This is a genomic window from Corynebacterium amycolatum (assembly GCF_016889425.1).
Classification (GTDB): Bacteria; Actinomycetota; Actinomycetes; order Mycobacteriales; family Mycobacteriaceae; genus Corynebacterium; species Corynebacterium amycolatum.
On sequence record NZ_CP069513.1, the window covers coordinates 344,854 to 402,524 of the forward strand.

Below are 57,671 nucleotides of genomic sequence, written 5' to 3' on the forward strand. Positions count from 1 at the left end.
CAGGTTTTCCCCGCGGTCAACCCGCCACTCCCACTCGCGCTTAATGGCCGATGCAAAGCCGCGTTCGAGGATCTGGTTGAAGTCCCCATCGGCCGTCTCCAGCAGCTGACCAAGGAGGCGATCGAGGTCATCGTCGGAAAGCTGAGCCGGCAGTTGACCAACCAGGTAGATGTCGCCTGCGGCGTCAATGGTGTAACCGATGCCGAACAGACGACGATTGCGCTGCAGCAACCACTTGTAGACGGCCTCGTGGTTTTCTTCGACAGCGCGACAAACGAAGGCTTCGACACGCAGGGAGTCAGGCGCCGGGATGAGACCAACGACGGTCTTTAGCTTCTTCTTACCAGGCAGAACCACCACGGCGGCATTGTCGGCAATGCCATGCTCAACACCGAGACGTTCTAGCTGCTCACCGAGGAATTTCAGCAGTCCTTGGATGTCCGTGCTCATCGTGAATCATCTCCCTGTTTATGTGGCTACGGCCCTGGCGATTCTGAAGCTAACGAAACCTACCGAGAGCCACCCGCATCCCGGATAGAGCCGGGACAATTTTCCTTTTGGAGTTCGGTTCGATGATAGACATCGGCCAACCGATCCACGGTCTTTTGCCAGGAAAACTCCAAGGAGTGCTCGCGCGCCTGGGTGGCCAACTTAATGCGCAGCTCGTCGTCCTCCACCAGGCGACCGAGGGCATCGGCCCAGGCTGCGGGCTCGTGACCGTCGACAAGCAAACCGCTGACCCCATCGTCGACAGCGATGGAGAGCCCGCCAACATTCGCCGCGACAACGGGAGTGCCGGTGGCCTGAGCCTCCATCGCCACCAACCCGAAAGTTTCGTTGTAGCTGGGCACGGCGACGATGTCTGCGGCCTGGTAGAGCTTCGCCAGGTCCTGCGGCGGGCGTGGGGGCATGAAACGGACTAGGTGATCGATCCCCTCTTCCGCGGCGAGATTGGTGAACTCGTCGGGCGCGTGCACCCCAGAACCGGACAGGCCACCGCAGATAATCACTCGGACATTAGTGGCGGGATAGCGACGCATGAGCTCGCCAACACCGCGCAGCAATACCTGCGGCCCCTTCAGCCGCTGCAGCCTACCAACGAACAAAATGACCTTAGTGTGCAACGGGATGCCCAGCTCACGACGGGACCGCTCGGTGGCACGATCGCTGCCCGGCGAAAAGAGCTCCACGTCCACCCCGGGCGGCACGACATTGATGCGCCACGGGTCGGCATCGTGGAGATCCGCGAGCTGCTTAGCTTCGGCATCTGTATTGACGATGAGCCGGCATGCATTGTCCACAATCTGCTGCTCACAAATACGACGCGATTCAGGCTCTGGCGTATCCCCCTCTGCTAGATGGAGGTTCTTCACCGCCGCCAGCGTGTGCGCCGTGTGCACAAACGGAATATCAAGCAAATCCGACAGCAACCACCCCACCTGGCCAGAGAGCCAGTAGTGCGAATGAATCAGGTCGTATTCAATCCCCTGTTTGCGGGCGAACTCAATAACCCCGCCAGCAAAAGCCGGCATCTGCGTAGCCAGGTCTGACTTCTCCAGCCCCTCATATGGGCCAGCCACTATGTTGATGACACGGAAATTCTCACTGACCTGAATCACCGGTCCATCGCTGGAACGCGTGGCGCGAGTGAAAACATCCACCTTCACACCGCGTCGCGCCAACTCCTCGCAGGTGCGCAGCACGTAGACATTCATGCCGCCAGCGTCACCGATGCCCGGTTGCTCCAGCGGAGAGGTATGCATGGAGATCATCGCGATGCGGTTCGGCCACGCCGGGGTATTAGAGGTGGTGCTTGGGGTGGCGGCATCTGCGCCCGCCGTTGCCGACGGAAATGTTTCGGTCATACTGCCCAGAGTGCCTATTCCAAGGGCAACCCCGCAAATGAGTACCTCAAATACGTGTATAGAAATCCTGACAATGCAGTGCGACGTACGGCACAATAGGGGTCGATACCTACTACGTCGTAAGTTATTATCACCTCACGACGTGGTCAGGTCACACACAAAAACTAGGAGGACCCCATGGCCGATACATCCAGCTCGCGCGCTGAAAATGACTCTGCCCCAGCTCACGGTTCCACACCCAACGCTGCGGTTTCCAAAGCCTGGCTGAACCTGTATCCGGAGTGGACCCCACCCCACATCGCCTACAACTTCGACACCCTCCTAGATGTCTACCGCCACACTCTGAGCAACCACCCGCGCCGCAAGGCACTGACCTTCTTCGGTCGCTCCACCTCCTATGCCGAGCTGGATGCCAAGGTTCGCAGCGTTGCCGCCGGCCTGCGCGCACTCGGTGTACGCAAAGGCGATCGCGTGGCACTGCTCATGCCGAACTGCCCGCAGCACGTCATCGCCTACTGGGCAGTTCTGCACCTCGGCGCTGTTGCCGTAGAGCACAACCCCCTCTACACCGCCCACGAGCTGCGCCATCCGTTCAACGACCACGGTGCCCGCTTTGCCATCTGCTGGGACAAGATCGTCCCCGTACTTGAAGACCTTCGCAGCAACACCCCGCTCGAGACCATCATTGCGGTCAACATGCTGCAGGACCTGCCGTTTGTCATGCGCACCGCCCTGTCGATCCCGCTGCCGAAACTCCGCGCCGCCCGCGCTAAGCTGCACTCTTCCGCACCGCAGGTCATGGGTTTTGATGCTTTGCTTCACGACGCCGTCGGCGGAGACGGCCACGACCTCCAGGCCGATGAGTCCATCACTGCCGATGACACTGCAGTGATGATGTACACCTCTGGCACCACGGGCTCGCCGAAGGGCGCGCAGCTGAGCCACCGCGGGCTGGTCGCCAACATTCTGCAGGGTAAGGCCTGGGTACCGGGCCTTGGCAAGGAGCGGGAAATCTCCCTTGGCATCCTGCCGATGTTCCACGCCTACGGCCTGACCATTGTCACTAACTTGTCCATGCTGATTGGCGCTGAACTGGTGCTGGTGCCGTCACCGGAGATTCCGCTGATCATGAAGGTGATGAAGAACAATCGCCCAACATGGGTTCCTGGTGTGCCGACCCTCTACGAGAAAATTGTCGAAGCGGCCGAGCTGGATAATGTCGACCTCTCCGGCGTGAAGTTCGCCTTCTGTGGCGCCGCTACCCTGCCGGTTTCCCTCGTGCAGAAGTGGGAGAAGCTCACTGGTGGTCGCCTTGTCGAAGGCTACGGCCTCACCGAAACCTCTCCGATTATCGTCGGCAACCCGATGGACGGTAACCGCCGCCCGGGATACGTTGGCCTGCCGTTCCCTGACACCGAGGTCGCCATCGTTGACCCCGATGATCCCACCAGACTCCGCGCTGACGGCGAGGAGGGCGAGGTCATCGTCCGAGGCCCACAGGTTTTCGCCGGTTATCTCAACCTCCCCGAGGCAACGGAGAAGTCCTTTACCGATGGGCCTGCTGAGCTACCCGCTGGCGACCGTTGGTACCGCACCGGCGATGTCGGAGTCATGGAGTCGGACGGCTTCATCAAGTTGGTTGCCCGCATCAAAGAAGTCATCATCACCGGTGGCTTCAATGTCTACCCGGCCGAGGTCGAGGAAGTACTGCTCTCCCACCCGGATATCACCGATGCCACGGTCGTCGGCCTGCCAAAGAGCGACGGTTCCGAGATGGTCGTGGCCGCGATCACCCTTGCTGACTACGCCCGACTGGATTCCGACGCCTACCGCGACCACTGCTACGAAAACCTGACCCGGTACAAGGTGCCGCGCGCATTCTTCCACCTGGAGGAACTACCTCACGACCAGATGGGCAAGGTCCGCCGCCGCGATGTCCGCGACGTGCTGCTCACGCAGCTGGAGCAGAAGGGCCAGAGCGTGGATTCGCTTTCCCACCGCAAGCACCATTAGTTCACGGTGGGTTTATAGCCGGGATAGGAGCCTGGGTAGAGCTGGCTCCTCCCTTCCCCTTAAGGCGGATTCCCGGCTCCCTCCCCCCCAGACTTAGTGACTAGGTTTATGGCAAAAAACTGCGGGTAAATGCAATTCACGCGTCATAAACCTAGTCACTTTCTCTATCCCCGCCCATTGAGAGAAGGCCCGGGAGCGCAAGCTGAGGACTACTCAGTGGTTCTGTCAGCCCCAGCGGCCTCATCAGTCACGCCAGCCTCTCCAGCCCCCTGGCCATCAGCCACCCGCCGCGGGCCTAATCAATGCTCACGCCGACCCACACCGGCTCGGGCACCAGGGTCACGCCGAATGCCTTTTCCACACCAGCGCGCACATCGCGCGCCAAAGCCACCAAGTCGGCGGCGGTCGTGGGCGTACCATCCCCGGACATCCCGCGGTTGGTCAGGGCAAGAGTGTGCTTAGTCGACAGTCGTGCGGGCGCACCGTCCCCGGGGTAGCCCTTGGGGAACCCGGCGCGCTCGATAAGCCACGCCGCCGAGAGCTTCACGGCCCCCTCGTGGCCGGGGCCAGCGGGGAAAGCGGGCATATTCGCGGCCTCATCGGTCCCACGCAGCGCGGCAACCTTTGCACGCACGGTCTCCACCGAGTTCTCCGGAATGATCGGGTTGGTAAAGAAAGAACCCGCCGACCAGGTATCGCGGTCAGCATATTCGAGAACCATGCCCTTGCCCCGGCGCAGCTCAAGCACCTTTTCGCGCACCAGCTCAGCCGGCCTGCGAATCTCGCCAGCCGCAGCCTCGGCCTCGTCGACGCCCAGGCGCCGCGCCAGTTCGCCATAGCGAAGTGGCGCGGACATCCCATCCACGCTGAGCTCGAACCGCACGGCCAGCACCACTGCCCGTGCGGTGAACTTCAGGTTCGAGTAGCGGTAGGAAAGGTCGAGGGACTCCGGTTCCACCCACTCGACCGAGCCGGTTGCGCGATCGTAAAGCTGCACCGCGTCCAGAACCTGCGATACCTCAGCACCGTAGGCACCAACATTTTGCACCGGCGTGGCTCCGGCCGATCCCGGAATACCCGACAGGCATTCCAGGCCGCCAAAACCGGCGTCGACACTCATCTCCACGACCTCGTCCCAGACTGCACCGGCCTCGGCCTCCACGATTGCCGACACGGACTCCAACCCGTGTCCGCGAGTGCTCATGGTCACGTTGTCAGCCTCAATCACCACAGCCACCAGCGGCTCGAGTTCATCGGCTACCACCAGGTTGGATCCGCCTCCCACGATGAGGAGGGGCACGTTAGCGTCGTCAAGCGTGCGTACAACATCGACCACAGCGTCCGTCGTGCTACACCGGACGACGGCACGCGGCACCCCGCCGAGGCGGAGCGTCGTCAGATCCGAGAAAGCGGTACGCGTGCTGAGCTCCACCCCCTCTAGCCCCGCAAGCCCATCGATGGCTTCTTCCATGTCGGAGGTCAGGTGAATTGGGTTCGGCGATTGGTCGAGATTTTCCACGCCCCTAGCGTAGTGCAAATTACGTATCATCAAGCGCATGACTACGACTAACACGCACACCGTCAACTTCGACCAGCCGATTGAGAAGGTTTACGAGGCCCTCACCGACGCCGGTTTCTGGGAGAAGGTCGCGAACCGTTTCTCGGCAGCTGACGGCAAGGTGGAAAAGTTCGAGACCACCGACGCTGGCACCACCGTCGTGATTCGCCAGACCGTCGCTGCCGACAAGATTCCGGCGCAGGCGCAGAAGTTCGTCAAGTCCGGGGTCGGCATGACGCGCACGTTCGTCATCAGCCCGCTTAACGACGACGGCGCGACCTCCACCGTGACCACAGAAGCCTCGGGCGTACCGGCGTCCTTCAGTGCGTCCCAGAAGCTCACCGCCCAGGGCGAAGGTGCAGTGCTGACCACCAACTCCGAGTTCGCCATCAACGTGCCGCTGCTCGGTGGCAAGCTCGAGGAGAAGGCAGCTCCGTACCTGGAGCGCGTCCTCAACGCTGAGACCGCGGTACTGGCGGACTACGTCGCTAAGTAGGTTGCGCACCGGGGGGGGGCACCGGGTGGCACCGGGAAAGGGTTTGCCAGGCTTGCCGGGCTCCCCGGCGGATACCTGGCGAAGAAAGGTGGTAGCGACGGAGCCGTCGTTAAGCAAGACTGGGAACCATGAGTTCTGCTAAACGCTCTTCGAGCGTCAAAGTCCTGCCCACCGTCCTCGGTGTCATCATCGTGGTGGCGCTTATTGCGATTGCCAGCGAAATCGGCGTCCGGATGTTCGTGAGCAAGGAGATTTCCGACGGTTACCGCACCTCCGCCGAGGAGCGTGGTGCGACGGTCACTGAGGACCCCAAGGTTTCTTTCGGCACCCGCCCGATGCTGCTCGCCTTGGCCACGAAGTCGGTGCCCTCGATGGATCTGTCCACTCCGAACACACTGGAGGTCAAGAACCCGGAGGCGCTGGGTGGCGCACCGGAGATCAACGGTGACCCGGCAGCGGAAGTGCACCTGGAAAACGTGGATCTGAGCAATCGCGCGGATCCGACGGCAGAGTCGCTGCGAGTAGATGTCACGATCCCACCTCAGCTGCTGCAGGCGCTGATTAACCGGGAAAGCGATGTACGCGCTTCCACAATCACGCCGCTGCCGGACGAAGGCCTGTTCAATATTGAATTCGCCTCCGGATTTGCGACCTCCAAGTTCCGCCCGATTGCCAACGGCGGTCATATCGAAATCAACCTGGAGGGCGGCTCAATCCTCGGCTTAAACCTCGATGGCCTGGCCGGCTGGCTGGGAGAAGCGAGCGGTACGCTGTTGAGCTACGACATCGGCCACGGCATGCAGGTGGAGGAAGCGCACGTCACCGGGAAGGGCCTGGCGTTGACCCTGACGGGCGCAAATCTTCCTTTGTCGACCGTGAGCGAACTTACCTTTAGCTAGCAGGTAAGATACCGAGAATGACTCGCTCTCTCATCACCGCAAAAAGCGGTACTCCCACCGAGCGCCAGTACATCTTCTCGCTCGGCTGTCCAGACCGTACCGGTATCGTTTCCACCCTGTCGACCTTCCTGTCCGACATTGGTGCGTGGATTACCGAGGCGGACTTTTTCTCCGACCCGGAGACCGGATGGTTTTTCACTCGCCAGGCGGTCCGCGCCGACGCGCTCGACCTGACTGTAGAAGAGCTGCGCGAGAAGTTCGCTGAGCTCATCGGCGATTGGGGCCCTGAGGTCCGCTGGAAGGTCACCGACAACGCTGTCCCGAAGCGCGCTGTCATCCTGGTGACCAAGGAAGGCCACTGCCTGCAGGATCTGCTCGGCCGCGTCGCACAGTCGGACTACCCGATGGAAATCGCTGCAGTAGTTGGCAACCACCGCGATCTGGAGCCACTGGTCGCAGCGTATGACATTCCTTTCCACCACGTGCCCTTCCCCAAGGATGCCGTCGGCAAGCGTAAGGCATTCGATGAGGTCGCCGAGATTGTCGACGCCGAAAACCCGGATGCCATCGTGCTCGCACGTTTCATGCAGATTCTGCCGCCGGATCTGTGCGAGAAGTGGGAAGGCCGCGCGATCAATATCCACCACAGCTTCCTGCCGTCGTTCATGGGCGCGCGCCCGTACCTGCAGGCTTATCGACGTGGTGTGAAGCTCATCGGTGCCACCTGCCACTACGCCACTGAGGACCTCGACGATGGTCCGATTATTGAGCAGGACGTCATGCGTGTCTCCCACAAGTACACCGCTGCGGACATGCAGCGTGAGGGGCGCGATGCGGAGAAGCAGGTCCTCGCCCGCGGTTTGCGCTGGCACCTGGAGGACCGTGTGCAGGTTTACGGCAACCGCACCGTGGTGTTCCAGTAGGTTTTCAGGGAACCAGCCCCAAAAAAAGAAAGTGTCTGGGGTTATGACAAAATAACCGGGTTTTTCACCCAGAAACTGTCATAAACCCAGACACTTTCTCAGTAGTGCAGCCTAGCACCCGCCCGGGACTAATAACCGCCCTGAGCGTTCGACAAAATGTCCTTGATCTGTGGGCGGACATCCAACCAGTAAATACCCGTGATGACTAGCCCGGCAATCAGCGGGATGCCCAGCATTGCCCAGCCCAGCCACGGCAGGAGCAGGAAGATAGCCGAACCGACCAGCATGCCGGCCCAGACGTTGCGGCTCTTGCGGTCTGCAGCGTCAAAGGCATCCGCGCGGGTGGTGATGACAAGCACCGCACCGATTAGCGCCAAGATGCCGATGACAAACGGAATGGCGAACTGAAACAGGACGTCCACATAGACGGAAATCGCCATTAGCGGCGAGTCCGCAAGACTGGGCAAAGATGGTAACAGGCGCACCGGGGGAACAACTCCTTTAACAGGGATGCATTGCTTTTTACATGCTAACGCACACCGTCTGATGTGCTGGGTTGTGCTGCTAAATAGCCCCAAACACCAAGGTCGACAGGGTGTAAATGGCCAAACCGGCCAGCGATCCGACAACTGTGCCGTTAACGCGAATGAACTGCAGATCGCGACCGACCATCAGTTCAATCTTGTCGGAAGCTTCATCGGCATCCCAACGCTCGACGGTCTCGGAAATGATCGAGGTAATCTCGCCCGCGTAATTCTCAGCGATGAAGACGACAGCCGCTTCCAAACGGCGGTCCATTCGTTTGCGCAACTCAGGATCAGACTGGATCCGGTCGCCGTAGCGGGCGGCCGTTTCCGAGACCTTCCGACGGAGCAGGGAGTCCGGGTCGCGGGCAGCGTCGACAAGCTTTGCGGATGTTGATGCCCAAATCTTCGCCGGCGCCTGTGTGACGGCGGCGGACGAAAGAATGTCAGTCTTAATTTCTTCGACCTTGGCGATGGTCTTCTCGTCGTTCTGCAAGTCTATGGCGAGCTGCGTGAGGAAGCGGTGGAGTGCCAGGCGCGCGTCGTGCTTAGAGTCATGCTGCACCTGCCAGGTCCAATCAACCAACTCGCGATAGACCTTGTCGCCGATGAGATCGTTGACAAAGCTCGGCGCCCAGGATGGGGCGCGCTCTCCGACGAGGCGGTCGATAAGATTCTGCGAGCCCAGCGACTTCCGGTGCAGCCACTCAGCCATCTGCTGGACGATGGGCTCGGTGCGCCCCTCTTCAATCAGCTGCTCGAGAACCTTACCCGCTGGTGGCCCCCACTCCGGAGCTGCAACTTCGTCGATGACTGCTGACTTCAGCACTGCGGCGGCATCGTCGGGATTAATCGCCTCCAGCACATTTCCGGTGAACTTACCGACCTCTGCTGACACTTTGTCGGCGTTTCCCGGCGCTACCAGCCATTCGCCGATACGCTCAGGGAGCTCGGCCTTACGCACCTTGTCCACAATCAAAGCGGGGTTCAGGAAGTTGTCTCCGACGAACTGCGCCAGGGACTCACCGACCTGGTCCTTCTTACGGCGGACGATAGCGGTGTGTGGGATAGGAATGCCGAGCGGGTGGCGGAACAGAGCTACGACCGCGAACCAGTCGGCGAGGGCACCGACCATGCCGGCCTCAGAAGCAGCGCGAACGTAGCCCACCCACGCGGGCACAACTTCGCCTGCGGATAAGTGTGAAGACTCAATACCGCGGCATGTGAAATACACAGCGGTTGCGATGACCAGCAGCATTGTAGCGAAAGCCTTGGCCTTACGCAGTTGCGCACGTTTTTCCGCTTCAACCTCAGGTGATGGCCCGGGAACTTCAAGACGGTCCGAGACCGTATCTACAGCTGCCGGGAGCTTAGCGGGGTTGTTATCCATGTGTATAGATTAGGCGCCGAAAACGCGAAAATGCCACCGCGCCGCAGTCCGCTGTTGGTGAGAGAGGTACTTCTCAGTACTTCCTCACCCCAGCACACTGTGCACAGTGGCATCAACTGTGGAGGTGCTAGTTCAAAAGGCTAGCGTTGCATCCGCCTAGAGGCGAGCCCCTTTAAACTGGGGCAAGCCTTTAGTGGTGAGTGCCGAATTCCTTTCGGTAAGCCTTGTAGTCACGACGACCGATGGAGATGCAGGCCACACCCGCAATAACCATAACCAGTGCGACTACCAGGCCAGCCCACATGAACACGCTGCCGTCGAAGTTCCAACCACCGGTGTAGTCGGTGTAGTTGGCGGCATCCTTAGCCAGGAAACCATTGCTGTGAGAGGCAGCAGTCTGGTCGGCAAAAACGGTCGTTGCGAGACCGAAAATGAAGGTACCCCAAGCCGCCAGAGAGGCGAGAATGAGACCCATGCCAATCCAGGTAATGCTCTTGTGAAGCGAGGAGTATTCGGCATTCATGCTCTGAGGCACGTAACCGTCGACGAAGTGCTCTTCGCCCTGGTAACGCTTGACTGCATTCGCCATAATCTATGTCCCTTCTGGAAAACTCTAATCGAGAAAGAGTCTAGTCGTCCTTACCGCGGAAGAACGAACGAGCTCGTTCCTTGGTGACGGCGGCAACCGCAGTCAGCGGGATACCTGCCGGGCAGACGTCAGCACATTCACCATAGAGGGAGCACGGACCGAAGGTGCCTTCGACCTCGTCAACCATCTTGCGGGCACGCTTGCCACGCTCTTCCTTACCCAGCGGGACCAGGGAAAGGTGAACCAGCTTTGCGCCGGTGAACAGGTGTGCAGCACCGTTCGGGCAAGCTGCGACACAAGCACCACAGCCGATGCAGGCTGCGTGGTCAAGTGCGAACTCAGCGGTCTCGTGGTTCAGGTGCAGAGTATCTGCATCCGGAGCGGTACCAGCGTTGATGGAGACGTAGCCACCCTGCTCGAGGACACGGTCCAGAGCGGAGCGGTCAACGACCATGTCCTTGATGACCGGGTATGCGGCGGAGCGCATCGGCTCGATCTTCAGGGTGTCACCATCGCTGAACTGGTGCAGGCGCTGCTGACAGGTCGGGGTGTTCTGGCCCGGGCCGTGCGGACGACCGTTGACGTTCAGACCACAGGTACCACAGATACCCTCACGGCAGTCAGATGCGAACGCGAACGGCTCCTTGCCGGACTCGACGTACTTGGAGTTGACGTGGTCAAGCAGCTCCAGGATCGACATCTCTGCGACGGCGTCGTCAACGTCAACGGATTCAAAGTGTCCCTCGACGTTCGGACCTGCTTGGCGCCAGATTTCAAGGTGCAGTTTCATTACTTGTAGTTCCTTGTCATGAGCGGGACGGCTTCGAAGGTGAGCGGCTCGGCGTGGCGAATGAATTCGTGACCGGACTGATCCCATGCAGGACCATTGTTGCCTCGCTCCCATGCGGAAACGAAGCACCAGTTAGCGTCATCGCGCTCTGCCTCGCCATCTTCGGAGATGTGGTCATCGCGGTAGTGAGCACCGCAGGACTCATCGCGGTCGAGGGCGTCGACACACATGAGCTCACCGAGGTCGATGTAGTCAGCAACACGGTTAGCGTACTCGAGCTGCTGGTTCATCTCATTCGGCTCACCCGGGATGAACAGGTCAGACCAGAATGCCTTACGCAGTTCGCGGATCTCCTCGATACCACGAGCCAGGTCTTCCTTGTTACGGGCCACACCACAGTCGCGGTAGAGAATCTCACCGAGCTGGCGGTGGAAGTACTCAGCGCCGTGCTTACCCTGGATGCTCATCAGCTTGTCCAGGCGAGCCTGAGCGCGGTCCAGTGCTTCCTTGGCCTCCGGGGCATCCTCAGCCAGGCGGTCGGTACCGAGCAGCGGGCCAAGGTAGTTCGGAATGGTGAACGGCAGGGTGAACCAACCGTCGACCGAACCGGACAGCAGGGAGTTTGCACCCAGGCGGTTTGCACCGTGGTAGGTCCAGGATGCCTCGCCACCGGTGAACAGACCCGGGATGGAGGTCATCTGGTTGAAGTCAGACCACAGACCACCCATGGTGAAGTGGCAGGTCGGAGCAATGCGCATCGGAACCTTGTACGGGTCCTCACCGATTGCCTCTTCGTACATCTGAATCAGGTTCGAGTAGCGTTCCTTGATGACCGGCTGGCCCAGGCGCTCAATTGCGTCACGCAGATCCAGGTAGACGGAGTTCTTCAGCGGACCAACACCGTAGCCGGCGTTAATCTGCTGAGAGTTGGCACGGGAAGCGACGTCACGCGGGACGAGGTTACCGAATGCCGGGTAGCGACGCTCCAGGAAGTAGTCGCGCTCGTCCTCCGGGATGTCGTTGGCCGGGCGCTCGTCGCCCTTCTTCTTCGGGGTCCAAATACGTGCGTCGTTACGCAGGGATTCGGACATCAGAATGGTCTTCGACTGCCAGTGCGCGTTGACCGGAAGACCGGTCGGGTGGAACTGGATGAAGGACGGGGATGCGAAGTAAGCACCCTGGTCGTATGCACGCATGATGGCCGAAGCGTTGGAGTTCTTGGCCAGCGTGGACATGTGGTAGACGTTGCCGTAACCGCCGGTAGCCAGAATAACTGCGTGAGCAGTGTGAACGGTCAGCTCACCATTGATGAGGTTACGCATGATGGCACCCTGGCAACGGCCGTCGGCGACGATGATGTCAACCAGCTCGTTGTGGGTGAAGATCTCGACGTTGCCGAGACCAATCTGGCGCTGCAGAGCCGAGGTAGTCGACAGCTGCAGCTGCTGACCCGTCTGACCACGAGTGTAGTACGTACGGGAGACCTGCACACCACCGAAGGAACGGGTTGCCAGGGTACCGCCGTACTCGCGAGCGAACGGAGCACCAATTGCATTCAGGTGGTCGATGACGCGGACGGACTCGACAGCCAGACGCCAGCAGTCGTTCTCGCGGCAGCGGTAGTCGCCGCCCTTAACGGTGTCCTTGACGTGGCGGTAAGCGCCGTCGTTGTCGACCTTCTTACCGCGAGCGGAGTTGACACCACCCTGTGCAGCAATGGAGTGCGCACGGCGCGGAGCGTCGTGGTAGGTGAAAACCTGCACGTCGTAACCGAGCTCACCGAGGGCAGCAGCGGCAGCGCCACCAGCCAGGCCGGTACCGACGACCATGACGCGGAACTTACGACGGTTCAGCGGCGAAACCAGGTTGGCGTGATCCTTCTGGTACTGCCAGTGGTCCTTCATGGAGACCTTGTCACCCGGGGAGTTATCGGACAGAACCTTGCCGATCTTGACCCCGTCGACAACGCTTTCCGGCGCGCGGAAGTCCGCAGCGACGGTTGCTTCAGTGTTAGTCATAGTAAATTTCCTCCTCGACCTACGAGACCAGACCGGTCAGGACGGCGACTGGGATGAAGATGTTGCCGACAACAACCAGCAGCGGCAGCAGGCCGGACAGGAACAGCAGAACCTTGCGCCAGCGCTTACCGGTGATACCGAGGTCGGAAGTAGCAGTCCACAGACCGTGGGACAGGTGCAGCAGCAGAGCGAGCTGCGCAATGATGTACCAAACAACAACACCCGGACGCGAGAAGGACGCAATCACGTTCTGGTACGCCTCACCGTGCTCGAAAGAAGACGGAGCAACGCCAGCACCGATGGTCAGGTCCAGCAGGTGGAAGATGATGAAGGCCAGCAGCACGATGCCGGTGATCACCATCGAACGTGCAGTAAAGGTGTTCCAGCTGGACACCATGCCCTGACGGCGGAACTTGCCGCGGGACTGCTTAGCACGTGCAGCCAGGGTGAGGCCACCGAAAATGTGCAGGACAATAGCTACCAGCAGGACAATGCGGAAAATCCACAGAATGCCCTCGTTCGGAACTGCCGGAGCACCGACAGTGCGCAGGAAGGTCGCGTATGCGTTGAAATCTTCCGCGCCAGCGAAAATTTTCAGGTTACCCAGCATGTGGACAATAACGAAGAGGCCAAACAGCACGCCAGTGACGGCCATGGTCAGCTTCAGAGCCCATGAGGGGTATTTAGGCTGCTCGCGCAGCGGTTCTACATTAATTTTGCCGTGCGCGATTGCGTCACGGTTTGAACTTTTAACAGTCATGGCACCTCCAGTGTCATATTCACTCTAAAGTCACACAGCGCCTGGTAAACATTTTTCCCCCTTTTGGGTGGGGATTTTCACAGGTTACCTAGGGCTTTTCTCCGCCTTTTCTCAGGTTATCGCATTTTAGCCACTTCTGATGTCGTCGCTGTATAAAACCCCTTCCCCACCATAAAAACGCCCCTACCCCGACTTTTGCCGATTTTTCACCCGCCCAAACCAGCTAATAACGCAACATAAATAGCACGAAAATAAAAAACCGCCCACTTTTCTCAGGTGGACGGTTTTAATACTCAATAATTATGTTGCGAAATTCTTTATTTTTACCCCTGCCGAATTCCCCAAAGAACCCAAACAGCCACCCCCAACAGGCAATCCCCCCCCCCATTGGCACCGTGCACAGCCGAAGCCGTCCGACTAATCCTCGCTCTGATCCGAGTTCGCCATCACCACGGTCAACGGCTCCGGACCAATGATCACCTCATGGCTCGCGACCATAATCGGTCCAACCTGGTGGTCGCCCTCCTCCAGGGCGACTTCCACCGTGCGGCCACGCACCGTCACCCGGATACGACAACCATGAATAGTGACTCGGTACGTCAGACCACTCCAGTCTTCAGGCAGACGCGGATCGATACTGTAGCGGCCATCGTGGTCACGGAAACCACCGAAGCCATAGACCAGGGACTGCCATACTCCACCGGCAGATGCGACGTGGACACCATCGGCAGCGTTGCCATGCAGGTTCGCCAGGTCCACATAGAGTCCGCGTAGGAAGAAGTCCATTGCCTGCTCCTGCAAGCCCAACTCGGCCGCAACAATGGACTGCACAACAGCGGACAGCGAGGAATCACCAGTGGTGAGCGGATCGTAATACATGTAGTCTGCGCGCTTTTGTTCCGTCGTAAAGCGATTTCCCATGAGGAAAAGCGCAAGGACGACGTCCGCCTGCTTAATGACTTGGTGACGGTAAATCGTCAGCGGGTGGTAATGCAGCAGCAGCGGGCGCAGCGGGCCAACCTCGGGGTCGTCGAGATTCCAGCGTTTGCGCAGCAGGAACTGGTCATCCTGAGGGTGAATGCCGAGCTTCTCATCGAACGGGATGTACATCGCCTCAGCGGCCTGCTCCCACTCTTCAACCTCTCGCTCGGTGAGATCGAAGCGGTTGGTCAGTTCGCGGTAGGCGGCGGGGCGATCGCGCTTCATCTGCTTGACGACGTCCGCCGCAACCCGCAGGTTATACTGCGCCATCACGTTGGTGTACAGGTTGTTGTTCACCACCGTGTTGTACTCATCTGGGCCGGTGACGCTGTGAATCTGGAATTCGCGATGCTCGGCATCGAAGAATCCCAGCGACATCCAAAATCTGGCTGTGCCGAGCAGCAAGTCCGTGCCCTCCTTGAGCAGGAACTCCTCATCGCCGGAGGCATAGACGTACTTCATCATTGCGTACACGATGTCCGCATCGATGTGGTATTGCGCCGTGCCGGCCTCAAAGTAGGCTGAGGACTCCTGACCATTGATAGTGCGCCACGGGAAGAGGGCACCGTCGTGCGCCAGTTCGTCGGCACGCGCCCACGCGGCTTCGAGCATGTCCCAGCGGAAGCGCATGGCATTGCGTGAGAATTGCGGCGACGTATAAGTAAGGAATGGGGTCACGTAGATTTCCGTGTCCCAGAAGTAGTGGCCTCCGTAGCCGGTGCCGGTCATTCCCTTGGCCGGCACACCTTGGAATTCGGCGCGGGCGGCGGCCTGGATAATCTGCCAAATGTTCCAGCGCACTGCCTGCTGAATCTCCGGCTGATTGTAAATAACCACGTCAGAGCGCTCCCAGAAGCGTTCGAGCCACTCCTCCTGGTTCTCCATCAGCCTCAGCATGCCGATGCGTCCGACGCGGTTCAGGGTGCGCTCACAGCGGAATGCCAGCTCTTCGGCACGCACCTTGCGGGATGAGTGGTACGCGACCAGCTTCTCCAGGCGGATGACAGTGCCGACCGGCGCATCCAGGTTGAACAGGGAGCTGGCCACATCCGGCTCGGTCGACTGCGAAACCTCTACGAACGGCTCCGTGCCGTCGGGAGTGCGGACAGTAAAGGTGTGGTCCATGGAAGTGGCCACGGTCATACCGGAGTTTGCGCAGCGGTAGCCCAGCGTCGAGCGCTGCCCGTGCGCCGATTCCGACTGAAATGCTGGAATGAGCACGCGGTCTTCCAGCGCCTCGGCGCGACGGGGATCCAGTTCGGTGCCCTGCGCCTTGGCGGCATCGTGGTACTCGTCCTCGCCGTCCTGGCGGTTGAGGATCTGCGAGTTGATCATCACCGCAGCATCCGCATCCAGCAGCTCGACTTCCAGACTCATCGCGGCGACATGCTTTTCCTGGAAAGACACCATGCGCTCAGAGGTGACGCGAACGTGCTTGCCACCCGGGGTGCGCCAAATGAACCGACGACGCAGCACCCCCTCACGGAAATCCAGGCTACGTTCGTAGTCGCTGACCTCAGCATTGCCGAGACGCAGGGGCTCATCGTCAATGTAGAGACGCATTGCCTTGGCGTCCGGAGCGTTGACAATCGTCTGCCCCTGGCGGGCTAGACCGTAGGCGTCCTCGGCGTGCCTAATCGGCCATGTCTCATGCAGACCGTTGATATAAGTGCCGTGTTCACTGGAGTCACGACCCTCCGGCGGATTGCCACGCATGCCGATGTACCCGTTCGACAGCGCAAACAGCGTCTCGCCCAAACCGAGCGGGAGGCCGTTCGGCTTCGTCTCAATCAGACGCCACTCATCGACCGGAGTGATGTCTCGGTCCATGAGTCCCTCGGCATTCACCAGGTGGTGGTGCTTATCCGCACGACCCGCCGGGAAGTTGCGACGCTGCTTACGACGAACTGGGGACACCGTCTCCTCCTGTTTTTCAGCCTCGGCGGTCTCCGCGTCGTGCCCCTGCCCCTGCGGAATCACACGCTCGGTCTCGTCGACTGCTGCCGTGGTCGAATCGTTGGCCATGATGCCTTCCGGTTTTCTCTCAGCCATTTGTCACGAGCCAGCCTAGACGAGTTCCGCCAAGTCACTGACCACAATGTCGGCACCCGCTCGGCGCAGCGCTTCTGCGCCAGCACCGCGGTCAACACCAATGACCAGACCAAATGCGCCGGCTGCACCCGCTTGCACACCGCTGATGGCATCCTCAACCACCACAGCATCGCGCGGTGCCACCCCCAGATTCTCCGCCGCGTACACGAAAGTATCGGCGGCTGGCTTACCCGGCAGGTTGTTCTCGTGCGCCACCACGCCGTCAACAATCTCCACGAACCGCTCACGCAGCCCAGCGGCCGTCAGCACCGGCACCGCGTTCTTCGACGAGCTGACCACCGCCAACTGCGGTTTTTCGCTTGCCGACGAGTCCCCCGCGCCCTGTAACTCGTCGAGCAGCGCTACCGACCCCGGGTAGGCCTCGATTCCTTTCTCGACTCGCGCCAGGAAGTCATCGTTCTTGCGCTTCCCGAGCCCCACAATCGTCTCGTCTTTCGCTGTGTCCTCATCGCTACCGTGTGGCAGCGAGATGCCGCGAGATTCCAGGATTGCTGCGATGCCCTCATCGCGGCGGCGACCATCGAGGTAGGTGAAATAGTCCTCCTCTGTGTAGGCCGAGACCCCCTTGTGCTCGAAGTAGTCGCTAAACATGTCCGCCCACGCCTGCTCGTGCACATCGGCGGTAGGGGTAATCACTCCGTCGAGGTCAAAGAGGATTGCGCCCGCGCTATGGAGGAATTCTTTGGCCTTTGCAAGGTTGGTAGCACTGTCGGTCGTGGAATTAGTCATGGGGGTCGCAGCTCCTTGGACGTTGCAGACTGCATATTCGCAATTAACTTCTCAATCAACGCTAGCAACGTTGCCCCTAGCCCGCTTGTGAACCCGGGTATCTCAAATTCTGAGCGCGCAGGTGCCACACACTGGCAACGGTTGGGGCTCTCAGTGCACACACCGCGGGTGCTTCCAACTCGGGTAGTTCCAACGCACGCCCTCTAAGCACGCGCAACCACCACAGCAAAACAAACTGCCGGGTATATACGGAATTGGCTTTAGAAATCAGCCAACAACACATACACACCGGCAGTTTGGTGGTTATTTAGTTAGTTCGGCTCGGCAGTCGCCTGCTAACCCTAGCCTGACCCAGAATTAATCCTGGTCGATGCCCTCGCGCTTCTTGAACTCCAGGCGACGGCGGTGCAGGATCGGCTCGGTGTAACCGGACGGCTGGTTGACACCGTCGAGGATGAGCTCCTTGGCAGCCTGGAAACCAATGGACTTGTCGAAGTCCGGGGCCATCGGCAGGTACGCCTCATCGCCCTCGTTCTGGCGGTCAACAACCTCGGCCATACGCTGAAGCGAATCGATAATCTGCTCCTCGGTGACAACACCGTGCAGCAGCCAGTTAGCCAGAGTCTGGGAGGAAATACGCAGGGTAGCGCGGTCCTCCATCAGGTCAACATCGTTGATGTCCGGCACCTTGGAGCAGCCAACACCCTGCTCAACCCAGCGGATAACGTAGCCCAGGATGGACTGGCAGTTGTTGTCCAGCTCGTTAGCCTTGTCCTCATCGGACCAGTCAGCGCCCGGCTCGCCAGCCTTAGCTGCCGCTACCGGGATGGTGAGCAGATCACCGAAGGTGTCGCGGCGACCGTCGGTAAGCAGCTTGTCCTGAACGCCGAAGACGTCAACCTCGTGGTAGTGGGTAGCGTGCAGCACACCACCGGTCGGGGACGGAACCCACGCGGTGGAAGCACCCTGCTTCGGCTGACCAATCTTCTGCTCCAGCAGCTCGGCCATCTGCTCGGTCATAGCCCACATACCCTTACCGATCTGAGCCTTGCCCTGCAGGCCGTGTGCCAGACCGGAGTCGACGTTGTTGTCCTCGTAAGCCAGCATCCACGGAGCGGTCTTCTGAACAGCCTTGCGGAACATCGGACCAGCCTGGATGGAGGTGTGGATCTCATCACCAGTGCGGTCCATGAAGCCGGTGTTAATGAAAACGACACGCTCGGAAACAGCCTTGATGGCGGCGTCCAGGTTGACGGAGGTACGACGCTCCTCGTCCATCAGGCCGACCTTCAGGGTGTTGTGCGGCAGACCCAGCAGCTTCTCCACATCAGCGAACAGCTCGTTGGTGAATGCAGCCTCATCCGGGCCGTGCTGCTTCGGCTTCACAATGTAGATAGAGCCGGTACGGGAGTTCTTACGTGCGTTGTCCTGGTCCAGGCCCGGGATTGCACAAGCAGCGGTGATGACGGCATCCATGATGCCCTCGAAGATCTCCTCGCCGTCGCGGTCGAGGATGGCCGGGTTCTGCATCAGGTGACCGACGTTACGGATCAGGTTCAGGGAACGACCGTGCAGGGTGACCTCGGAACCGTCGAGCGCGGTGTAGGTGCGGTCGTCGTTGATGGTACGAGACAGCTTCTTGCCGCCACGGGTGAACTCGACTGCGAGGTCACCGACGTTCAGGCCCAGCCAGTTGGTGTAACCCAGGGTCTTGTCTGCAGCGTCAACTGCGGCGACAGAGTCCTCGAGGTCCATGATGTTGGTGACAGCGGCTTCCAGGATGATGTCCTTGACGCCGGCCTTGTCGGTCTTGCCGACCGGGGACTCCGGGTCAATCAGCAGCTGGATGTGCAGACCGTTGTGCTTGAAGTAAATGGACTCCGGTGCGTCCTTGTCGCCGGTGTAGCCGACCAGGGTCTCCGGCTCGCGCAGACCGGAGGTAGCGTCACCTTCCAGGGTTGCCTGCAGGTGACCGTCGACGATGTCGTAAGAGATGACGTCCGCGTGGGAACCGTCAACCAGCGGCAGAGCCTTGTCCAGGAAGTCACGGCCCCATGCGATAACACGGTCACCACGGACCTTGTTGTAGCCCGGGGTGTCCTTCTCCGCACCGCCATCTTCAGCAATAGCGTTGGTACCGTACAGCGCGTCGTAAAGCGAGCCCCAGCGTGCGTTCGCAGCGTTGATGGCGAAACGGGCGTTGAGGACCGGCACAACCAGCTGCGGACCAGCGGTGGAAGTAATCTCGGTGTCGACGCCCTCGGTGGTGACCTGGAAGTCACCCGGGTTGTCAACGAGGTAGCCAATTTCCTTCAGGAATGCGACGTACTCATCCTGGTTCTGCTTGCCCGGGTGTTCCTTGTACCAAGCGTCGAGCTTTTCCTGCAGCTCATCGCGCTTGGCCAGCAACTCGCGGTTGCGCGGAGTGTACTTAGCGACAATGTCACCGAAGCCGTTCCAGAACGCGTCCTTGTCCTCAATGCCGGCGGCGGGGAGTGCGGTGTCATTAACAAAGTCGTAAAGAACCTTCGCGACCTGCATTCCACCTGCCGAAATACGCTGTGCCATTGCTCTCCTCAAAACTATTGATTGCAATTTGCCCATCCAGCCACAGCCACGTCAGCGGCTCACGCACTGGATGCGTTGTTCCCCTACTGTATGTGATTCGGCGCACTTATGGACCGTCTTTTTTCATAACCCCCAACCGCCAGCCCGGTATAGCGCCGCTCACATTTGCTATTTCATTCGCTTTACGACGAGCACCCCGCGAACAGGCCCTACCCCTCCCCGATGACCATTCGGGCATTCAATCCCGACTCCACAACCAGCTCTCCCCACCCGCCTTGACCGCAGCATCCCTCGCACTCTTTCCTCCAGCCACGAAACAACACACGCAATGGGAAAGTGTCGCGCCTCACAGGCATTTACTATTGCGACCTGCACATCAACGGCCACCAACCAATCGTGTCGCGGCAGCCTCCACCTTCAAACCAGACCATAAAAGCGAGATGGCAACCGAAGCTCTGGCCACCATCCACGAACGCTCCGGCGGGGTATTGACGGTGTAACGGCAGTGTATTTAGAAGCCCGTTTCTACCTTTACGGCCGCGATTTCGGGGGTAGCGAATCACCCCCTAAACCCCAAACACTGTTAACGACCAGCTTTGATAATTACCAAAATATAAATCACCCCAAAGTGGGGGGAACATTATTAACGGGGCCATCACAGGAAAATAACAGTACGAATGTACCGCCCGGTCACAGGCAAAAATAGCTAAAGCCAAGCTACACATTGCAATGTTTGCAAACTTCACAAGTGTTATCCGGGTTACATACTTGAATTCACATCCAGAGTTGCTTGACGAACTTAGCGCTATGCCCCAAAATGTGAGACATGGCACGCGGAAGCGGACATTGTTTTTGTTCGCGTGTTTGTGTGCAGGGGTACGGCATTTTGCTAGCACCCCCTGCATTCACGTGACACCGCGGTCACTATCGGGTCAGCATGTAGATCGGTTCTGTCGGAATTGTTCTTAAGTCAGCACCCGGAGTTCGAAAAGCAAGCAAAAGGAAGTGACTCCGTTTATGTCTAACGTTGGTAAGGCACGTACCGCCGCCGAAATCCAGAAGGATTGGGACGAGAACCCGCGCTGGGAAGGTATCACCCGCGACTACACCGCTGAGCAGGTTGCTGAGCTCCAGGGCACCGTCGTCGAGGAGAACACCCTCGCTCGCCGTGGCGCCGAGATCCTGTGGGAAGGCGTCAACGTTAAGGACGACTCCTACATCAACGCTCTGGGTGCACTGACCGGCAACATGGCCGTTCAGCAGGCTCGCGCTGGCCTGAAGGCTGTCTACCTCTCCGGTTGGCAGGTTGCTGGTGACGCTAACCTCTCCGGCCACACCTACCCGGACCAGTCCCTGTACCCGGCTAACTCCGTGCCGAACGTCGTTCGCCGCATCAACAACGCTCTGCTCCGTGCAGACGAGATTGCTCGCATCGAGGGCGACGACTCCGTCGACAACTGGCTGCTGCCGATCGTCGCTGACGGTGAGGCTGGCTTCGGTGGCGCTCTGAACGTCTACGAGCTGCAGAAGGCCATGATCAACGCTGGTGCCGCTGGTACCCACTGGGAGGACCAGCTCGCTTCCGAGAAGAAGTGTGGCCACCTGGGCGGCAAGGTCCTGATCCCGACCCAGCAGCACATCCGTACCCTGACCTCTGCTCGCCTGGCTGCTGACGTCTCCAACACCCCGACCGTCATCATCGCCCGCACCGACGCTGAGGCCGCCACCCTCATCACCTCCGATGTTGATGAGCGCGACCAGAAGTTCATCACCGGCGACCGCACCTCCGAGGGCTTCTACCACGTCCAGAACGGCCTGGAGCCGTGCATCGATCGTGCGAAGTCCTACGCTCCGTACGCTGACATGATTTGGATGGAGACCGGTACTCCGGACCTCGAGCTGGCTAAGAAGTTCGCTGAGGGCGTCAAGGCTGAGTACCCGGACCAGCTCCTGGCTTACAACTGCTCCCCGTCCTTCAACTGGTCCGCTCACCTCGAGAAGGACGAGATTGCCAAGTTCCAGAACGAGCTGGGCAAGATGGGCTTCAAGTTCCAGTTCATCACCCTGGCTGGCTTCCACGCCCTGAACTACGGCATGTTCGACCTGGCTTACGGCTACGCTCGCGAGCAGATGTCCGCATTCGTCGACCTGCAGAACCGCGAGTTCGAGGCTGCCGAGAAGCGCGGTTTCACCGCTGTCAAGCACCAGCGCGAGGTTGGCGCTGGCTACTTCGACCGCATCGCCACCACCGTCGACCCGAACTCCTCCACCACCGCCCTGAAGGGCTCCACCGAGGAGGGCCAGTTCTAAGTCACCCGGCTTAGGGCTTAGGTCTAAGACCTAGCTTCAACACCCAGCGAGGGCTGCACCTGCAGCTTTCGCTGGGTGTTTTTTGTGCGTTCATCGACGTGTCGACTCCGGGCCGTCGTGAAGCGTGCCAGAGAACCTGAGCGCCTACGCACCTAAGCAAAGGTTGCAACGGCTTTCTACACAAATTCAGCAAAGCCCGCGATATGCTGAGCAGTATGTCGAAAACCTATGTCGGATCCCGCCTCCGCCAGCTACGCCGCGAGCGCGACCTCAGCCAGGCCGCGCTCGCACAGGCGTTGGGCCTCTCGGCTAGTTACGTCAACCAGATCGAGCACGACGTCCGCCCACTAACCGTTCCTGTTCTGCTTCGTATCACGGACACATTCGGCGTTGACGCGACTTTCTTCTCCCGCGATGACGACTCCCGCCTCCTCGCTGAGGTCCAGGACGTGGTGATGGACAAGGAGATCGCCAAGTCCCCCATGGATCTGCAGGAAATCTCGGAAATGGTTCGCGACCACCCTGATATCGCCCGCATCATGGTGGACATCCACCGCCGCTACCGCAACGTCACCGACAAACTCTCCCTGGCCACCGAGGAGCGTAACTTCGGCAACAGCACCGACACCGCCTCCGGCTCACAGGCGCTGACCATGCCACACGAGGAAGTCCGCGACTACTTCTATGCCCGCCAGAACTACATCGCTTCGGTCGACACGGCCGCCGAGGAGCTGGCCCGCGAGCTGCGCATCACCGACGAGACCACCGATGTGGTCTCTGTGCTGGCCGACAGGCTGTCCAACGACCATGGGATTCGGATTGCGCTGGAATCGTCGTTAGGCGATGTGCAGCACAGCCTTGATCGGCGGACGAAGACGCTCTACCTCGCGCGGCACCTCTCGCCGGGGCAGCGGGCCTTCCGCATGGCCACGGAGCTGGGGTTTTTGGAGCAGGGCGAGACCATTTCCGAGGCTGTCGCGTCCGGGCATTTCATGTCGGAGGAGTCGAGGAAACTGGCACAGCGCGGTGTCGCGACATACTACGCTGCGGCGCTAATTCTGCCGTATGAGTCGTTCCATGCGATGGCTGAGTCGAAACGCTACGACATCGAGCTGTTGTCGCGCACGTATGGAGTCGGCTACGAGACCATCTGCCACCGACTGTCCACGATGCAACGTCCCAGCTTGGGCGGCATTCCGTGGACATTCGTGCGCGTCGACCGCGCGGGCAATATGTCCAAACGCCAATCCGCCACGGGCTTCCACTTCACGCATTCGGGCGGTACCTGCCCGCTGTGGAACGTCTACGAGACCTTCTCCTATCCCGGCAAGGTCATGCGGCAGGTCGCGCTCATGCCGGATGGTCGGCCCTACATGTGGATTTCGCGGACCGTGGAGCATCATGCGGCGCGTTTCGGCAAGCCAGGTAAGGTTTTTGCCATCGGTTTGGGCTGCGAGGCCCGGCACGCTGAGCGCACCGTGTACGCCGACGGACTCGATCTCGCGGACCTCGACGCCGCCACTCCGATTGGCGCTGGCTGCAGGGTCTGCTCCCGCGAGGCATGTCCGCAGCGCGCGTTCCCGCCGATTCATCGGGATATCGACATCAACATGCACCGCTCCACCGTCTCACCGTACTAATTCGCTTTACGACGGGCGCAGGGGCGGCCTGTTTGCGGGGGGCTTGGTTTGCGGGGGAAGATCCCAAAAAAGAAGACCCCCAAAAAAGAAAGTGCTTAAGTTTATGACACTTTCGCACCGATTTTCACGGTCAAACTGTCATAAACTTAAGAACTAACTCGTATCTACCTGAGCCGGGACCAGCGAAAACTGGCCCTAGGCCAAAGCCACAACCTCTTACAGGTTAATCATCTTGCCCATAACGCCCTCGGCTGCTTCCTTCATGGCCTCGGACATGGTCGGGTGAATGTGAACGGCGCGGCCGATTTCCTCAGTGGTCAGCTCGTACTTCTCCGCCAGAACCAGCTGCGGCATGAGCTCGGAAACGTTGGCGCCCACCATGTGGCCACCCAGCAGCTCGCCGTATTCGGCATCTGCAATGAGCTTCACGAAACCAACCGGCTCCGCCAGACCCTGCGCCTTACCGTTGGCAGAGAACGGGAAGGTGGAGACCTTAATCTCGCGACCGTTCTCCTCTGCCCACTTCTTGGCCTGTGCCTCGGTCTTACCGAAGGAACCAACCTGTGGGTTACAGAAGGTTGCGCGCGGCATCATGTTGTAGTCCGGGATAGTCTCGGTCTCGTGACCCGCCATGTGCTCAGCTGCAATAACGCCCTGTGCCTCAGCGACATGTGCCAGCTGCAGCTTCATGGTGACGTCACCGATGGCGTAGATGTTATCGACGTTGGTGCGCATGTACTCGTCGATGACAATCTCGCCGCGCTCGCCCAACTCAACACCAGCCTTGTCCAGGCCGATACCCTCGGTGCGCGGTGCGAAGCCGATGGAGACCATAACGCGGTCGACGGTCAGAGTCTGCTCGTCGCCGCCATCCTTGGCCTCGACCTTGACCTCAACCGAGTCACCATTGTCCACGATGGAGGTGGTCTTGTGTCCAGTCATGAGCTTGACGCCCAGCTTCTTGTATTCCTTGGCAATAACCTTGGAGACGTCTGCGTCCTCGTTCGGTAGAACGTTGTCCATGAACTCGACGATGGTGACATCCACGCCGTAGTTGGCCAAGACGTATGCGAACTCCATACCGATGGCGCCAGCGCCGACGATAACCATGGAGTCCGGCAGCTCGTCGGAGAGAATCTGCTCTTCGTAGGAAACGATGTTGCCGCCGACCTCAACGCCCGGCAGGGAACGGACGACAGAGCCGGTCGCAATAATCGCCTTATCGAAGGTAATTTCCTTGCCTTCGTCATCGCCATCAGTGATGGCCATGGAGGTCGGGCCAGTGAATTCACCGAAACCGTTGATTTCGGTGATCTTGTTCTTCTTCATCAGGAAATGAACACCCTTGACAATGCCCGCGGACACCTTGCGCGAACGCGCGTGTGCGGCACCGAAGTCAAAGGAGACATCGCCGGAGATACCGAAGGTCTTAGCCTCATGGTTGAAAATGTGCGCCACCTCGGCGTTCTTCAACAGAGACTTGGATGGGATACAGCCAACGTTGAGGCAGACACCGCCCCAGTATTGCTTCTCCACCACAGCGGTCTTCAGACCCAGCTGGGATGCACGGATTGCTGCGACGTATCCGCCAGGACCGCCGCCGAGTACTACAAGATCAAAATGTTCAGCCACGTGCACAAGTCTACGCACGACTTGTCTTTACTTCACGCGCGAGTCCCGGTTTTACCTACTGCGGTCGGCTACGGTGGTGGGCATGGGCACCGACACGGACACCGACTTGGGCAACGATTTCTCCTTCCTCTCCACTGACCTTGTCCCCGATTGGCTGGACGATATCGACGGCTCCCAGGCGCTGACGTGGGCTCGCGCGCAGTCGGAGGCCACCGTCGCAGGCGTCGATTCGCTTGCCGACGACACCAGCGACCGCACCAACCTGGAACAACGCATCCTGACTGCGCTCAACACCGATGCCCGGATCGCGTATCCGGTGCGGCGCGGCGAGTACCTCTATAACTTCTGGCGGGATGCCGGGCATCCGCGGGGCCTGTGGCGGCGCACCTCGTTGCAGAGCTATCTGGCTGGCCAGGAAGATCCGCAGGCGACCGAGTGGGAAGTACTGATTGACCTCGATGCGCTGGCGAAAGCCGAGGGAGAAAACTGGGTCTGGAAAGGCACGGTGTGCCGTTATCCGGATTACGACCGCGCGTTAATTCTGCTCTCTCGCGGCGGCGCCGATGCCACCGTGGTGCGGGAGTTTGACCTCGTCAACTGCACTTTTGTCGAGGATGAGCCGTTCTACCTCCCGGAGGCGAAGTCCGATGTCTGTTGGTTGGGCCGTGACGAGATTCTCGCTGGCAGTGATTTTGGTCCGGGGTCACTGACGGATTCGGGCTACCCTCGGCAGGTACGTAGGTGGCGGCGCGGCACGCCGTCGTCAAGCGCGGATGTGATTTTCTCGGGCCACAGCGACGATGTGGCTGTGGGAGGTTGGTTCGACGCGACGGAGGGCTTTGAACGGCTGTTTGTCGAGCGTGCGCATGATTTTTATAACTCGCAGCGGTTTGTGGCGGCGGAGCGCCCGGGCAAGTTGGCGGCGCAGCAGAATGGGGACTTTTCGCTGCAGATTCTGGAGGTGCCGCAGGACTGCCGGACGAGTGTCCATAGGCAGTGGTTGGTACTGATGCCGCGCACGGAGTTCAACGGCATTCCGGCTGGTGGTGTAGCCATTGTGGAACTAGAAAAGTGGCTGGCGGGCTCGCGTGAGGTGGAGGTGATTTTCACCCCGGATCGGCACACGTCGTTCCAGCAGCTGGTGTGGACGAAAAACTTCCTGGTGTTGACGCTGCTGGAGGATGTCGCGACGAAGTTGGTCGTCTTGCGGGAGGGCTCGTGGGAGCCGGTGGAAACCTTCGGCGAGTTGCCTGCCCAATCCACTGTGAGCGTGATTGATACGGCCTCTGAGCGCGACGATGAGATCTGGTTGGTGTCGACCTCGGCAACGCAGCCGGCAACTCTCTGGTACGGGCAAGTCGGCAGCCCGCTCACGGAAGTGCGGCGTGCTCCGGCGCTCTTCGACAGTGAGGGGATGGAGACACGCCAGCACTGGGCGACCTCGGCCGATGGCACGCGCATTCCGTATCGCATCACCGGCCGATTCGGCGCGGAGGCGGGCGCTGGTACAGGTGATGGCACAGGCGCGGAGACAACCACAGACGCACCCACTCCGAACCCAGCCCCAACCCTCGTGCACGCCTACGGCGGTTTCGAGGTCTCGCTGGTCCCGCAGTACTCGGCGATCCGTGGCCTGACCTGGCTCGAGCGCGGCGGTTACTTCGTGGAGGCCAACCTGCGTGGCGGTGGCGAATTCGGGCCGGCCTGGCACTCCTCGGTGATCAAGACTGAGCGGATGAGGGTCTATGAGGATCATCAGGCCGTGCTGCGTGATCTGGTTGCGCGTGGCTACTGCACCCGCGAGCAGCTGGGCGTACGTGGCGGCTCCAACGGCGGGCTGCTGACCGCTGTCTGTCTCACTTCCTACCCGGAGTTGGTGGGCGCAGTGGTGTCCCAGGTGCCGCTGGCGGACATGATGCGCTATCACAGGCTGTCCGCGGGAGCCTCATGGATGGCCGAGTATGGAAACCCGGACGACCCCACCGAGCGGGCTGCGATTGCGCAGTATTCGCCAGTCCAACGCGTCGTCAAGCGAGAGCAGCGCGCCTACCCACCGGCGTTGATTACGACTTCCACCAGGGACGACCGTGTCCACCCGGCGCATGCGCGGAGCCTGGCGTGGCTGCTGGAAGAGGCGGGACAGCCGGTGGACTATCACGAAAACACAGAGGGCGGGCACGCGGGCGCAGCGGATAATTCGCAGGTCGCGTTCGTCGAGGCACTCATATCTACGTGGCTGTGGAACAAGCTCAAGTAAGGTAACAGCCGTGAGTAGCGCTGATTTCACTAATCCATATACCGGTATCGCGTTCAACCTGGGTTTCCGGGTGAACAAATACGAGCTGGACCTCGACTATCGGGTCGGGCCGAATCGTCTGAAGGCGACGGCGACTCTGCATATCGAGATCAACGCCTGGACCTCGCACATCACGCTCGACTTTGCGGATGCGCTGGGGGCCGATTCGGTGGATGCGATTTCCGATTCGCAGGCCCACTCTATCGATGTGAAGCGTTGGCGCCATTCGGGTCGTAAGCTGCGAGTCACCTTTGACCGCGAGCTAGCTCCCGACGAGACGCTGCGGCTGATTGTCACTTACTCGGGCACGCCACGTCCGGTGCGCTCGAAGTGGGGCGAAATTGGCTGGGAGGAATTGGAAAACGGTGCGCTCGTGGCATCGCAGCCGGTGGGCGCGGCGTCGTGGTACCCCTGCGATGACGATCCCGAGGTCAAGGCATTCTACGAGTTCACGATGGTCACCGACGCTCCCTACGAGGTCGTCGCACCAGGGCTTGCCGACGCTCCGGTGAACGTGGGCGGATCGCGCCGCCGCTGGCGGTTTGTCACCGAGGAGCCCATGGCCTCCTACCTGGCCACCATCAATGTCGGCCAGTTTAAGAAGGTCGAGCTGCCGTGTGAAACCTCGACTGTGGTGGCCTGGGTGCCCTCTGAGCTGGTGGCCAATGCTCGCCATGACTTCCGCGATCAGGGGCGCATGCTCGATGAATTCGCCAAGCTCTTTGGCCCTTACCCCTTCCGCGCTTACCAGGTGGTCATTTGTGAGGATGACCTGGAGATCCCCATTGAAGCTCAGGGGCTTTCCATCTTCGGTGCCAACCACGCCGACGGCAAGGACACGTGGAATCGACTGATCGCCCACGAGTTGTCGCACCAGTGGTTCGGCAACAGTGTCGGCATTTCGCAGTGGCGCGATATCTGGCTCAACGAAGGGTTTGCCTGCTACTCCGAGTGGGTGTGGTCCGAGGTCAGCGGTGGTGCCAGCGCAGATGTGCACGCCCGCAAGCACTACCTGGATCTGCTTGAGGAAGAGCAGGACATCGTCATCGCCAACCCAGGGCCAAAGCTGATGTTCGACGACCGTCTGTACAAGCGCGGCGCGCTGACTGTGCACGCTCTGCGTCTGCTGCTGGGCGACGAGGTGTTCTTCGACCTGGTGCGCAAGTGGACCACCACTAACCGCCACAGTGTGGTCGATGCAGTGGACTTCCGCGCACTGGCCAACCGCGTGTGCCGTGAGCGTGGCATCACCACCTCGCACCTGGATGTCATCTTTGACTCCTGGCTGTCACGCAGCTCCTTGCCGGACTTCCCCACTGACCCAACGCGCTCCCCTGCTGACCAGGGCATCGGCGATAATGGTGCTCCAATCGTGGACGAGAAGCTGGCTGCTCAGTTTGCAAAGCTCGGCTACTCGAAGGCCAAGGATTAGAGAGCTAGAGGCCTGTCAATGTCCGGTTTCAAATGGTTGTCGCTGGCCACGATTGTCGCCGCGATAGGCAGCTTCGCGGTGCTGATTATCTCGGCCCGCGCACTTCCCAATGCAGTAAATCTGCAGTTCGTGGCGTTTTGGGGACTGTTCTTCGCGCTCACGGGTGTTCTCGGCGGGCTGATGCAGGAGACCACGCGTGCAATCGGCGCTGCGGAGTCGCGGGATCGGGAGCACGATCAGGGGCGGGAGCGGGAAGCCTCGGAAGCAGGTCAAACTCTCGGCGCTCGCCCCATCACAGTTTCCCTGGGCGTCGCCGCAGTTACTTTCATCACTATGGCAGTGACAGGTCCGCTGTGGGCCCCACTGGTCGTGCAGGATGACGCCGGCACTGCAATTCTGCTCATGGCCTGTGGCCTTGCTCTGTACTCCATGCAGGCCACCACCTCGGGTCTGCTCAGCGGCCGCCAACTGTGGGGCCCTTACGCTGCACTAATCATGATCGACATTCTCGTGCGCGTGGCGCTGGCACTCATCGCCTGGTACTTCGGCTGGGGCCTGCTGGCCTGGTTGATTATCACGGTGTTCGGCACTGTCAGTTGGCTTATTCTCGCGCTGTTTTCCTCGGCAACCCGCTCGGTCATGTTCGCGCGTGCCGACGTCCCGGTGCGCCGCTTCGTCACTCTCATGGTCACGGCCATGGGCGCATCTGGCGCATCTGCTGTGCTGGTCACAGGTTTTCCGACAATCGTGAAGATTGCCGGCGAAGCGGTCACCACTGGCACCGGGATAGCCGAATCGCTTACCCCGCCGCATGCCAACAACTTCACCGCAGCAGTGACCATTGCGGGAATCGCCTACGCCGTAACGCTGACCCGCGCTCCGCTGCTCATGCCCTTGGAGAAGTTCCAAAACGCCATCATTGTGAGCTTTGTCCGGCATCGCTCCGAGGGTGTACTGGCAGCGCTGGCCAAGCCGTTGGGGGCGCTGGCTGCTTTCGGCACCTTCGGGGCGGGCCTGGCATGGCTCATCGGCCCGTGGATTATGACTCTCATCCTGGACGATAGCTATCATGTGTCCGGGCCGGTGCTCGCGGCGCTGACGCTCGGTGCGACGTTGACCGCCATGTTGATGATTACCGGCTCGGTCACCTTGGCAGTGGAGAAGCACCATATGTATCTGATCGGTTGGTTGGCTGCGACCACAATCGCCGTTGCCATTCTCTTCCTCCCTGGGCACCTGTCGGTACGCACGGTCGCAGCTATCGCCGTAGGCTCTGCAGTAGGTGTTGTCATTCACCTGCTTGCGCTACGCACACTTTCCCCACGTGCTGCCAGGTCAGCCGTATCGGAGGCTTTTGCGGTGGAGTAACACCACCCGCATCCGATGCCCCCCCAAAAAAAAGCACCGTCCATATCCCCCTGCAACTCCCAAGGTTCGAGACTCACATGTCCACCATCACTAACCTCACGGTTCTCATGACCGTCTACCACCGCGTCGTCCCCGACCAGCTCGATACTGCGCTGCAGTCGCTGTGGAACCAGACGCGTCCGGCCGCGCGCGTCATTGTGGTCATCGATGGCCCGATTGGGCAGGAACTCGACCGGGTCGTCGTCAAGCATGAACAGGCGCATTCGGAGATGACAGTGCTGCGGTGTGCGGAAAATGGTGGCTCGGGAGTGGCTTCGCAGGCGGGTCTTCAGCTGGTGGAAACACCATGGGTGGCGCGGCTGGATGCGGACGATATTGCGCGTGCGGACCGATTTGAAAAGCAGTGGGACGCGCTGACCGCTGACCCGGAGTTGGATGTATTGGGCAGTGCAATGGCGGAGTTCGAGGGCACGCCGAACAATGTGGTGCGCGTGCGGACTCTGCCGCAGACGCACGCCGAAATTGCGCGTTATATCAAGATCAATTCGCCTGTAAATAACCCCTCCTCGATGCTGCGCACGGCGAAGGTGCGTGAGGTCGGCGGGTATCGCGACATCCGTCTGATGGAAGACTATGACCTCTGGGTGCGCCTCATGGCCGCCGGCGCGAAGTTTGAGAATCTGCCCGAGCCGCTGGTGTACTTCCGCGCCGACGGCATGTTCGAGCGGCGGACCTCGCGCGGCATCATCCGCGGTGAACGCCAGCTCCAGCGCACGCTGGTAGCTGAGGGACTGATTTCCCGGCCGCGGGCGGTGTTTAACTTGGCGGTGCGGACACTTTTCCGACTTTTGCCAACTCAGCTCATGTCACGCGCATATCGACGATTGTTTGTGCGGTAGGCTTCGGAGCGATGACTGACAACATGGATTTCTCGGACACCTGGCTGATTGTGCCGTGCTACAACGAGGGCCAGGTTATTCGTGAGGTTCTCGAGCACGCTCGCGAGACCTTCCCCAACATTGTCGCGGTCAACGACGGCTCTTCGGATAACTCCAGCCTGGAGATCCACAGGGCCGGCGCTCACCTGGTCAACCACCCTGTCAATTTGGGTCAAGGTGCCGCTATCCAGACCGGCGTGGAATACGCTCGCGCGCAGGCTGGATCGAAGTACTTTGTCACCTTCGACGCCGATGGCCAGCACCAGGTCAAGGACGTCGTCGCTATGGTGCAGCGACTGCGCACCGAACCAATCGACATCATTGTGGGAACCCGTTTCGGCCGCCCTCGCGCCGAGGATGACCAGGTGCCGCTGATTAAGCGAATTGTCCTCAAGACGGTAGTCATGTTGTCACCACGCACGCGCCGACTCGGGCTTACCGACGCCCACAACGGCCTGCGCGCCTTCAACCGCACGGTGGCAGAGCAACTGAACCTGCGCATGAACGGCATGAGCCATGCCTCCGAATTTGTCGAGGTCATGGACAGCAGAGGCTGGCGTACCGCTGAGCAGCCGGTGGATATCCTCTACACGGAATACTCCATGTCCAAAGGGCAATCCTTGTTCAACGGTGTCAATATCCTTGCCGACTCCCTGATCTCGAAGAGGCTGCCATGACCGCATCCATCGTTCAAATTATTTTGCTGCTGGCGATGGTGGGCCTGGTGGCTTACTTCGTCGCTAACCGTCGTAAAGCGCGCGCCAAGGCGGGCGTGAAACTGGGATTCGTCGTTTTCGTCATCGCGTGCCTGTGGGCAATCGTGCGTCCCGACGATCTGACCGTGGTGGCCAACTGGATTGGTGTGAACCGAGGCACCGATTTGCTGCTCTACGTACTGGTGTTGGCGTTCGTGTTTACCACGGTGTCGTCCTACATCCGCTTCCGCGAACAGGAGCTGCGCTACGCACGACTGGCTCGTGCAGTGGCCTTGAAGACCGCTGTGCGTCCGGAAGAAGAAATTGTGATTTCGGGCAGCCAGAACAGCAGCCAAAAAGACAGCGCGACAAACGTCGAGAACAACGCTCCGTCCGACTAATCGGCACGCTAAGCGCATGTGAATCTGAGGCTGTGGTTCCATAGAAGCCATGAGCGAAGAAAATAAGGACAACATCGCCGCTGACAACAGCAGCGATTCGCAGCAGCCCTCGGCAGACGCAGCGCCGCAGGGGACACAGCAGGAACCCCAGCAGGCTTCTCAGCCGGTACCCACTGAGCAGGACTTGGAGTCCTGGTCTGCCGACAGTGATGGAAAAACCAAGTCGTGGTACTCGATTCCGAACGCCGCATGGGCGCTAGCTGTCGTAGCATTGATCGTTGTCGGCGCAGCGGGCTTCTTCGCTGGCTCGCGTTCGGCTAGCTTCAACGGCGTGAGCACCGTCAACATGGCGGGCGTTGCACCAGGCAAGGGGGAAATTGCGCCTGTACCTGGCCCGAATGGCTCTTTCGACGCCAGCATCTACGGCCCAAAGGCGGGAGCGCAGCTAAAGTCCCCGGAGGATATGGACAATGTCCACCGCCGCAATGAAAATGATCCTTTTGCTCTCGGTGCAGTGGATGCGCCGGTCGTAATCTCGATCTACTCGGACTTCGAATGCCCGTTCTGCGCGAAGTTCACAAACGAAACCGAGCCTGCCCTCGTGGAAAAGTACGTCAATGAGGGACTGGTCCGCCTGGAGTGGAACGACATGGCCATCAATGGCGAGAAGGCCATCAAGGACGCTGAGGCCGGCCGTGCCGCGGCAGCTCAGGGCAAGTTCTGGGAATTCTCCCGTGCGCTGTTTAAGAAGGCCGGCGAGAAGGGCCAGGGCCACCCGGAGTTCACTGAAAAGGAACTGATTGCCGTCGCTCGTGAGGCCGGTGTGCCGGACATGAAGCGCTTTGAAAAGGAGCTTAAGGACGGCAAGTGGACCGAGGCGGTCGAGAATGCCACCCAGTTCGGTTCCATGCTGGGCATTTCCGGTACTCCAGGCTTCCTCGTTGGTACTCAGTTCGTCTCGGGCGCACAGCCTGTCGATGTGTTTGAGGACAATATCGAGCTGGCTCTCATCCACGCCAAGCGCACGGAGGAAGCTGGCAAGTAACCTGGCTGACTCGCTGCTAACTTACGCGGGCGAGTGCACGAAGCCACCCGCGCAAGTTGCGCTAGCCCTGATTCCGGAAGTACTCCACAGTACGGGCAACGCCCTCCTGAATACTCATAGCTGGCTCCCAGCCGAGTACCTCACGCGCCCGCGTGGGATCCAACGCCGACCGCGCCACATCACCAGTGCGCGGCGGTGCAAACTCTGGATTATCCTCGGCATCCGCAGCCTGCGCCACCAACGAGTGCAGCTGCCGATCCGAGGTTTCTACACCGGTGCCAATATTAAAGCGCATTCCACCACCGACCTCGCCGGATGCGCGGTAGAAAGCATCCACCACATCGTCGACATAGACATAGTCGCGGGTATTTCCTCCGTCACCGAATACCTTGGTTGGCTCTCCCGCTAGCAGTCGCTGAGCGAAAATAGCCACCACACCGGCCTCGCCGTGCGGATCCTGCCGCGGGCCGTACACATTCGCCGGCGCGATGTGCGAGCATTCGAGTCCGTAAAGATTGCGGAACATATTCAAGTACAGTTCGCCCGTTGCCTTTGAGGCGGCATAGGGGCTCATCGGATTGACCGGCACATTTTCCGTCACCGGAAGCTCCTCCGGCGTGCCGTAGATGGAACCGCCCGACGATGTAAACACAACCTTACGGACACCATGCTTTCGGGCCGCATCGGCAAGTTTGATTGTGCCAATGATGTTCAGCGTCGCATCTCGCACCGGGTCGGCCACGGAAATCCGCACATCGATCTGCGCTGCGAGATGGAAAATAACCTCCGGGCCGCTTTGCTCGAGCAGCTCGTCCCAGTCCACCTCCAGCACATCGGCGGTTATGAACTCAAAATCGTCGTTAAGCGATGCCTGCTGGAGGTTTTCCAGCTTTCCGTGGGAGAGATCGTCCAGCGCCGTGACCGCGTACCCTTCAGCCAGTAGCCGGTCAACCAGCGTCGAACCGATAAATCCCGCACCACCCGTCACCAGCGCGCGCGGTTTCGCGCTTGCCGACGATTCTGTCATCGCGGTGGCCGGTGATTCGTTCTTGTGCTTCTCCATAGGAAGAACTATAGGCGCTTAGTAAGGAAAACCGCTTATACGTGTGCCAACCTCACATTGACGGGGTTGATTAGTCTCCCGAGGAATGCGAGATTACTCAGCGCGCTGTGGCAGGTTGACAGTGGAATTGAAGAAAATAACCAAGCCCATCAGGATGGCGATGACCATACCGCCACCGAGCATGACCGGGTAGGTCATCCAGGAGATGGACTCGGAGAGCTTGGTCAGAATTGCCGGGAATGCGAAGCCAATGTAGGTCAGGCAGTAGAAGATACCGGTCAGACCAGCCATATCGCGTGGACCAGCGATGCGCTGTACCTCGTTGAGGCCGGTAAACATGGACAGACCGTAGCCGGCGCCCAACACCAGCGCTGCAATGAACGCCGTCACTGCGGTGGGGTTGGTGGACATCCATGCGGCCATTCCCATGCCGATAACCACGATGCCAATTGCGATTAGCGAACCGCGGGCGTTGTGCTCGGTCACAAAGCGTGGACCAATCTGCTGAATACCAAAACCGCAGAGTAACGCGAACAGTGTGACCATCGCGGAGTAGAACACTGGCTGGGAGACGTGGTCCTGCAGCAACGACGGAATGATTGCGTAGGCAACACCGGCTGCACCGAAGACCCACGGAGCTCCCATCGCGGCGACGAGCAGGAAGCGACGGTTAGTTACCGAAGGGGTACGCAGGGACTCCAAGACCGTCTCGCGTGGAGCGTTGCTGCCGCCCAGGTGCGGCGACTGGCGGGTCTCCGGCACAGTCAATAGACCGAAGATTGTCGGGATAGAAATCAGGATGTGGATGATATAAGCCAGCTGCCCCGGCAGCGGTGCGAACTGCGCTAGCGTGCCGGCAATTCCCGCACCCAGACCAAAGCCCAAGGTCAGAGCCATGGACTGACGCTTCGCGCCCGAGGTTGACTTGGCCTTGGGGTCAAAGCGCGGATCGGAGAGCTCCTTTACCCACGAGCCGCCCACGGCCATGACAATGCCGACTGCCAAGCCAGAGATAAAGCGACCAGTGAGGATAAGCGGGGCGGTAGTCTCGCCCAACGCAATAAGAGTCGACCCCAGAATCGAGAGAACCGGCGCGGCGAGCATCACCGGCTTACGGCCGATACGGTCCGAGATTGGGCCAGAAATCAGCAGTGCCGGCGCGATGCCGAGGGCGTAGACCAGCAATAGAAGGTCAATGAACACCGGCGCCAGGTCGGCATTTTCGCGGTACATCACCATCAGCGGCGTGAATTCGTTGCCACCCCACGCGACGGCGAAAACTGCAATTGCGGCGAGCAACCACAACGGCGTGCCCTTATTGGATTTGGCCCTGCCGTGAGGTACCTCATTTTCATTGCCGTTAGTTCCTGCGTGAGAAGACATGTCGTTTACTTTACGACGGTCCCCAGCGCCTTACGCACAATGGTGGAAATTTAAGCCACCGGAACTAACCACAAGAGGTGTGCCGAGGGAGCTTCAGGCCTGGCACTACCACCGCCCCAAAATGCCCCTGAAACCTGGGGCTCACACCCCCGTCTCGGGGTGGCATGTTGCCGACCTTGCTTCCCTGCCCCATCCGGGGGCAGTGTCCTTTTCGACACTACATCGTTATTGTTCTGTTATTTTTTCCGTACCTTGAGCCACTTTTGCCACACCATTCACACAACTTCTGAATATATAATTACAAATTAGTTCAATGTGGGGGTAGTCGAACAGCTATAAAACGCAGATTTCCCCTATTTAAGACAATCTCACGCCTAGACGCCCACTAGGTCGCGCAAATTGAGCCAGAAACAGCTCGTCGTTAAGTAGTGCCCAACACACCCCCTTTTGCACACCCCCGAATCCGCCTATTTCAGGCATGCGTATAAATAAATCGGTCACAAACAAAGGAAATCTACCGCCATTCACCGACCCCCATTACCCCCGTTGTTCACTTTTTGTCACCGCTCGCTGAAGTTCAAACGCTGGTCGCTACCGGTCTGGCTGTGTAAGAATTCGACACCGTCAAACATTCTGTCCTTTCCCCAAGCGCTGGCTGAGAAAAACCTGGGGCGATTTCTGCGCGACCGCTGAGATCACCAAGGTCCTCGATGGCCGTGCGGACGGGTATGTAAAGAAAGTCTTGTTTTTTATGACTACTTCGATCATCGCGAATGATCCCAAGCAGCGCCGTCAGGTGCTCACGGGAACTCTCGTGGGTACGACCATCGAGTTTTATGACTTCCTGATTTACGCTCAGGCCGCAGCTATCGTGCTTGCTCCGCACTTCATCGAGCCTGCTGCACAGTCGAATCCACAGGTGGCCCAGGTCCTCGCTTGGGCAACCCTGGGTATTTCCTTCCTCTTCCGCCCGCTTGGCGCTATCGTCGCCGGCCATATCGGTGACCGTTACGGCCGCAAGATGATTCTGGTCTTCACCCTCATCGGTATGGGTGCAGCTACTTTCTGCATCGGCCTGCTGCCGACCTATGAGTCAATCGGCATCGCAGCACCTATCCTGCTGGTTCTGCTCCGAGTCTTCCAGGGTATTTCCGCCGGCGGTGAATGGGGCGGCGCAGCCCTGATGTCCGTGGAGTACGCTCCGAAGGAAAAGCGCGGTCTCTACGGCGCATTCCCGCAGGCCGGTGTTCCGCTGGGTCTGACCCTGGCTACCGGCACCATGCTGATTGTTATGGCAATCGTCGGCGAGGAAGCCTACATGGAGTGGGGCTGGCGTGTGCCGTTCCTGCTGTCCTTCATCCTGGTTCTGATTGGTTACATGATTCGCCGCAGCGTCGACGAGTCCCCGGTCTTCCAGGCTATGCAGGCTGAGTCCGCCGAGCGCTCGGCTCCGCTGCCAGAGCTCTTCCGCAACCACTGGGGCAAGGTCATCCAGGGTGCCCTGATCTTCGCTGCCCAGCAGGCTACCGGTTACCTCGTGATTGCATTCTTCGGCGCTTACGCACAGAAGACACTGGGCTACCCGGCAACCGTTGCATGGACCGGTACTCTCGTCGCCGGTATCTGCTGGACCATCTTCATGTTCATTGCTGGCGCTTGGTCCGACCGCATCGGCCGCGCTAAGACCTTCATCATCGGCTACGTCGTGATTATGATTTGGGAGGCCGTCATGTGGAACCTCCTGGATAAGGGTCCGTTCCTGTACATCATGACCGTCGCAGTTCTCACCCTGCCGCTGGCCCTGACCTTCGGTCCGCAGCCGGCCATGTACTCCGAGATGTTCCCGGCTGAGGTCCGCTACTCCGGCGCTTCCATCGCTTACGCCATCGGCGCGGTCCTGGGTGGCGCATTCGCTCCGATGATTGCCCAGATGATCATGGATGCCACCGGCAACCCGTTCTACATCTCCGTCTACCTGATGGCCATGGCTATCCCGGCACTGATTGCCCTGTTCCTGCTTCCGAAGGGTCTCGAAGACCGAGACCTGATCGAGCACCCGGAAACTAACCTCGACGAAGTTAAGTCGCGCGTCTAGTTCCCACAGCTAAGGGATCTGCCCCACCGAGGGTTGATTACGTAAGCCGTCGTCAAGCATTGCACAACACAGCATTTGCTTGACGACGGCTCTTGCGTTTCCACCTTCTTTTTCTCCCGGTAACCTGTTTTCTCTTTTCTCGGTCCCGATTTCCTCATGAGTTTCTCAGTCGAAAGCGACTGACAAGCCCCAGATATCCCATTAACGTTGGGTTATGGCACAGACTTCTTCCAGCTCCACGCGAATCCCCCGCCGGCGCTCGACCGACGCTCCGAAGACACTCCCCTCCCAACCTGAACCAGAAGTGGCAGGCGCACTGCAAAAGGTTCTGGACGGCTATTTCCCCGAGGCGCGCGCTGATGTCCGCGCCCTTTTAGAAGACCCCTCCCTGCGGCCCACCTCTGGGCTGACCGTGGATGAGGCCAGGCAGCACACCACCGAGGCGTTGTCCAAGGTGCTTAAGACCGGCATGCCCTATGGCGCTTTCCGCACTGACCAGGGCGGCACAGGAGATACCGGTGGGACCCTCTCCGGGATTGAAATGCTCGGCCACACCGACTTGTCGTTGATGGTGAAGTCCGGAGTGCAGTGGGGCCTTTTCGGCGGCGCTGTCAGCAACCTGGGGACTGAGCGCCATGGCGAGTTGGTGCGTGACCTCATTGAGCTGCGGGTTCTCGGCTGCTTTGCGATGACCGAGCGCGGCCACGGCTCGGACGTGCAATCACTCGAAACCACGGCGCACTACGACCCTGAGACGGAAGAATTCATCCTCAATTCGCCGACAGCTTCCTCTGAGAAATGGTTTTTGGGCAACGCCGCGCGCGATGGGCGCTGGGCTGCGGTCTTTTGCCAGCTCTACACACCAGGGCAGGAAGAGTCCCATGGCGTGCACTGCATTGTTGCCCGGATCCGCAATGACGACGGTTCGCCTGTCGACGGAGTTGCGATTGGCGACCACGGCACCAAGGGTGGCCTTTTGGGCGTGGACAACGGCACTCTCATGTTCGACCATTACCGCGTGCCGCGGGAGAACCTGCTCAACCGTTTTGCAGATGTGTCAGCTGCTGGCGAGTACAGCAGCGATATTGACAGCCCCAATGCACGGTTTTTCACGATGCTCGGTGCCCTCGTGCGCGGCCGCGTGACAGTCGGTGCGGCCGCTGGTGCGACAACCCGCACCGCACTGACCATCGGCACCAAGTACGCACACTTGCGGCGCCAATTTGCTCCCGACGATTCGCTGCCGGAAAAGAAACTCATTGAGCACCGCCAGCACCGAATCCGACTACTCCCCCGCATTGCGCGTTCGTACGGTCTGCAATTTGCCACTAATCTGCTGATCAAGCGGATTCACGATCTCGAAGCGGAAGGGCTGGACCGTGCGAATCTAACCCCGGAGCAGGCTCGCGATCTGCGTGAAGCGGAGGCGCATGCCGCTGCATTGAAGGTCGCGAACACCGCGCATGCCACCGATGCCATCCAGGAGATGCGTGAGGCCACCGGTGGAGCTGGCTACATGGCAGAGAACCTGTTGACCATTCTCAAAGAGGACTCCGACGTATTCACTACCTTTGAGGGCGACAACGTGGTGATGTTGCAGCTGGTCACCAAGGAACTCTTGGGTGGTTTTGCCCGGGAGGTACAGAGTTTTTCCAACCTGGAAATGGTGCGCTTCGGCCTCGACAATTTCAGTGGCATTTTGCGCCGTCGCACCGGTGCGGACGCCGTCGTTCAGAACCTCTTGGATGCGCTGACTGACGCTGATGAGTCCTCGCTCTTTGACCCCGCCAGCCAGATGCAACTGCTCATCGAGCGCGAGAATCGACTTCTCAAGTCCCTTGCTCGCAGGCTGCGCCCGGCGCGGAAACTGCCTGTTGAAAAGGCCGCGAAGCTGGTGGACAAGGTCCAGGACCACATGATTTCCTGCGCGTGGGCGCATATAGATCGCATGCTCTTGGAAGCATTCTTCGAAGCCGAATCCACACTCACAGACGAGCGCTCTCAAGAAGTGCTCGAGCAGGTTCGCGATGTGTTCTTCCTGTCGGTCGTCTGCGATAACGCCGGCTGGTTCTTGGAGCAGTCACTGCTCACCGGTACTCGCACCAAAGGCGCGCGGGCGGGCTTGGCCGATCTGGTTGATTCCCTTGGCCCCTGGTCTGAGGTACTTGTCGACGCCTTTGGCGTCCCCAGCACCATGCTGGATATCCCCATGATGGAGCCTTACGACGCGATGACGCCGAAGGCTAAGGCCAACCCAGCTAGTTAGCAGCTTGGCGGGTTGGCTGCTGTGGTGGACACTGTGGCGGTGACTGGTGTGAGGTAGCTACGGCCTGGATGGGCAGCTTGGCTACTGCGCCAAGAAACCTTCCAGCCCAGCCACAGTGGCCTCTGCCAAGCGCTGACGGCCTTCGCTGGAGGTTAAGAGGGCAATGTCGCTGCTATCGCGCATGTTGCCGTATTCGACCAGTGCCTTTGGCTTTGTCGATAGGTTGAGTCCGGTGAGGTCTGCACGCGGATTCAGCCCTTCGCTGCCGAGATAGTTGGATGGAGCAAAACCAGCGGCAACAAAGGCATCGCGCAGGGCGGTCGCCAGCGCGGTAGATCCCTGCTCGTCATTATTGGCGAGCGGCTGAGAGATCGCAGACACATGGAATCCGCGGTTGCCCTCTCCAGCACCATCTGCGTGGAGGCTCACCACAGCATCGGCGTTGGAGGCATTTTCCTTCTCCGCACGGGCATCGATGCAATCTGCACGACCGGTGTCATCCTTGCGGCTAAGTAGCACCTGAGCACCGCGCTGTTCGAGCAGCTGCTTGATCTCCTGCGCCATCAGCCAATTGAACTCGTGCTCCGGGAAGCCGTCGTTAGAGGCGGTGCCGGAGGTATTACACGGCTTTTGACCGCCGCGGCCGTCTGTGACCATCAGGTCGGCAGGTGGTGGGGTGCCCGCGTGGCCTGGATCGAGGTAGATGACCTTGCCGGCTACAGCGCTAGAGCCGTCGGCACGCGAAGTAGCGCGATTAGCTTGCTGTTGTTGTGCATCGCCCGGAGCGACTGCGTCGGGGCTAGCAGAATCAGGCATTGCGGACTCCTCATTCGGCGGAGTGGGGTTCGGCATCTGCATGGCCTCTTCTTCAGCTGCCAAGGAGGTTTGCGTTTCAGTCGACGCAGCTTGCTGAGCGCTTCCTCTCTCGGAAGCCTCCGTGTCGATGGTGCAGGCCACAAGACCGGCTGGCAAAGTTGCCGCAGCCACCAAAGCCACAGCCAGTCGCCCTGCTGATTGTTGAACTGCTAGTCGCTGGTGTCCGGGCTGCCGCATCGTGCGTTCTCCTAGTATCCGCGTACCTGCCATGTGCTGAGTAACAGTAGCAAACACCCGATTGAGATTCTCTGTCTCCGAAATATCTTCCCCCTTCGAGTCCAGGGGAATCACCGCACGTCGGGGCGTATGCAGGTTTTTTCAGGAGTTATCACCGAGGGGTATCGATGTAGAGGCCCTCGACGTGGCCTTTCGCCTCTGTCTGAATGACTCATTCGATTCTGCTTGTACAGGCTGGCGTGGCGCAGCCCGGTTGACAATTCACTTGAAATTTATCAGGGCTGCTGATTTTTGTGAATCACGCCTCCGCCGAAAGGAGTGTGTGAGCACAGGTTACTTTTAGGGTGTTCGGTACACCGCACGGGATGGTGAAGGACCCCGCGAGTTACCAGCCGCGGGTGGCCACTCGGTCCCAGAGCGCGTTGCTCGCCAGCTCACCGACGCCCGCTGGTGAAGCACCAACGAACGCGTCTCGTGCCTCAGCATCATCAGCAAGGATGCAGCGGAACCACGCGGTGGCGTAACCGTCCCCGAACTCTAAGACGTCCTTGTGATCCGCGCCCAGGCGGCGTGCAATGACCGCCGGACCACCAGCTGATTGAAAGCTCTCCTCTAGGTCTGACCACGGGCTGACAAGCCAGCGGTCCGAACGACCATCGCTGGTCATCAAGAACAAAGGTGCCTCTACGTTCGCTGTGGTGTAGTCCCAGTCATTGGACTTTGCCACTTTGTGGGAGGCCGGGCTCGCCGCATACACGGCTGCTACCTCCGCGTGGGCCGCAGCGTTGATGGCACCCGCACCACCCTGTGAGTGTCCGAAAATGCCGACCCGTGATCGATCCACACGGGAATCCAGCTCCGGCAAGTGCTCGATCAAGTTCACGACATTCTCCCCTGTTCCAGTTTGGAGAGTCTCATCGCCGACAACCACGAAACCCCAACTAGCCAGGTGTTCCGCCACGGGCAGGTAGCTGCTCAACGGTGTGTTCGTGCCATTAGCCATGACCACCGCCGGAAACGGTCCTGCGCCCGTCGGTGCCGCGATGGTCACGTCGCCGTCGCGCTTCACGTCGACTGAGTGCGGCCCCTTGCCCGCGAACGACGCTTCCAGTGGGCCACCCGTTTCAGCGCTATACCCGGCAGCCACGCCATCATCACCGGTCACGCTGTCTGCATCGACCCACTGCATGAATCCCACAAACCCGACTAACGCCACCACGATCACGGCCACGGCAATCATGCCAACCACAAGCTTTTTCATGCTCTATATTGTGTTGCCCACGAGAGTGAAGGTCACTAGCGCTAGCACTACTTTTCCTGTACACAGCGCATGACCTGGCACCACCTATAAGAACGTTGGCCTGTTGTACAGCTCCACTGCAAGAGCAAAAGCTTCCTTACTCTTCTCTAGGAGCCGCTCAATGATCTCTTCTTGCCCCTTATCCACGAGGGACCATTCTAACTTCTGCTCCCGATTCACCTCTTCGGTGTTCTCAGCCTGTGCCCTGTCTACACTCGGAATAGCACGGATAATCTGGGACGACTTAACCAGTGACGATAGGAAAATACCCCAGCTGGAACACTGTTCTAGCTGGGGCTTAATGGAGCCGCCTGCGAGAATCGAACTCGCGACCTTCTCATTACGAGTGAGACGCTCTACCGACTGAGCTAAGGCGGCACGCACATTGCGCTGAGCTTTCAAGCAAGCAGAAATGACCCTGCACAAAATGTACAAGCGGTAATACTACTGCACTGCCCCCATCGCTACCAAAATGGGGTCTGCAGTCCGCTGAATTAGGCGTCTCTCCCGGATTACCTGCGACCAACCTGCCCTGCGATCTGCAATTTAGCCATCAATTCATCCATCAAGACCGCCAGCTTCACTGCCGTCACGAGCATGCCGCGCACCTCGGTTACGGCATCGATGGAGGCCAATATTGCCTCCGGCGGAAGGCGTCGGGCTAGCTCCGTGGCTGTCCGACGACGGTCTGGATTTATGAGGTAGACGGAACCATCCCCAAACTCGGAATCAGCGGCAGAGCTCAAATCCCCCGAAGCAGTCCCACCAGCACGTTCAGCCCCAAACGCCAGCACCAAAGCATCACGGTAAAGCCCCATAATGTCGGTCAACGATAGGTCAATCAGATCCGACTCCGCACGCCTACGCCGACGCTTCTGATTATCCTCCAGGTCCTTAATCACACCTTTAGAGCCGCGCAGTGCCGCCTGCGCACCCTTTCCAGACGCCCCGACGCCCAGCGAACGCTCGAGGTTCTCCAGCTCCTCAGCCTCCAGTGGCTCCATCCGCCGCTTCACCTCGCCAGCCACTTCGTTGGCTAGCTCTCGCGCCGCCAAATACGACTTCGCCGGGTCGAACACGGCCTCCACGAAATCCAGAGCCTTGCCCCGCCAGGCACGCGAGCCCTCATCGGAGACAAAGCCACGCGCACGACCAATGTGACCGTTGGATACCGTCGCGGCCCAGACCGCTTGCTCGTCGGTAAGCTCTGGCCGCTCGGCGCGCAGGAGGTTTGTGACATCGTCGATATGCGGCGTCGGCACATAGACATGGCGGCAGCGCGAACGGAGCGTAACGGAGAAATCCTCCGCGTTCGTCGTTGGTGCGCACATGATGATGACGGTGCGCAGCGGCGGCTCTTCCACCACCTTAAGCAGCGCATTTGAGGCGGACTCGTTGAGGCGGTCGGCGTCTTCGATGATCAGCACGCGGCAATCCGCCGTCGTGGGCATCTTGTAGGCCCAGGGCCGCAGCTCGTCCCTCACCGTCGCCACGGAAATGATGGTGCCCTCCGGGCGCACGATCTTGATATCGCCATGCGTTCCCGCCAGCGCAGTCCGACAGCCCTCACATTCGCCACATCCGGGGTTGTCATGTCGCGTGCACAGCAGCGCCGCCGCAAACGCCGTCGCCGTCACCGACCGCCCCGACCCCGCAGGGCCAGTGAACAGCCAGGCGTGCGTCATGTCCGAGTCGCGTGGCACATCGCTTAACGACGACCCCGCGTCCCCACCTTCCGGCGAAACCTCCGCCCCATCGCCTGCCAGCGGTTGACCATTGGCAAAGCGATAATGCGCAGCGCGCACAGCAGCCTGCAGCCGCTGGCGAACCCCACCGGTTTCGGGCATACGAGAAAACACGCTGCGCTCTGTCATGGGCTCTGTCATGGCCACAACTCTAGCGCGCCCCACAAGACTCTTGTGAGGTAACTACTCCCTGCAATCCGGGGTTGCCACTAAGGTAGTAGTCATGCAACGGCTCTGGCGAAATCTGAAATGGCTAAGCGGGACAATGTGGCCTGCTTATGCCTCATTTATCTTCGTCTGCAACCTTGTCGGAGCCATGATTGTCGGCTTGTTCCTCGGCATGCTGTTGCCACTGAACCAAGAAACTCACTTGCCACGGTTGGCTAATGGTGTCATTTATGCCCTGGCTGGGTACCTGGTTCTGGCAATTATCGCGGGCATCGGCACTACCTGGATCCTGTTCAAACCGCTGGTGAAATGGCAGCGTCATCCGGATATGCACGATCCGCGGCGGGTGCGATATCTGGTCATGCGCGTGCCCGTCTATCAGGCACTTTTGGGTACCGTCATCTGGTCTTTGGGCGTGATTGTCTTCAGCGGAGTCGCGTTCGCCTATGACAGCAAGATTGGCATGATGGTGCTGCTCACCTCGGTACTCGGTGGCGCCATGGTGGCACTGTTGACCTATCTGATTGCAGAGCGCATGGTGCGTCCGGTCGCCGTGGAGGCGCTGGCGCGTCGGGCTCCGGATTCCTCGCTGGAGCCACCGATTGGTCACCGCCTGCGCCAGACATGGGTGTTGACCAGCGGTGTTCCCGTGGTAGCGATTTTACTTGTGCTGCTCGGTCAGCGCCGTGGCATGTTTACAGATGATGCGGCGGACCTCCTGCCTACGATTACCGCGTTGGCAGTTTTGGCTCTGATCACCGGCTATTTCGGCACGATGCTGGCCAGCATGTCCATCGTTGACCCGATTCGGGATCTCACGGGTGCAATTAACAAGGTCCGCCAGGGCCAGGTGGATACGCGCGTGCCTATTTACGACGGCTCCGAGATGGGTGTCCTCCAAGCGGGCTTCAATGAAATGATGCGTGGCTTGCAGGAGCGCCAGCGGGTGCGTGACCTCTTTGGCCGTTACGTCGGATCTGAGGTCGCCCGCAAGGCTCTGGAAGAAAAGCCAACTTTGGGCGGCGAGAATCGCCTGGTCGCGGTGCTGTTTGTGGATGTAATTGGCTCGACCAACTTCGCGGAGAAGAACTCGCCAGAGGTCGTTGTCCGCGAACTCAATGCCTTCTTCGACCACGTTGTTGACTGTGTGCACCGCAATAAGGGCATTATCAACAAGTTCCAGGGTGACGCGGCTCTTGCTGTCTTCGGCGCTCCCCTACCCCTCGACGACACGGCCGGTCACGCCCTCACCGCAGCCCGTGAACTGCGCGAGGAACTGCTCGACCTCCAACTCACTGCCGGAATCGGCGTCTCCGCCGGCCACGTCGTCGCCGGCCACATCGGTGCCCGCGACCGTTTTGAATACACGGTTATTGGTGACGCGGTTAATCAGGCTGCCCGTCTGACTGAGTTGGCTAAGGATACCCCAGGCCGCGTGCTCGCCACGGCTTCCACTATCCGCCTGGCCAACGAGGACGAGCAGGCTCGCTGGACCACCCTGAAGTCCGTGGAGTTGCGCGGCCGCACGCACATGACGCAGCTTGCGCGCCCGGTGCGCCCGACGCTTGCCGACGAGGCCTAGGGAGCAGCGGACTCGTTGGTCTCGCTGTGCTCATGCTGTGCTCGTTGGACGCCTAGCATCCCTAGACTTCTCAGACGGCGAGCGCACTTACTCCACCGAGAATAAATCCCCTGGCTGGCAGTCCAGGGCTTCACACAACATAGTGAGCGTCGTGAAGCGCACGGCTTTCGCCCTGTTGTTTTTGAGCACTGAGAGGTTGACCGGTGTGACCCCGACCTGTTCGGAAAGGGCTGCGAGCGTCATACCGCGGCTTTCCAGTAGCTCATCCAAGTGGCACACAACCTTCGCCATTTAAATGAGCCCTTCCTGGTCTTCCTGCATTCGCGCGGCTCGGAACAACATAACTCCGAGAGTGGAGATGACCATCATAAGGACAAACCATATTCCTAGGTGCTGATAGAAATCGGCATGGTCGCGCTGGAACCACGTGCTCAGATTCAGGTCACCCGCGACCCAGTTTTCGCCCATAAGTTGCAGGAAACCACTTGCCGGATAGATCACTGCCAGCCAGGAGATAGCCATAACGCGTCGCGCAGTCTTAACCGTAAAGAACTCGCCCTTCAGGTACGAGAGTGAGAATAACACGCAGAGCACGGCAATCGCGGCGACGATAGCGCATCGAACAGCAGTCGCGGCAATAAACAAGGAGAGGGCTCCACCGCTCATAACCTCGATGGGAACGCCCTTGTTACTTCCCAGGACTTCAGGCAGGAGCAGAGTCAGATCGCTGGGGAACTGTTGGTGAAGAACCGGGTGGCGGAGCTCAAGAAGGATGTAAGCCAGCGCGATTACTCCGACAAAAAGGCCCGCAACTACATCCCGGCGTTCCTTAGTTTGGTTGACATATGGGTCATTTGGCTTCTTGGCCTGGGGAGATGTCATAGCTAGTTTCCTTGCTGCACCGTCATTGGCGCGGTTAGTGAATTTTTCTGCGGGTCGCTTGGAGCTGCAGCCAAACCCCGACACATCGTTATTCGATGTATCGCTTTTCGATACTATATCGCTTTTCGATATGTCGCAAGACTTCTACAACTTAACGTCACGACAACCGCCGTCCCCACCTCACCATCCGCCGCCAACCTGCGTACCCTCCCACAAATCCTTTACGTTGGAGGAATGACTGACAACCGACCCAGTTCTAGCACCAACCCCAGACCTCGCATGCTCGTTCCCGACGCTGCGCGTGGGTTCGCGCTCCTCGGCATCGCTATCGCGAACATTGCCACCGCCTGGCTGGTGGCAGATCCCGAACTGCCCGCAGCATTCTTCGGAGGCGTCATAAACGACAGCATCGCCGACAAGGCCACCGTGCTGTTTACCGCTGTGACCGCACATAGCCGCGGGCTGCCGATGTTCGCAACGCTGCTCGGCTTCGGTGTCGGACTCATTGTCCGCAGTTTGGCCAGGAGGAACTTTCCACGGTCGCGGGCGCGGGTGGTCGTCGTAAAGCGATATGCGTTCCTGGGGCTGTTCGGCATCGCGCACATGCTGCTTCTGTTCTTTGGCGACATCATGTTTCTCTACGGCATCTGCGGCATCATCCTGGGGCTGCTTATGGGGCTTAGCAACAAGGTGCTGACGATTCTCGCGTGGATTGCGCTGACGATCAACGCTGCACTGAGCCTGCTGTTTTTGGGATTCGTAATTGCGATGCCCGACGCCGAGTTCGTCGGCTCCGACATGAGCGAGTTCGTCAACGGCGGTGCAATTGAAACGAGTTACCTGGATATGCTCGCCGCGAACCTCCAGGTCCTGACAATGAGCATCACTACCCTGCCGCTGCAGCTGTTCCTCTACCTGCCGGTGATGATGATCGGCTTCGTATGGGCTCGCAAGGGCGTGCTTGACGACGTTGACGCGCACCGCCCCCTGCTTATTCGGTGGCTCGTGGTGGCCGTGATTGTCGCCTTCGGTGTCGGAATCCCTATGGGGTTGGCAGCGATTGGAGTTCTTCCAGCCGGACAGCACATGGCCTTCTTGGTAATTAATAACTTTGCCGGAGTGTTCGCCGGTCCTGGCATCCTAGCCGGGCTGGCGTTGGCGCTGCAGCCGCTCCAGCGACGCTTGAACGAGGGCGCCGCTGTGCCTGGTTGGCTGGTACCGATTGTGGCGCTCGGCAAGCGTTCGATGACGGGCTACCTGATGCAGTCGGTGATCTTCTTTGTGCTGGTTTACCCGTTTACCCTGAACATCCCGCGCAACATGGGCGCGTTCGTGCAAACCCTCATCGCTGTAGGCGTCTGGTTGGTGACCCTGTTGGCCGCGTGGGCGATGGAGCGTCGCGGCATGCAGGGGCCGTTTGAGAAGGTGCATCGCCGGCTGTCGTACGGGCCGACGATGCGGGCGGAGCTGACCGGGGTCGGTGGCCCCAAACCAACTCCGCAGGAGGCGCCGGGTGCGGCGGGCACGCCAGGTGTGGCGGGCGCGGCGGGCGCTTAAGGCGCGGCGGCAGCTTAAGTGCTCTGCACCCATTTAGCCCCTGCCGCAGCTAACGGTCAATGCGCTACTTGCCCCGGCGGGTCGCCTTCACCACTCGCTTGGTGGTGCGCTTGACCGCCTTCCTAGTGGTCTTCTTGGCAGCCTTCTTCGTGCTCTTGCGAGTCGACTTTTTCGCGGCCTTCTTGGTACCACCATCGGCAGCTTCCTTCGCACGACGCTCAGACAGCAGCTCGCAGGCGCGGGCATCGGTCAGCGTCTCAGGCGTATCACCCTTGCGCAACGAAGCATTGGTGACACCATCGGTGACGTACGGACCGAAGCGGCCATCCTTCACCGACATCGGGCGACCGGAGACATCGTTGTCGCCCAGCTGCTTCAGTGGCGGCTTCGCAGCAGCGCGGCCGCGGCGCTTCGGCTCCGCGTAGATACGACGAGCCTCGTCCAATGTCACGGTGAAAATCTGCTCTTCGTTAGCCAGTGAACGCGAGTCCGTGCCCTTCTTCAGGTACGGACCGTAACGGCCATTCTGAGCAGTAATAACCTCGTTATCGACCGGGTCGACACCGACCTCGCGCGGCAGGCTCATCAGCTTCAGAGCCTCTTCCAACGTGACAGTCGACGGCTCCATGGAGGAAAACAGCGAGGCCGTCTTCGGCTTCAGAGTTTCCTCGATGATTTCCGCGGTGCGCTTTTCCTTCTGCTTGGCAGCGGTCTTGGTTTCCCAGTTCTTCTTTCGCTTGCCCTCGGCAGCGCGCTGAGCGTCCTCTTCGGCGCGCTCAGCTGCGATGATCTCCTCAGCCTTGGCTACGACACCTTCGCGCTCTTCATCGGTGACCAGCTCGGTGACGTAGGGGCCGTAGCGGCCATCGCGAGCAACAATCATGCGACCATTGGCCGGGTTAATGCCCAGCTCACGACCACCCTGCGGCATGGCCAGCAGCTTCTCGGCGGCGGCCAGATCCAGCTCGTCCGGAGTCATGGCCTCCGGGATGTTGGCGCGCTGCACCTCGTCGGCACCGTTTTCACCGGCACCCGGACGAGTACGCTCCAGGTACGGTCCATAGCGGCCAACGCGAACGATGATCGGGTTACCCTCGGCATCGTCGAAGAGGTGGAGCGAATTGACCTTCCGAGCATCAATCGATTCCAAGTTCACGTCGATGATGTTCTTCAGACCACCGTGGGTCGCAATGGCGTCGGCTCCCTTGTGGCGGTGATCCTTGTCATCACCGAAATAGAAACCGGTCAGCCAGGTCGTGCGATCCTTATTGCCCGCAGCAATGCCGTCGAGCTCATCCTCCAGCTCGGAGGTGAAGTCGTAGTTGACCAAATCGGAGAATGCTTCCTCCATCAGCCCCACCACGGCAAAGGCCACCCACGAGGGCACCAGAGCGTTGCCGCGGGAGTAGACGTAGCCGCGATCCTGAATGGTCTTGATAATCGACGCGTATGTCGACGGACGACCAATTCCCAGGTCCTCCATCTTCTTCACCAAGCTGGCCTCGGTGAAGCGCGCAGGCGGGTTGGTGGAGTGGTTGTCGGCACTGAAGTCCGTGGCCGTCAGGCCCTGGCCTTCCGTCAACTGTGGCAGACGCTTCTCAGCGTTGTCGGCGACCTTACGGCCGTCAGAAAGCGCGGAGACCTCGACGTATGCCTTGAGGAAGCCCGGGAAGCGAATCGTTCGTCCGGTGGAGGCGAACTCGACGGCGTGCGTGTCGGTGGCGCCAGCGATGGTGACCTTCATGGACGTGCCGCGTGCGTCGGCCATCTGCGAGGCGACGGTACGCTGCCAAATCAGTTCGTAGAGCTTGAATTCCTCAGCATCCAGCGATCCCGCCAGCTGCCCCGGCGTTGCGAATGTCTCGCCAGCCGGACGAATTGCCTCGTGCGCTTCCTGCGAGTTCTTCACCTTGCGCGAGTACTGGCGCGGCGCATCGGCGACGTACTCCGAGCCGTAGAGCTCCAGCGCCTGCTTACGCGCGGCGTCGATACCGGCCTTGGACAGCGTCGTGGAGTCGGTACGCATGTAGGTAATGTGACCGTTTTCGTACAGGCGCTGCGCCACACGCATCGTGCGCTCAGAGGTGTAATGCAGCTTGCGGCCCGCCTCCTGCTGCAGCGTAGAAGTCATGAACGGCGGGTACGGGCGGCGCGTGTACGGCTTCTCCTCCACCGACGCGACCTTGAGCTCAGAGCCCACGAGGTCCGCCGCCAGGGTTTCGGCGAGCTGCTTATCGACGACCCGGATGCCATCGGACTTCTTCAGCTGGCCACGGTCATCGAAGTCTCGGCCCTGCGCTACGCGCTGACCATCAACGCTGGTCAGGGTTGCGACGAATTCCTTCGGCTGGTTGGCGTCAGCAGAAGCCGAGCCGGTGTCCAAAGTTGCGGCGACATCCCAGTACTCAGCGGAGATAAACGCCATGCGTTCACGCTCACGCTCGACGATGACACGCGTCGCCACCGACTGCACACGGCCTGCCGACAGGCGCGGCATGACCTTCTTCCACAGCACCGGTGAAACCTCGTAGCCGTAAAGGCGGTCGAGGATACGGCGACCTTCCTGGGCGTCGACCAGGTTCTGGTCCAGCTCACGGGTATTGGCGGCGGCTTCCAGGATGGCCTGCTTGGTGATCTCATGGAACACCATGCGGCGCACTGGCACCTTGGGCTTCAGAACCTCCAGCAAGTGCCAGGCAATAGCCTCGCCCTCACGGTCGGGGTCAGTTGCGAGATAGAGTTCGTCGACTTCCTTGAGCTTGGCCTTCAGGTCGGCGACTTTCTTCTTCTTATCAGCGCTGACGACATACAACGGAGCAAATCCGTTGTCGACATTCACACCCAGCCGAGCCCAGGGCTCTTTCTTGTAACGAGCCGGAACGTCAGCTGCGCCACGGGGCAAGTCGCGAATGTGTCCCACCGACGCCTCCACGATGTAATCATCGCCGAGATACGGCTGAATCTTGCGAGCTTTCGTCGCTGACTCGACAATTACAAGGCGCTTGAGGCCGTCTGAATTCGCCATAGAAGTTTTTCTATCCTGCAACGTTGACTGTTTTTGACTGTTTAAGTTCTGATTTTGGTTTAAATCTTGGGGTTCTTGACCGGACTCTGGCCGGGCCAGCTGCGAGAAGCCCGCAATCGGTTCCAACCGGTTCCGATCAGTTCAAATCAGTTCCCGGCCGCGTTCTCCCGGAAGATTATCTGGAAAGAATATGAAGAATATAAGGAATACCGTACACACAATCTAGTTTGTCGCGTGGAATCCTCAAGTATCGGGCGGATTTTGGGTGTGACTGAAGGGGCTGCTGTGGGGGGGGAGGGATACCCGGTGGCCAGCCCGACGACTGCTCTGTGGCTGGCCATGACTGGCCGCAACGGGCGCGTGACTGCGGGCTGCACGTGTGAATACGGGCTGCAAATGTGAAACTGTGCGAGTTTATAGCACTTTCAGGCCATTTTTCGTGCGATTTGTGCCATAAACGCGGTCAGTAACCCGGATCATCCCCGTCGCCGCCAGCCATAAACGCGGTCAGTAACTCGCATTGAAGTAAGAAGCAGAAGGTCCCCACCGGTCGACACGCTGAGCAGACGCACTTTTGCCTATTACCCCGCGATTGCCGCGCACTCCGGGACCCCAGAAATACAAAACCCACGCAGAAATTACTTTCCGCGTGGGAGAATCACGGCTCACAGCATGAACACAGCATGAACCTTGCAGATCGAGGTCTACGAGCCAAACCGAGCAAAAGCCCAGTTCAGAACCGAACTCAGCCCCGAACTACTAAGCTTTACAGAGGCTTCACGTCCAGAGCCTGCGGGCCCTTCTGGCCTTCACCAATCTCGAACTCGACTGCCTGGTTCTCTTCCAGCGTCTTGAAACCAGTGCCCTGGATCTCGGAGTAGTGAACAAACACGTCGTTGCCACCGTCAGCTGGGGCGATAAACCCGAAGCCCTTCTCCGAGTTGAACCACTTCACAGTACCCTGTGCCATTACAAAACTTCCCAACTTCAGGATTCGATAAAACAAGTATTCGCGACGCACATCCGGCCACACACAATGGGGTAAACACGGCGAGAACACCCTTTCCGCCTCGAGCGGGCTTTTGCTGGGTGCCCTTTGGCGGGCGATACACTCAAAAAGTCTGCCACGTTTGGGGCGCAAGCGCCGATTAGGAACAGCTCCTTGCCACCCCCGTAAACCCGCGTTCGGGGCCCGGAGAAACTGGGTTGTCGAAAGGCGAAAATGTGGCTGGCAGGAAGCGTCGTCAAGCATATGAAGTGCGCGTTTATAGGAAAGGGTGGTGTCGGTGGAGTCATTTGGACGGGAGCTGCTGGGGCCGGTTATTCGTGCGCATCCGCGGGCGACGGTGACGCACATTGCGGATCTTCCTGCACGCGCTGGTGTGACCGCACCTTGGCCTGAATGGGTGCCGGAATGGCTGAAAGAAGTGCTGGTAGATCGCGGAATTGAGAACCTGTGGACTCATCAGGCGACAACCGCGAACCTCGCCCGCGAGGGCGTGCACTGCGTCGTCGCGACGGGCACAGCGTCGGGTAAATCGCTCGGTTATCTGCTGCCCGTGCTCACAGAACTGTCCGCCACCCCCGAGGCCACCGCGCTGTACCTCTCCCCGACCAAGGCACTGGGCGCCGATCAGCTGGACACGGCACGCGCGATGGCACCGGCGTCGCTGAGCTCGCTGATTTCGCTTTACGACGGCGACACCCCGCAAGACGCCCGGCGCGCGATTCGCGACCATGCCCGTTGGGTGTTTACCAACCCCGATATGCTGCATGTTTCGGTCCTCGGCAATCATGTTCGGTGGACGCGGATGCTGCGCAACCTGCGCTATATCGTCGTCGACGAATGCCATGCCTATCGAGGCGTATTCGGCGCCAACGTCTCCCAAATTCTGCGTCGCCTTCTGCGGCTGTCCCGGGAGTATGGCGCCTCGCCGACCGTGATTTTTGCCTCTGCGACGACCAACGACCCTGCTGACCAGGCTCGTCGCCTCATCGGCGAGCCTGTCGAGGCCGTCACCGAAGACGGCGCCCCGGTCGGTGAGCGGACTATCGCCCTGTGGGAACCCGGCCTGCTCCCCGACCTCCAAGGCGAGAACGGTGCCCCCGTGCGCCGCCCCGCCCCGACCGAGGCCGCAGATATCATGGCCGACCTGCTCGTCGAGGGCGCCCGCACCCTGACCTTCACCCGTTCGCGAAGCAGTGCCGAGAAGGTAGCGCTCGGCGTGCGCGAGCGCCTGGAGAAGCGCCGCCGCAGCGATATCGCCGAGCGCATCGAGTCTTACCGCGCCGGCTACCTGGCCGAAGAACGCCGCGACATCGAGCGCATGCTCGATGACGGCACCCTGCTTGGTGTGGCCACCACCAATGCACTGGAGCTGGGCATTGACGTCGGTGGCCTTGACGCGGTGGTGCAGGCCGGTTTCCCGGGCACGGTCGCTTCGTTCTGGCAGCAGGCCGGCCGCGCGGGCCGTCGTGGTCAGGGCGCGCTGGTGGTGTTGGTGGCTCGCGATGATCCCATGGACACTTACTTGGTCCACAACCCTTCGGCACTGTTGGGCCGGCCGGTGGAGAAGACCGTCTTCGATCCCCGTAACCCGCATGTGGTGTGGTCACACCTCTACTGCGCGGCTGTGGAGAAACCGATCACCACCAGCCAGCTTCAGGCATGGGGAACCCTGCCCGTAGCCGAAGACATGGTGGTTGCGGGCTGGTTGCGCAAACGCACCTGGGAAGGACAAGAACCCGTCTACTACCCGACCGACCGCGATGAGGGACCGCGCATTGCCACTGCTCACGATGCCGTGAACGTCCGTGGCGGCGATGGCCAGGAAGTGGCCATCGTCGACCAGACCGATGGTCGCCTGCTTGGCACCATCGATCTTGGCCGTGCGATGCAGCAGGTCCACGACGGTGCCGTTTACTTGCACCGCGGCGAGTCCTACCTTGTCGACCAGCTGGACTTCGACAGCCTCGTCGCCCTGGTCCACCCCGAGCAGCCACGCTATTCCACCAGCTCACGCATGGACACCACCATTCGCATCCTCGATGTTGACGACATGCGCCACTACCAGGGCTTACAGGTCGCTTCCTGCCAGGTCGAGGTTTTTCATCAGGTCACCTCCTATCTTCGTCGCTTGGATACCGGCGAGATTCTCGACAGTGTTGAGCTTGACTACCCTCCGCAGCGTTTGGTCACGCGCGCCGTGGCCTACACAATGCCCGAGTCCACACTGCGCTCGTGGGGCGTGGGCTCCGACATCGCGCCGGGGGCTCTCCACGCAGCCGAGCACGCGGCTATCGGCATGCTGCCGCTGATTGCCACCTGCGACCGCTGGGACATCGGCGGCGTTTCCACGATCATGCACGCCGATACCCAGCAGCCCACCGTTTTTGTTTACGACGGGCACCCTGGTGGTGCAGGATTCGCCGACCGTGGCTACGAGGCCTTCGCGCAGTGGATTCGCGCGACCCGCGATGCTGTCGCCGCCTGCGAGTGCGAATCCGGTTGCCCATCGTGCATCCAGTCGCCCAAGTGCGGCAATGGCAACGATCCGCTGGACAAGGCCGGCGCAATCAAAGTGCTCAGTGGAGTGTCGCGCGCGCTTAACGACGGCCAGTAGCAGCATCCTCCACCGCGACCGGCCCTGCTCTGGACGTGGCTTTTCTCGCCTTTCGTTGGACGCTGACCTGCACGTCCTCTCCATCGATCTCGCAGGCCACAAGACGTGCGTGGTTAGCTTTTGCGATTGACCCAGCGGCTTTGCAGGCATCGTCGCTCTCTTGCGCAGCCACGGCACCGGCCACCGCGGCCAGATCCGCTGCTACCGCTGCCTGCCGAGCCTGCACCACCCTCACCCCGGCTGTAACTCCAACCAAAGTCAGAATGACGAAAGCAGCGATGAACAGTGCGGCTGCGACTGTGGTGGAACCATCTTCTTCGCGTAAGAGGCGGGCTGTCATGTTTCTCATGACGATGCCGCTCTTTCCTGCAGGGCAACCGCGCGTGCTTCCAGCGTAAAAGGCCCCGCTGAGCGCCGAATGGTCACGCGCACGGTACCGGAGGTTTCCGATATCGCGACCTGTCCATCCGCGTCGGCGCGGAGCTCGGCTACTGTCTCCGCATCGCCCCGCGCCTCAGCCCGTGCGATGGCTCCGGCTGCGTCGGTAAGCCCTAGGTACATTGCGATGGTGACCAGCCCTGACAAAGCCGTGACCATGACCGTGACCAGTGCCGCGAGACCGAAAGCGGTTTCTACCGTGGTTTGGCCTTCGTCGCCGACGCACAGGCGATGAAGCGTAGAGCGGATGCGGCTAGACATCAGTGTTGAGCGCCCTTTCGATGATGTCGGTGAGCGCCTGGGTGATATCGCCGCCGGTCACGACGGTGTAGAGCAGGGCTCCGAAAGCGGCGGCAGCGATTGTTCCCAAAGCGTATTCCACGGTTGACATGCCGTTTTCCTCAGTTGCCAGAGCACGCAGGCGTTTGTGCAAATACGAGCGGAGCTGAGACTGTGCAGTGGTCAATGGATTGGTTGGAAGGCTAGTTGGACGGCTGGAGTTTTGAGTGGTCATGAGTGTCTCCCCCTATGTGGAAGTCGAGTGATAGGTCAGTTGTGAGATGTGATGTGCATTAACGTGCGTTGACCCGCGCTGACGCATGGTGGATCGCGGATTAGCCGGCGGCCCACGCGCACCGGCGAGGACGCAACCGAAAGCGCAACCAGCACTGCATCCGGCGCGTGCCAGCGCGCGAGGCTGGGCACAGTAGTGTCCAAGCATCATCACGGCATCAGCCCTGCAAACATTTCGTCGGCAAGCCCGGCGATGGTGGGCACCAAACCCAGCACCACAAACGCGGGTAGAAAGCACAACGCCAGCGGCCCGGCGATGAGGACACCGGCCTTTTCGGCGACGGCTTGCGCCGCGTCGTGCGCTTGGCTGCGGTACGTGGCAGCGGTGTCCTCCATTGCCTGCGCCAGGCCGGTGCCGGATTCGCTTGCGCGACGCCCAGCAGTCGCCAGGGGCACGAGCGCGGGTGTGGCAGCAAGGCTCTCCCAAGCAGAGTGCGCGCCCACAGACAACCTGGCGGAACACTGTCGAAGTGGCTCGGCCAACTCCGGGTTTGCGCCATCGGCAGCTGCCGCCATAGCCCGCGACAACGGCATACCGGAGCTCAAACAAGCGCCAATGATGTCGAGGGTCGCTGCGGCATCGAGAAGCACAGCCGGGCTGAGGCGCTCCCCGCCAATGACAGTTCGCACACGCTCCCGTACCTGTGCGACAATCTGCGACACCCGACTGGTCACCTGCCTCCGCACGCCTCCTCGCGTACGAGCATCCGACTCGGATACCAATTCGGGCAGTCGGCTGCGGACGGGATTGAACGTCGGCAAGCAGAGGTAGACGGCGATGAGAAGTGCGGCAGCGATCATTGTCCGGCCTCCGCACGATCAATGATGGCGACAGCCCATTCGATGCCCGCGCACACCAGCCCGACACCGATGACCAGCACAATTCCTCCAATACCGCGACTGAGGAACTCGAAGGGGGACGCTCCGAAAGCTTGCCCCATAATCA

The 57,671-nt window shown here is 60.1% G+C and carries 45 protein-coding genes and 1 tRNA gene (2 of these 46 only partly in view); 18 read left to right on the forward strand and 28 right to left on the reverse strand.

Annotated features, from left to right (window positions below; all coding sequences use genetic code 11):
• Positions 1–450, reverse strand: partial view of a type III secretion system chaperone family protein gene (locus I6J19_RS01600; protein ID WP_038627527.1) — the 5' portion only. 36 nt of this gene lie to the left of the window's left edge; the window shows 450 of its 486 coding nt (coding positions 1–450); it begins with the start codon at positions 448–450; the stop codon falls past the left edge of the window.
• 59 nt (positions 451–509) lie between these two features.
• On the reverse strand, positions 510–1,772 hold the full coding sequence (gene mshA / locus I6J19_RS01605) for a D-inositol-3-phosphate glycosyltransferase (protein ID WP_187402558.1): 1,263 nt from the start codon (positions 1,770–1,772) through the stop codon (positions 510–512).
• Positions 1,773–2,042: 270 nt separating this feature from the next.
• On the opposite strand from mshA, the gene I6J19_RS01610 reads away from it, so the two are divergent.
• Entirely contained in the window at positions 2,043–3,878 is a 1,836-nt protein-coding gene (locus I6J19_RS01610) for a long-chain-fatty-acid--CoA ligase (protein ID WP_080972799.1), read from the forward strand.
• A gap of 295 nt (positions 3,879–4,173) precedes the next feature.
• Here I6J19_RS01610 and I6J19_RS01615 read toward each other — a convergent pair whose 3' ends face one another.
• Complete coding sequence (locus tag I6J19_RS01615) at positions 4,174–5,349, reverse strand: UDP-N-acetylmuramate dehydrogenase (protein ID WP_038629319.1); 1,176 nt, start codon at positions 5,347–5,349, stop codon at positions 4,174–4,176.
• A gap of 85 nt (positions 5,350–5,434) precedes the next feature.
• On the opposite strand from I6J19_RS01615, the gene I6J19_RS01620 reads away from it, so the two are divergent.
• The 3 genes from I6J19_RS01620 (at position 5,435) to purU (ending at position 7,754) form a co-directional block, all read left to right on the forward strand.
• Entirely contained in the window at positions 5,435–5,932 is a 498-nt protein-coding gene (locus tag I6J19_RS01620) for a DUF2505 domain-containing protein (protein ID WP_038627523.1), read from the forward strand.
• Positions 5,933–6,060: 128 nt separating this feature from the next.
• On the forward strand, positions 6,061–6,831 hold the full coding sequence (locus I6J19_RS01625) for an LmeA family phospholipid-binding protein (protein WP_038627521.1): 771 nt from the start codon (positions 6,061–6,063) through the stop codon (positions 6,829–6,831).
• Positions 6,832–6,848: 17 nt separating this feature from the next.
• Entirely contained in the window at positions 6,849–7,754 is a 906-nt protein-coding gene (gene purU / locus I6J19_RS01630; protein WP_038627519.1) for a formyltetrahydrofolate deformylase, read from the forward strand.
• 128 nt (positions 7,755–7,882) lie between these two features.
• On the opposite strand, the gene I6J19_RS01635 is transcribed toward purU, so the two are convergent.
• The 9 genes from I6J19_RS01635 to I6J19_RS01675 all read right to left on the reverse strand — a co-directional run bounded on the left by I6J19_RS01635 (position 7,883) and on the right by I6J19_RS01675 (position 20,215).
• Complete coding sequence (locus I6J19_RS01635) at positions 7,883–8,194, reverse strand: DUF2516 family protein (RefSeq protein WP_042388363.1); 312 nt, start codon at positions 8,192–8,194, stop codon at positions 7,883–7,885.
• 124 nt (positions 8,195–8,318) lie between these two features.
• On the reverse strand, positions 8,319–9,668 hold the full coding sequence (locus I6J19_RS01640; protein WP_038627517.1) for a DUF445 domain-containing protein: 1,350 nt from the start codon (positions 9,666–9,668) through the stop codon (positions 8,319–8,321).
• A gap of 190 nt (positions 9,669–9,858) precedes the next feature.
• Positions 9,859–10,257: a hypothetical protein gene (locus I6J19_RS01645; RefSeq protein WP_038627515.1), complete on the reverse strand. Its 399-nt coding sequence runs from the start codon at positions 10,255–10,257 to the stop codon at positions 9,859–9,861.
• Between the two features lie 40 nt (positions 10,258–10,297).
• A complete protein-coding gene (locus I6J19_RS01650; protein WP_016421966.1) occupies positions 10,298–11,047 on the reverse strand; it encodes a succinate dehydrogenase/fumarate reductase iron-sulfur subunit in 750 nt (249 codons plus the stop codon).
• Positions 11,047–13,065: a fumarate reductase/succinate dehydrogenase flavoprotein subunit gene (locus I6J19_RS01655; RefSeq protein WP_038627513.1), complete on the reverse strand. Its 2,019-nt coding sequence runs from the start codon at positions 13,063–13,065 to the stop codon at positions 11,047–11,049. The genes I6J19_RS01650 and I6J19_RS01655 overlap by 1 nt, the downstream gene beginning before the upstream one ends.
• A 19-nt stretch (positions 13,066–13,084) precedes the next feature.
• Positions 13,085–13,825, reverse strand: a complete 741-nt coding sequence (locus tag I6J19_RS01660; RefSeq protein ID WP_038627511.1) for a succinate dehydrogenase cytochrome b subunit — start codon at positions 13,823–13,825, stop codon at positions 13,085–13,087.
• A gap of 417 nt (positions 13,826–14,242) precedes the next feature.
• Positions 14,243–16,858: a glycoside hydrolase family 65 protein gene (locus I6J19_RS01665; protein WP_038627509.1), complete on the reverse strand. Its 2,616-nt coding sequence runs from the start codon at positions 16,856–16,858 to the stop codon at positions 14,243–14,245.
• A 15-nt stretch (positions 16,859–16,873) separates the two neighbouring features.
• Complete coding sequence (locus I6J19_RS01670; RefSeq protein ID WP_038627507.1) at positions 16,874–17,647, reverse strand: HAD family hydrolase; 774 nt, start codon at positions 17,645–17,647, stop codon at positions 16,874–16,876.
• A 357-nt stretch (positions 17,648–18,004) separates the two neighbouring features.
• The gene (locus I6J19_RS01675) at positions 18,005–20,215 is read right to left on the reverse strand and encodes a malate synthase G (protein WP_038627505.1); all 2,211 of its coding nucleotides are present in this window, start codon (positions 20,213–20,215) and stop codon (positions 18,005–18,007) included.
• A 1,017-nt stretch (positions 20,216–21,232) separates the two neighbouring features.
• On the opposite strand from I6J19_RS01675, the gene aceA reads away from it, so the two are divergent.
• Positions 21,233–22,525: an isocitrate lyase gene (gene aceA / locus I6J19_RS01680; RefSeq protein WP_038627503.1), complete on the forward strand. Its 1,293-nt coding sequence runs from the start codon at positions 21,233–21,235 to the stop codon at positions 22,523–22,525.
• Positions 22,526–22,740: 215 nt separating this feature from the next.
• Positions 22,741–24,165 (forward strand): acetate metabolism transcriptional regulator RamB, encoded by a 1,425-nt coding sequence (gene ramB / locus I6J19_RS01685; protein ID WP_239122789.1) that lies wholly within the window; start codon positions 22,741–22,743, stop codon positions 24,163–24,165.
• 216 nt (positions 24,166–24,381) lie between these two features.
• On the opposite strand, the gene lpdA is transcribed toward ramB, so the two are convergent.
• Complete coding sequence (gene lpdA, locus I6J19_RS01690; protein WP_038629314.1) at positions 24,382–25,797, reverse strand: dihydrolipoyl dehydrogenase; 1,416 nt, start codon at positions 25,795–25,797, stop codon at positions 24,382–24,384.
• 82 nt (positions 25,798–25,879) lie between these two features.
• Here lpdA and I6J19_RS01695 point away from each other — a divergent pair, with 82 nt between their 5' ends.
• The 7 genes from I6J19_RS01695 to I6J19_RS01725 all read left to right on the forward strand — a co-directional run bounded on the left by I6J19_RS01695 (position 25,880) and on the right by I6J19_RS01725 (position 33,972).
• Positions 25,880–28,054 (forward strand): prolyl oligopeptidase family serine peptidase, encoded by a 2,175-nt coding sequence (locus I6J19_RS01695; RefSeq protein ID WP_081914042.1) that lies wholly within the window; start codon positions 25,880–25,882, stop codon positions 28,052–28,054.
• A gap of 10 nt (positions 28,055–28,064) precedes the next feature.
• The gene (locus I6J19_RS01700) at positions 28,065–29,525 is read left to right on the forward strand and encodes a M1 family metallopeptidase (RefSeq protein WP_038627501.1); all 1,461 of its coding nucleotides are present in this window, start codon (positions 28,065–28,067) and stop codon (positions 29,523–29,525) included.
• An 18-nt stretch (positions 29,526–29,543) separates the two neighbouring features.
• Positions 29,544–30,893 (forward strand): lipopolysaccharide biosynthesis protein, encoded by a 1,350-nt coding sequence (locus I6J19_RS01705; RefSeq protein ID WP_038627499.1) that lies wholly within the window; start codon positions 29,544–29,546, stop codon positions 30,891–30,893.
• A 77-nt stretch (positions 30,894–30,970) separates the two neighbouring features.
• Positions 30,971–31,792 (forward strand): glycosyltransferase, encoded by an 822-nt coding sequence (locus I6J19_RS01710; protein ID WP_038627497.1) that lies wholly within the window; start codon positions 30,971–30,973, stop codon positions 31,790–31,792.
• 23 nt (positions 31,793–31,815) lie between these two features.
• On the forward strand, positions 31,816–32,508 hold the full coding sequence (locus I6J19_RS01715) for a glycosyltransferase family 2 protein (protein ID WP_038629309.1): 693 nt from the start codon (positions 31,816–31,818) through the stop codon (positions 32,506–32,508).
• Positions 32,505–32,927, forward strand: coding sequence for a DUF2304 domain-containing protein (locus I6J19_RS01720; protein ID WP_038627495.1), 423 nt, complete (start codon positions 32,505–32,507; stop codon positions 32,925–32,927). The genes I6J19_RS01715 and I6J19_RS01720 overlap by 4 nt, the downstream gene beginning before the upstream one ends.
• A gap of 49 nt (positions 32,928–32,976) precedes the next feature.
• Positions 32,977–33,972 carry a DsbA family protein gene (locus tag I6J19_RS01725; protein WP_038627493.1) on the forward strand — a complete coding sequence of 332 codons (996 nt, stop codon included), beginning with the start codon at positions 32,977–32,979 and terminating at the stop codon, positions 33,970–33,972.
• Between the two features lie 61 nt (positions 33,973–34,033).
• Here the strand turns inward: I6J19_RS01725 and I6J19_RS01730 are convergent, their stop codons facing one another.
• Positions 34,034–34,999 (reverse strand): GDP-mannose 4,6-dehydratase, encoded by a 966-nt coding sequence (locus I6J19_RS01730; protein WP_038629306.1) that lies wholly within the window; start codon positions 34,997–34,999, stop codon positions 34,034–34,036.
• Positions 35,000–35,128: 129 nt separating this feature from the next.
• A complete protein-coding gene (locus I6J19_RS01735) occupies positions 35,129–36,418 on the reverse strand; it encodes an MFS transporter (RefSeq protein WP_038627491.1) in 1,290 nt (429 codons plus the stop codon).
• A gap of 751 nt (positions 36,419–37,169) precedes the next feature.
• On the opposite strand from I6J19_RS01735, the gene I6J19_RS01740 reads away from it, so the two are divergent.
• Both I6J19_RS01740 and I6J19_RS01745 read left to right on the forward strand, forming a co-directional pair.
• Entirely contained in the window at positions 37,170–38,513 is a 1,344-nt protein-coding gene (locus I6J19_RS01740) for an MFS transporter (protein WP_038627490.1), read from the forward strand.
• 214 nt (positions 38,514–38,727) lie between these two features.
• Positions 38,728–40,779, forward strand: a complete 2,052-nt coding sequence (locus tag I6J19_RS01745) for an acyl-CoA dehydrogenase family protein (RefSeq protein ID WP_038627488.1) — start codon at positions 38,728–38,730, stop codon at positions 40,777–40,779.
• Positions 40,780–40,860: 81 nt separating this feature from the next.
• On the opposite strand, the gene I6J19_RS01750 is transcribed toward I6J19_RS01745, so the two are convergent.
• The 4 genes from I6J19_RS01750 to I6J19_RS01765 form a co-directional block, all read right to left on the reverse strand.
• Positions 40,861–41,832 (reverse strand): N-acetylmuramoyl-L-alanine amidase, encoded by a 972-nt coding sequence (locus tag I6J19_RS01750; RefSeq protein ID WP_052155573.1) that lies wholly within the window; start codon positions 41,830–41,832, stop codon positions 40,861–40,863.
• Between the two features lie 385 nt (positions 41,833–42,217).
• Complete coding sequence (locus I6J19_RS01755; RefSeq protein ID WP_038627484.1) at positions 42,218–43,093, reverse strand: poly(ethylene terephthalate) hydrolase family protein; 876 nt, start codon at positions 43,091–43,093, stop codon at positions 42,218–42,220.
• A 341-nt stretch (positions 43,094–43,434) separates the two neighbouring features.
• Positions 43,435–43,510, reverse strand: a tRNA-Thr gene (locus I6J19_RS01760).
• A 134-nt stretch (positions 43,511–43,644) separates the two neighbouring features.
• A complete protein-coding gene (locus I6J19_RS01765) occupies positions 43,645–45,018 on the reverse strand; it encodes a DNA polymerase III subunit delta' (RefSeq protein ID WP_038627475.1) in 1,374 nt (457 codons plus the stop codon).
• An 82-nt stretch (positions 45,019–45,100) separates the two neighbouring features.
• On the opposite strand from I6J19_RS01765, the gene I6J19_RS01770 reads away from it, so the two are divergent.
• Complete coding sequence (locus I6J19_RS01770; RefSeq protein ID WP_038627473.1) at positions 45,101–46,627, forward strand: adenylate/guanylate cyclase domain-containing protein; 1,527 nt, start codon at positions 45,101–45,103, stop codon at positions 46,625–46,627.
• 87 nt (positions 46,628–46,714) lie between these two features.
• Here I6J19_RS01770 and I6J19_RS01775 read toward each other — a convergent pair whose 3' ends face one another.
• Both I6J19_RS01775 and I6J19_RS01780 read right to left on the reverse strand, forming a co-directional pair.
• The gene (locus tag I6J19_RS01775) at positions 46,715–46,918 is read right to left on the reverse strand and encodes a helix-turn-helix domain-containing protein (protein ID WP_005511351.1); all 204 of its coding nucleotides are present in this window, start codon (positions 46,916–46,918) and stop codon (positions 46,715–46,717) included.
• Complete coding sequence (locus I6J19_RS01780; RefSeq protein WP_038627471.1) at positions 46,919–47,509, reverse strand: hypothetical protein; 591 nt, start codon at positions 47,507–47,509, stop codon at positions 46,919–46,921.
• A 234-nt stretch (positions 47,510–47,743) separates the two neighbouring features.
• Here I6J19_RS01780 and I6J19_RS01785 point away from each other — a divergent pair, with 234 nt between their 5' ends.
• A complete protein-coding gene (locus I6J19_RS01785) occupies positions 47,744–49,066 on the forward strand; it encodes a DUF418 domain-containing protein (RefSeq protein WP_316247735.1) in 1,323 nt (440 codons plus the stop codon).
• A 64-nt stretch (positions 49,067–49,130) separates the two neighbouring features.
• Here the strand turns inward: I6J19_RS01785 and topA are convergent, their stop codons facing one another.
• Positions 49,131–52,091, reverse strand: coding sequence for a type I DNA topoisomerase (gene topA / locus I6J19_RS01790; RefSeq protein ID WP_038627467.1), 2,961 nt, complete (start codon positions 52,089–52,091; stop codon positions 49,131–49,133).
• 766 nt (positions 52,092–52,857) lie between these two features.
• Positions 52,858–53,061, reverse strand: a complete 204-nt coding sequence (locus I6J19_RS01795) for a cold-shock protein (protein ID WP_005511370.1) — start codon at positions 53,059–53,061, stop codon at positions 52,858–52,860.
• A gap of 316 nt (positions 53,062–53,377) precedes the next feature.
• Between I6J19_RS01795 and I6J19_RS01800 the strand changes: the two genes are divergently transcribed.
• Positions 53,378–55,714 carry a DEAD/DEAH box helicase gene (locus tag I6J19_RS01800; protein ID WP_038627465.1) on the forward strand — a complete coding sequence of 779 codons (2,337 nt, stop codon included), beginning with the start codon at positions 53,378–53,380 and terminating at the stop codon, positions 55,712–55,714.
• Here the strand turns inward: I6J19_RS01800 and I6J19_RS01805 are convergent.
• The 5 genes from I6J19_RS01805 to I6J19_RS01825 form a co-directional block, all read right to left on the reverse strand.
• The gene (locus I6J19_RS01805) at positions 55,698–56,063 is read right to left on the reverse strand and encodes an Rv3654c family TadE-like protein (RefSeq protein WP_052155571.1); all 366 of its coding nucleotides are present in this window, start codon (positions 56,061–56,063) and stop codon (positions 55,698–55,700) included. The two genes, I6J19_RS01800 and I6J19_RS01805, sit on opposite strands and share 17 nt — an antisense overlap.
• Positions 56,060–56,413, reverse strand: coding sequence for a TadE family type IV pilus minor pilin (locus I6J19_RS01810; RefSeq protein ID WP_038627462.1), 354 nt, complete (start codon positions 56,411–56,413; stop codon positions 56,060–56,062). The genes I6J19_RS01805 and I6J19_RS01810 overlap by 4 nt, the downstream gene beginning before the upstream one ends.
• Positions 56,406–56,666, reverse strand: coding sequence for a DUF4244 domain-containing protein (locus I6J19_RS01815; RefSeq protein WP_070628705.1), 261 nt, complete (start codon positions 56,664–56,666; stop codon positions 56,406–56,408). The genes I6J19_RS01810 and I6J19_RS01815 overlap by 8 nt, the downstream gene beginning before the upstream one ends.
• A 209-nt stretch (positions 56,667–56,875) precedes the next feature.
• The gene (locus I6J19_RS01820; protein ID WP_038627454.1) at positions 56,876–57,526 is read right to left on the reverse strand and encodes a type II secretion system F family protein; all 651 of its coding nucleotides are present in this window, start codon (positions 57,524–57,526) and stop codon (positions 56,876–56,878) included.
• Positions 57,523–57,671 carry the 3' end of a type II secretion system F family protein gene (locus I6J19_RS01825; RefSeq protein ID WP_224784286.1) on the reverse strand. It continues 724 nt past the right edge of the window, so 149 of the gene's 873 nt are visible here — the last part of the coding sequence; its start codon lies off the right edge, out of view — the gene reads right to left on this strand; the stop codon is at positions 57,523–57,525. The genes I6J19_RS01820 and I6J19_RS01825 overlap by 4 nt, the downstream gene beginning before the upstream one ends.

Excerpts from the sequence above, each read along its gene's own strand:
- I6J19_RS01775 (WP_005511351.1), bottom strand. The coding sequence starts at position 46,918 with ATGGCGAAGGTTGTGTGCCACTTGGATGAGCTACTGGAAAGCCGCGGT.
- I6J19_RS01815 (WP_070628705.1), bottom strand. The coding sequence starts at position 56,666 with ATGACCACTCAAAACTCCAGCCGTCCAACTAGCCTTCCAACCAATCCA.
- I6J19_RS01645 (WP_038627515.1), bottom strand. The coding sequence starts at position 10,257 with ATGGCGAATGCAGTCAAGCGTTACCAGGGCGAAGAGCACTTCGTCGAC.
- I6J19_RS01665 (WP_038627509.1), bottom strand. The coding sequence starts at position 16,858 with ATGGCTGAGAGAAAACCGGAAGGCATCATGGCCAACGATTCGACCACG.
- topA (WP_038627467.1), bottom strand. The coding sequence starts at position 52,091 with ATGGCGAATTCAGACGGCCTCAAGCGCCTTGTAATTGTCGAGTCAGCG.
- I6J19_RS01730 (WP_038629306.1), bottom strand. The coding sequence starts at position 34,999 with ATGACAGAATCGTCGGCAAGCGCGAAACCGCGCGCGCTGGTGACGGGT.
- aceA (WP_038627503.1), top strand. The coding sequence starts at position 21,233 with ATGTCTAACGTTGGTAAGGCACGTACCGCCGCCGAAATCCAGAAGGAT.
- I6J19_RS01740 (WP_038627490.1), top strand. The coding sequence starts at position 37,170 with ATGACTACTTCGATCATCGCGAATGATCCCAAGCAGCGCCGTCAGGTG.
- I6J19_RS01770 (WP_038627473.1), top strand. The coding sequence starts at position 45,101 with ATGCAACGGCTCTGGCGAAATCTGAAATGGCTAAGCGGGACAATGTGG.
- I6J19_RS01810 (WP_038627462.1), bottom strand. The coding sequence starts at position 56,413 with ATGTCTAGCCGCATCCGCTCTACGCTTCATCGCCTGTGCGTCGGCGAC.
- I6J19_RS01670 (WP_038627507.1), bottom strand. The coding sequence starts at position 17,647 with ATGACTAATTCCACGACCGACAGTGCTACCAACCTTGCAAAGGCCAAA.
- I6J19_RS01635 (WP_042388363.1), bottom strand. The coding sequence starts at position 8,194 with ATGGCGATTTCCGTCTATGTGGACGTCCTGTTTCAGTTCGCCATTCCG.
- I6J19_RS01720 (WP_038627495.1), top strand. The coding sequence starts at position 32,505 with ATGACCGCATCCATCGTTCAAATTATTTTGCTGCTGGCGATGGTGGGC.
- I6J19_RS01625 (WP_038627521.1), top strand. The coding sequence starts at position 6,061 with ATGAGTTCTGCTAAACGCTCTTCGAGCGTCAAAGTCCTGCCCACCGTC.
- I6J19_RS01620 (WP_038627523.1), top strand. The coding sequence starts at position 5,435 with ATGACTACGACTAACACGCACACCGTCAACTTCGACCAGCCGATTGAG.
- I6J19_RS01750 (WP_052155573.1), bottom strand. The coding sequence starts at position 41,832 with ATGCGGCAGCCCGGACACCAGCGACTAGCAGTTCAACAATCAGCAGGG.
- I6J19_RS01725 (WP_038627493.1), top strand. The coding sequence starts at position 32,977 with ATGAGCGAAGAAAATAAGGACAACATCGCCGCTGACAACAGCAGCGAT.
- I6J19_RS01650 (WP_016421966.1), bottom strand. The coding sequence starts at position 11,047 with ATGAAACTGCACCTTGAAATCTGGCGCCAAGCAGGTCCGAACGTCGAG.
- I6J19_RS01705 (WP_038627499.1), top strand. The coding sequence starts at position 29,544 with ATGTCCGGTTTCAAATGGTTGTCGCTGGCCACGATTGTCGCCGCGATA.
- I6J19_RS01715 (WP_038629309.1), top strand. The coding sequence starts at position 31,816 with ATGGATTTCTCGGACACCTGGCTGATTGTGCCGTGCTACAACGAGGGC.
- I6J19_RS01785 (WP_316247735.1), top strand. The coding sequence starts at position 47,744 with ATGACTGACAACCGACCCAGTTCTAGCACCAACCCCAGACCTCGCATG.
- I6J19_RS01820 (WP_038627454.1), bottom strand. The coding sequence starts at position 57,526 with ATGATCGCTGCCGCACTTCTCATCGCCGTCTACCTCTGCTTGCCGACG.
- I6J19_RS01640 (WP_038627517.1), bottom strand. The coding sequence starts at position 9,668 with ATGGATAACAACCCCGCTAAGCTCCCGGCAGCTGTAGATACGGTCTCG.
- mshA (WP_187402558.1), bottom strand. The coding sequence starts at position 1,772 with ATGATCTCCATGCATACCTCTCCGCTGGAGCAACCGGGCATCGGTGAC.
- I6J19_RS01710 (WP_038627497.1), top strand. The coding sequence starts at position 30,971 with ATGTCCACCATCACTAACCTCACGGTTCTCATGACCGTCTACCACCGC.
- I6J19_RS01675 (WP_038627505.1), bottom strand. The coding sequence starts at position 20,215 with ATGGCACAGCGTATTTCGGCAGGTGGAATGCAGGTCGCGAAGGTTCTT.
- I6J19_RS01805 (WP_052155571.1), bottom strand. The coding sequence starts at position 56,063 with ATGAGAAACATGACAGCCCGCCTCTTACGCGAAGAAGATGGTTCCACC.
- I6J19_RS01755 (WP_038627484.1), bottom strand. The coding sequence starts at position 43,093 with ATGAAAAAGCTTGTGGTTGGCATGATTGCCGTGGCCGTGATCGTGGTG.
- I6J19_RS01655 (WP_038627513.1), bottom strand. The coding sequence starts at position 13,065 with ATGACTAACACTGAAGCAACCGTCGCTGCGGACTTCCGCGCGCCGGAA.
- I6J19_RS01735 (WP_038627491.1), bottom strand. The coding sequence starts at position 36,418 with ATGTCTTCTCACGCAGGAACTAACGGCAATGAAAATGAGGTACCTCAC.
- I6J19_RS01695 (WP_081914042.1), top strand. The coding sequence starts at position 25,880 with ATGGGCACCGACACGGACACCGACTTGGGCAACGATTTCTCCTTCCTC.
- I6J19_RS01765 (WP_038627475.1), bottom strand. The coding sequence starts at position 45,018 with ATGACAGAGCCCATGACAGAGCGCAGCGTGTTTTCTCGTATGCCCGAA.
- purU (WP_038627519.1), top strand. The coding sequence starts at position 6,849 with ATGACTCGCTCTCTCATCACCGCAAAAAGCGGTACTCCCACCGAGCGC.
- I6J19_RS01610 (WP_080972799.1), top strand. The coding sequence starts at position 2,043 with ATGGCCGATACATCCAGCTCGCGCGCTGAAAATGACTCTGCCCCAGCT.
- I6J19_RS01745 (WP_038627488.1), top strand. The coding sequence starts at position 38,728 with ATGGCACAGACTTCTTCCAGCTCCACGCGAATCCCCCGCCGGCGCTCG.
- I6J19_RS01660 (WP_038627511.1), bottom strand. The coding sequence starts at position 13,825 with ATGACTGTTAAAAGTTCAAACCGTGACGCAATCGCGCACGGCAAAATT.
- ramB (WP_239122789.1), top strand. The coding sequence starts at position 22,741 with ATGTCGAAAACCTATGTCGGATCCCGCCTCCGCCAGCTACGCCGCGAG.
- I6J19_RS01780 (WP_038627471.1), bottom strand. The coding sequence starts at position 47,509 with ATGACATCTCCCCAGGCCAAGAAGCCAAATGACCCATATGTCAACCAA.
- I6J19_RS01795 (WP_005511370.1), bottom strand. The coding sequence starts at position 53,061 with ATGGCACAGGGTACTGTGAAGTGGTTCAACTCGGAGAAGGGCTTCGGG.
- I6J19_RS01615 (WP_038629319.1), bottom strand. The coding sequence starts at position 5,349 with ATGGAAGAAGCCATCGATGGGCTTGCGGGGCTAGAGGGGGTGGAGCTC.